This window comes from Flavobacterium potami (genome assembly GCF_020026915.1).
Classification (GTDB): Bacteria; Bacteroidota; Bacteroidia; order Flavobacteriales; family Flavobacteriaceae; genus Flavobacterium; species Flavobacterium potami.
Window position 1 is genome coordinate 1153430 of record NZ_JAINUY010000001.1, and the last position, 57671, is coordinate 1211100.

The 57671-nt window shown below is 34.8% G+C and carries 43 protein-coding genes (2 of these 43 running past the window's edge); 27 read left to right on the forward strand and 16 right to left on the reverse strand.

Going from position 1 to position 57671, the window contains the following annotated elements; all coding sequences use genetic code 11:
* The 6 genes from K6T82_RS04860 to K6T82_RS04885 all read left to right on the forward strand — a co-directional run.
* On the forward strand, positions 1-2518 hold the 3' portion of the coding sequence (locus tag K6T82_RS04860; RefSeq protein WP_223704795.1) for a triple tyrosine motif-containing protein. Its footprint begins 413 nt before the window's first position; the window shows 2518 of its 2931 coding nt (coding positions 414-2931); its start codon lies beyond the left edge, outside the window; its stop codon occupies positions 2516-2518.
* A 218-nt stretch (positions 2519-2736) separates the two neighbouring features.
* Entirely contained in the window at positions 2737-6687 is a 3951-nt protein-coding gene (locus K6T82_RS04865) for a family 16 glycosylhydrolase (RefSeq protein WP_223704796.1), read from the forward strand.
* Positions 6688-6812: 125 nt separating this feature from the next.
* Complete coding sequence (locus tag K6T82_RS04870; RefSeq protein WP_223704797.1) at positions 6813-9464, forward strand: beta-1,3-glucanase family protein; 2652 nt, start codon at positions 6813-6815, stop codon at positions 9462-9464.
* Between the two features lie 102 nt (positions 9465-9566).
* Complete coding sequence (locus K6T82_RS04875; RefSeq protein WP_223704798.1) at positions 9567-11192, forward strand: glycosyl hydrolase family 18 protein; 1626 nt, start codon at positions 9567-9569, stop codon at positions 11190-11192.
* Positions 11193-11334: 142 nt separating this feature from the next.
* Positions 11335-14205 carry a carbohydrate-binding protein gene (locus K6T82_RS04880; RefSeq protein ID WP_223704799.1) on the forward strand — a complete coding sequence of 957 codons (2871 nt, stop codon included), beginning with the start codon at positions 11335-11337 and terminating at the stop codon, positions 14203-14205.
* Between the two features lie 451 nt (positions 14206-14656).
* Positions 14657-16588 carry a metallophosphoesterase family protein gene (locus K6T82_RS04885; RefSeq protein WP_223704800.1) on the forward strand — a complete coding sequence of 644 codons (1932 nt, stop codon included), beginning with the start codon at positions 14657-14659 and terminating at the stop codon, positions 16586-16588.
* A 244-nt stretch (positions 16589-16832) separates the two neighbouring features.
* Here the strand turns inward: K6T82_RS04885 and K6T82_RS04890 are convergent, their stop codons facing one another.
* Positions 16833-17897 (reverse strand): phosphatidylinositol-specific phospholipase C1-like protein, encoded by a 1065-nt coding sequence (locus K6T82_RS04890; protein WP_223704801.1) that lies wholly within the window; start codon positions 17895-17897, stop codon positions 16833-16835.
* 263 nt (positions 17898-18160) lie between these two features.
* On the opposite strand from K6T82_RS04890, the gene K6T82_RS04895 reads away from it, so the two are divergent.
* The 5 genes from K6T82_RS04895 (at position 18161) to K6T82_RS04915 (ending at position 25549) form a co-directional block, all read left to right on the forward strand.
* Positions 18161-18685, forward strand: a complete 525-nt coding sequence (locus K6T82_RS04895) for an RNA polymerase sigma-70 factor (protein WP_223704802.1) — start codon at positions 18161-18163, stop codon at positions 18683-18685.
* Between the two features lie 83 nt (positions 18686-18768).
* On the forward strand, positions 18769-19692 hold the full coding sequence (locus K6T82_RS04900; RefSeq protein ID WP_223704803.1) for a FecR family protein: 924 nt from the start codon (positions 18769-18771) through the stop codon (positions 19690-19692).
* A gap of 71 nt (positions 19693-19763) precedes the next feature.
* A complete protein-coding gene (locus tag K6T82_RS04905) occupies positions 19764-23051 on the forward strand; it encodes a SusC/RagA family TonB-linked outer membrane protein (protein ID WP_223704804.1) in 3288 nt (1095 codons plus the stop codon).
* Between the two features lie 6 nt (positions 23052-23057).
* A complete protein-coding gene (locus tag K6T82_RS04910; protein WP_223704805.1) occupies positions 23058-24827 on the forward strand; it encodes a RagB/SusD family nutrient uptake outer membrane protein in 1770 nt (589 codons plus the stop codon).
* A 353-nt stretch (positions 24828-25180) separates the two neighbouring features.
* On the forward strand, positions 25181-25549 hold the full coding sequence (locus K6T82_RS04915; protein ID WP_223704806.1) for a SpoIIAA family protein: 369 nt from the start codon (positions 25181-25183) through the stop codon (positions 25547-25549).
* Positions 25550-25620: 71 nt separating this feature from the next.
* On the opposite strand, the gene K6T82_RS04920 is transcribed toward K6T82_RS04915, so the two are convergent.
* The 3 genes from K6T82_RS04920 to K6T82_RS04930 are packed head-to-tail and all read right to left on the reverse strand — an operon-like array spanning position 25621 to position 26840.
* A complete protein-coding gene (locus K6T82_RS04920; RefSeq protein ID WP_223704807.1) occupies positions 25621-25893 on the reverse strand; it encodes a PrgI family protein in 273 nt (90 codons plus the stop codon).
* Positions 25894-25930: 37 nt separating this feature from the next.
* Positions 25931-26323, reverse strand: coding sequence for a hypothetical protein (locus tag K6T82_RS04925; protein WP_223704808.1), 393 nt, complete (start codon positions 26321-26323; stop codon positions 25931-25933).
* A 31-nt stretch (positions 26324-26354) separates the two neighbouring features.
* A complete protein-coding gene (locus K6T82_RS04930) occupies positions 26355-26840 on the reverse strand; it encodes a hypothetical protein (protein WP_223704809.1) in 486 nt (161 codons plus the stop codon).
* A 232-nt stretch (positions 26841-27072) separates the two neighbouring features.
* On the opposite strand from K6T82_RS04930, the gene K6T82_RS04935 reads away from it, so the two are divergent.
* Both K6T82_RS04935 and K6T82_RS04940 read left to right on the forward strand, forming a co-directional pair.
* The gene (locus tag K6T82_RS04935) at positions 27073-27546 is read left to right on the forward strand and encodes a CinA family protein (RefSeq protein WP_223704810.1); all 474 of its coding nucleotides are present in this window, start codon (positions 27073-27075) and stop codon (positions 27544-27546) included.
* Between the two features lie 100 nt (positions 27547-27646).
* Positions 27647-28072, forward strand: a complete 426-nt coding sequence (locus K6T82_RS04940) for an NUDIX domain-containing protein (protein ID WP_223704811.1) — start codon at positions 27647-27649, stop codon at positions 28070-28072.
* Between the two features lie 5 nt (positions 28073-28077).
* On the opposite strand, the gene K6T82_RS04945 is transcribed toward K6T82_RS04940, so the two are convergent.
* Positions 28078-28995, reverse strand: coding sequence for a DsbA family protein (locus K6T82_RS04945; RefSeq protein ID WP_223704997.1), 918 nt, complete (start codon positions 28993-28995; stop codon positions 28078-28080).
* Positions 28996-29276: 281 nt separating this feature from the next.
* Here K6T82_RS04945 and K6T82_RS04950 point away from each other — a divergent pair, with 281 nt between their 5' ends.
* The 6 genes from K6T82_RS04950 to K6T82_RS04975 all read left to right on the forward strand — a co-directional run bounded on the left by K6T82_RS04950 (position 29277) and on the right by K6T82_RS04975 (position 35228).
* A complete protein-coding gene (locus K6T82_RS04950) occupies positions 29277-29966 on the forward strand; it encodes an SMI1/KNR4 family protein (RefSeq protein ID WP_223704812.1) in 690 nt (229 codons plus the stop codon).
* Between the two features lie 39 nt (positions 29967-30005).
* Positions 30006-30728, forward strand: coding sequence for a DUF1963 domain-containing protein (locus K6T82_RS04955; RefSeq protein ID WP_223704813.1), 723 nt, complete (start codon positions 30006-30008; stop codon positions 30726-30728).
* A 10-nt stretch (positions 30729-30738) separates the two neighbouring features.
* Entirely contained in the window at positions 30739-31488 is a 750-nt protein-coding gene (locus K6T82_RS04960; RefSeq protein ID WP_223704814.1) for a DKNYY domain-containing protein, read from the forward strand.
* Between the two features lie 46 nt (positions 31489-31534).
* Positions 31535-34018: a YwqG family protein gene (locus K6T82_RS04965; protein WP_223704815.1), complete on the forward strand. Its 2484-nt coding sequence runs from the start codon at positions 31535-31537 to the stop codon at positions 34016-34018.
* 109 nt (positions 34019-34127) lie between these two features.
* Complete coding sequence (locus K6T82_RS04970; RefSeq protein WP_223704816.1) at positions 34128-34607, forward strand: TlpA disulfide reductase family protein; 480 nt, start codon at positions 34128-34130, stop codon at positions 34605-34607.
* A gap of 6 nt (positions 34608-34613) precedes the next feature.
* Positions 34614-35228 (forward strand): thioredoxin family protein, encoded by a 615-nt coding sequence (locus tag K6T82_RS04975; protein WP_223704817.1) that lies wholly within the window; start codon positions 34614-34616, stop codon positions 35226-35228.
* 208 nt (positions 35229-35436) lie between these two features.
* On the opposite strand, the gene K6T82_RS04980 is transcribed toward K6T82_RS04975, so the two are convergent.
* The 4 genes from K6T82_RS04980 to K6T82_RS04995 all read right to left on the reverse strand — a co-directional run bounded on the left by K6T82_RS04980 (position 35437) and on the right by K6T82_RS04995 (position 39107).
* Positions 35437-36663 carry a PQQ-dependent sugar dehydrogenase gene (locus tag K6T82_RS04980; protein ID WP_223704818.1) on the reverse strand — a complete coding sequence of 409 codons (1227 nt, stop codon included), beginning with the start codon at positions 36661-36663 and terminating at the stop codon, positions 35437-35439.
* Positions 36664-37019: 356 nt separating this feature from the next.
* The gene (locus tag K6T82_RS04985) at positions 37020-37313 is read right to left on the reverse strand and encodes a DUF3861 domain-containing protein (RefSeq protein ID WP_223704819.1); all 294 of its coding nucleotides are present in this window, start codon (positions 37311-37313) and stop codon (positions 37020-37022) included.
* A 19-nt stretch (positions 37314-37332) separates the two neighbouring features.
* Positions 37333-38064 (reverse strand): LytR/AlgR family response regulator transcription factor, encoded by a 732-nt coding sequence (locus K6T82_RS04990; protein ID WP_223704820.1) that lies wholly within the window; start codon positions 38062-38064, stop codon positions 37333-37335.
* Positions 38061-39107 (reverse strand): sensor histidine kinase, encoded by a 1047-nt coding sequence (locus K6T82_RS04995; RefSeq protein WP_223704821.1) that lies wholly within the window; start codon positions 39105-39107, stop codon positions 38061-38063. Before K6T82_RS04995 ends, K6T82_RS04990 begins: the two co-directional genes overlap by 4 nt.
* 266 nt (positions 39108-39373) lie before the next feature.
* Here K6T82_RS04995 and K6T82_RS05000 point away from each other — a divergent pair, with 266 nt between their 5' ends.
* From K6T82_RS05000 to K6T82_RS24505, 5 genes are all read left to right on the forward strand, one after another.
* Positions 39374-40528, forward strand: a complete 1155-nt coding sequence (locus K6T82_RS05000; protein WP_223704822.1) for an efflux RND transporter periplasmic adaptor subunit — start codon at positions 39374-39376, stop codon at positions 40526-40528.
* Between the two features lie 6 nt (positions 40529-40534).
* A complete protein-coding gene (locus K6T82_RS05005) occupies positions 40535-43705 on the forward strand; it encodes an efflux RND transporter permease subunit (RefSeq protein WP_223704823.1) in 3171 nt (1056 codons plus the stop codon).
* Positions 43706-43723: 18 nt separating this feature from the next.
* A complete protein-coding gene (locus K6T82_RS05010; protein WP_223704824.1) occupies positions 43724-45130 on the forward strand; it encodes an efflux transporter outer membrane subunit in 1407 nt (468 codons plus the stop codon).
* A gap of 351 nt (positions 45131-45481) precedes the next feature.
* On the forward strand, positions 45482-45985 hold the full coding sequence (locus tag K6T82_RS05015; RefSeq protein WP_223704825.1) for a hypothetical protein: 504 nt from the start codon (positions 45482-45484) through the stop codon (positions 45983-45985).
* Between the two features lie 75 nt (positions 45986-46060).
* On the forward strand, positions 46061-46186 hold the full coding sequence (locus tag K6T82_RS24505; protein WP_255596524.1) for a hypothetical protein: 126 nt from the start codon (positions 46061-46063) through the stop codon (positions 46184-46186).
* 400 nt (positions 46187-46586) lie between these two features.
* On the opposite strand, the gene fucP is transcribed toward K6T82_RS24505, so the two are convergent.
* The 7 genes from fucP to K6T82_RS05050 all read right to left on the reverse strand — a co-directional run bounded on the left by fucP (position 46587) and on the right by K6T82_RS05050 (position 54463).
* A complete protein-coding gene (gene fucP, locus K6T82_RS05020; protein WP_223704826.1) occupies positions 46587-47891 on the reverse strand; it encodes an L-fucose:H+ symporter permease in 1305 nt (434 codons plus the stop codon).
* A gap of 115 nt (positions 47892-48006) precedes the next feature.
* Entirely contained in the window at positions 48007-48450 is a 444-nt protein-coding gene (locus K6T82_RS05025) for a MaoC/PaaZ C-terminal domain-containing protein (protein WP_223704827.1), read from the reverse strand.
* 109 nt (positions 48451-48559) lie between these two features.
* Positions 48560-49633, reverse strand: a complete 1074-nt coding sequence (locus K6T82_RS05030; RefSeq protein WP_223704828.1) for a Gfo/Idh/MocA family protein — start codon at positions 49631-49633, stop codon at positions 48560-48562.
* Between the two features lie 77 nt (positions 49634-49710).
* Positions 49711-50934 (reverse strand): extracellular solute-binding protein, encoded by a 1224-nt coding sequence (locus K6T82_RS05035; RefSeq protein WP_223704829.1) that lies wholly within the window; start codon positions 50932-50934, stop codon positions 49711-49713.
* Between the two features lie 2 nt (positions 50935-50936).
* On the reverse strand, positions 50937-52076 hold the full coding sequence (locus K6T82_RS05040) for a CaiB/BaiF CoA transferase family protein (RefSeq protein WP_223704830.1): 1140 nt from the start codon (positions 52074-52076) through the stop codon (positions 50937-50939).
* Positions 52077-52175: 99 nt separating this feature from the next.
* Positions 52176-53318, reverse strand: a complete 1143-nt coding sequence (locus K6T82_RS05045) for a CaiB/BaiF CoA transferase family protein (protein ID WP_223704831.1) — start codon at positions 53316-53318, stop codon at positions 52176-52178.
* Positions 53315-54463, reverse strand: coding sequence for an ABC transporter substrate-binding protein (locus K6T82_RS05050; protein ID WP_223704832.1), 1149 nt, complete (start codon positions 54461-54463; stop codon positions 53315-53317). The genes K6T82_RS05045 and K6T82_RS05050 overlap by 4 nt, the downstream gene beginning before the upstream one ends.
* Positions 54464-54828: 365 nt before the next feature.
* Here K6T82_RS05050 and K6T82_RS05055 point away from each other — a divergent pair, with 365 nt between their 5' ends.
* The 3 genes from K6T82_RS05055 to K6T82_RS05065 form a co-directional block, all read left to right on the forward strand.
* Positions 54829-55683, forward strand: a complete 855-nt coding sequence (locus K6T82_RS05055) for a fumarylacetoacetate hydrolase family protein (RefSeq protein ID WP_223704833.1) — start codon at positions 54829-54831, stop codon at positions 55681-55683.
* 18 nt (positions 55684-55701) lie between these two features.
* Positions 55702-56715 carry a zinc-binding alcohol dehydrogenase family protein gene (locus tag K6T82_RS05060; RefSeq protein ID WP_223704834.1) on the forward strand — a complete coding sequence of 338 codons (1014 nt, stop codon included), beginning with the start codon at positions 55702-55704 and terminating at the stop codon, positions 56713-56715.
* A gap of 328 nt (positions 56716-57043) precedes the next feature.
* A protein-coding gene (locus K6T82_RS05065; RefSeq protein WP_223704835.1) for an SDR family oxidoreductase crosses the window boundary here: on the forward strand, positions 57044-57671 show its 5' portion. The gene runs 170 nt beyond the window's last position; only the first 628 of its 798 coding nucleotides appear in the window; the start codon lies at positions 57044-57046; its stop codon lies beyond the right edge, outside the window.

Sequence of the window (57671 nt, forward strand, 5' to 3'; positions counted from 1 at the left end):
TATTCGAAATAACGAAGTCATTTTTTTCTCTTACGAAAGAATTTTTATTTTTAAGAACAATAAAATCAAAGTAATAGATGCTAAAACTACTTTTGATGATTTCTTCCAAGTCGGAAAAGAAATCTATGTTTCTGACAATGAAAAAGGTTTATTAAAGCTAAAAGACGATGTATTAATTCCTGTCGAAAATGGTCAAAAGTTTATAGGAATGCAGGTTAGAAATATTTTTCAAACAAAAAATGGCTTTTTGCTATTCACCCAAAAAAATGGTCTTTTTACTTTCAATGAAAACCAAATAAAGCCTTTTGTTACGGAAGTTGATCCTTTATTAAAACAAAATCAGATTTCGGCAGGAATTGCACTTTCCGATGGTTATTTCGGTATTGGAACCCGTCAATCCGGATTGATAGTTATAGATAGTGTTGGACATTTGGTTCAGCATATTAACAAACAAATGGGACTTGAAAATGAATATGTAACTAATTTTAAGATTGATAAAGAAAAAAATCTGTGGGTGACGATGAAAGGCGGAATTTCTTTGATTCAGATTTCGTCTCCTTTATCAAAAATTATGGACAGTTCTAATTCTGAAACCAAAATTTATTGCAGTCAGATTTATCAGAACAAATTATATATAGGTACAGATAACGGCTTGTTTTGGCTCAATTGGGACGCATATAAAAGTGGAAAAAGAGAAAACGTAACTTTTCAGCACATTTCGGGAATGTCTGAAAATGTTTGGAATGTGGGCGTTTTTGGTAATTCGTTACTGGCTTTTGAAAAAAACGGAATATTCGAAATTAATGGAAATTCCGCGAAAGCGTTAGCCAAAATCGATGGGGCTTGGCAGGGAATTCTAATTCCGAATCATCCTGATTTATTGCTTGTTGGTGGTTATACAGGATTATATCTTTTAAAAAAAATAAATGGTTCTTGGGTTTTTCAACATCGAATAAAAGGTTTTGAAGAAAGCAGCAGAATTATGGAATCGGATAAACAAGGAAACATTTGGATTGCGCACGGTTACAAAGGAATTTATAAATTAAAGTTCAACACAACATTTGATTCGGTTAGTGATATTCAGTTTTATAATGATAAAAATGGTTTTCCGTCGAGTTTGTTTTTGAATACTTTTAAAGTTGATAATCAAATTTTATTTGGAACAACAAAAGGCGTTTACAGACAAGATGTATCTTCAAAAAAAATGATTCCAGATCCTGTTTTCAAGAAATATCTCGGATTAGAAAATCATATTCGTTTATTAAAACCAGATAATCAAGATAATATTTGGTACGTTTCTGGCGAAAACACAGGGAAAATGAACAAGCAGAAAAACGGAAGTTTTAAAGTTGAAGAACTTCCTTTTCGAAAACTTCGCTATTTATATGTTCCTGGTTTCGAGAATATCCAGACCACACAAAGCGGAGATGTTTTCTTTGGAACACAGGAAGGTTTGATTCATTACAGTACGATTAAAAACAAGAAATATCAAGCAAAATACAAAGCAGTTATTTCAGAAGTGAAGTGTATTTTTCCTAAAGATAGTTTGCTCTTTTCCAGCCGTTATGATGTACTTCCGAATAAAACAGGCTCTATAAATGATAAATTTTCTACTGTTTTATCACATTCAAACAATGCACTTCATTTTTCATTTGCCTCTCTTTGTTTTGATGATGCCGATGCCACAAAATACGAATATTGGCTGGAAGGTTTTGAACCAACTTGGTCCGATTATAGTCTTCAAACCGAGAAAGAGTACACCAATTTGCCTGAAAACGAATACGTTTTTCATGTAAGAGCAAAAAATATGTACGATGTGGTGAGCGAAGAGGCCGTGTTTCGATTTGAAGTTTTACCGCCTTGGTATCGCACGATTTGGGCTTATCTGCTTTATTTAGTGCTTTTTGGAGTTTTAATTTATATCATTATTAAATACCAAAAAAGAGTTGCAGAACGAGATCGAGAACAGTTGATTCTCAATCAGGAGAAAGAATTGCTTCGAAATCAAGCGGAATTAAACGAACAGAAATTGGCATTAGAACAAGAAAATATGGCCATTGTACGTGAAAATCTTCAAACAACAATTAATTTGAAGAATGCTAAAGTGGCATCAAATACCGTCAATCTTATTCATTTAAATGAAATTTTGCTTTCCATAAAAGAGTTGATCAGTCAGATTGATAAGAAAAATGATCCAAATGTAAACTTTAGTCTTCTGACGAAAATCAATAAATTAATCGATCACGAATTGCAGGGAGACAAGCATTGGAACGAATTTGAAGAAATTTTCAATCAATTGCATGATAATTTTATGCAACGATTAAAATCAACTTATCCAGAATTGACTCCGCGTGATATGCGATTGTGCGCTTATCTGAGAATGAATTTCAATACGAAAGAAATTGCCCCGCTTTTAGGAATATCTGTTCGAGGTGTCGAAGATACCCGTTATCGTATTCGTAAGAAATTGCAGTTGCCATCTGATACGAACATAACCGAATTTATTCTTAATTTCTAATTTTAATCATAAAATAAAAACAAAAGTAGTTTTTAAGCTTCCAGAGAGGCATAGCCTATAAAATTTTGATAGTACCGTAGTCAAACCGTACTCCAAAATGTAAGTCTTGCCTGATTTTTTAGTTAATATTGCCTTGTTATTGTCGGAAAATACAAGCTGTTTTTGAAAAGCAGCTTGTTTGAAGCAATAATCTTTACTAACTAAAAACCTATTTAAAAATGAAGCAAAATGACTTTTTTTTCGGCCGACCACCGAAAAGCAATTCTTATTTATTAAAACAATTTTGTGTAGCAGTTTTATTCTTACTGTTGCCATTTCTTAAAACTCAGGCGCAATGTAATACATTGGTTTGGTCTGATGAGTTTAATGGTACCACAGTAGATTTAACCAAATGGCAAAGCATTTCAGGAAACGGTTGTCCGTCGCTTTGCGGATTCGGAAATGCCGAGGCACAACGTTACGATCCGAATCAGGCGACAATTGTAAAAGAGGGAACAAACAGTTACTTGAATATTGAGGCGAAATATGCGCCAAATGCACAGTTTCCGGATCAACCTTATGCCTCTTCAAAACTGACTACAGAAGGAAAATATTCTTTAAAATACGGAAGAATTGAAGCTCGTATGAAACTTTCCAACGCACAAGGTGCATGGCCAGCTTTTTGGATGCTGCCCGTTAACGGAAACTGGCCTTTTACGGGAGAAATCGATATTATGGAGGCCAAACACAGAAACCCGAAATCGGTAGACGGAACCATTCATTATGATGGAGGCGGGTATCAGTTTACGGGAAGAAGTTTTAGCTCGCAGATTGACTTATCATCTGGTTTTCATGTTTATGCTGTAGAATGGGGACCAAATATCATCAAATGGTTTGTAGATGATGTTTTGTTTCACACTGCAACACCAAACACAACTGTAAACGGCGGATGGCCTTTTAATGACAGCAATTTTTATATTATTTTGAATCTGGCAGTTGGAAGCTACGGAACACCTTACACAAGAGTTAACGGTAATGGAGTTGAGCCAATTCCTGCCGATTTCCCTGCAAAACTACAAGTCGATTATGTTCGTGTTTACGATGGAAGTTTTAAATATGCGGTAACAGGCGATAACAAAGTATACCAAAATGAAACTAGTAAAGCCTATTCTGTGAATGCAATTGCAGGAGCAACCTACAACTGGACTGTTCCAGCGGGAGCAACAATTGCATCAGGGCAGGGAACAAATTCGATTACCGTAAATTGGGGAACTTCTGGAGGAGATGTTTCTGTAGCTGCAACAGTTTCAGGCTGTAATGTCAACAACTACAAACTGGCGGTTACGACCGAACCAGCATTGCCAGTTGAAAAAATACATGACGATTTTCAGAGTAATCGAAATGTATTGTACCCAGTAAAAACGGGAGTTTTGACAGAAGCTGTTGCGAATCCTTCTGCAACTGGAATAAACACTTCTGCTTTGGTTGGAAGATATGTTAGAAATTCAAGCGAATTGTATGATGTTTTAAATATCAGAAATGTAACAATCACCAATGCCAATGATTATGTTTATGGAAGAAAAAGACTTTCGTTTGATATTTATACTTCGGCACCAGTTGGAACAAAAATTTCCATGCAATTGGAAAACAGTAATGTTACGACAGCGACTAATTATCCATCGGGAAGACATAGTGGTTTTAGAGCAACAACTACAGTCCAGAACAAATGGGAAACAATCGAATTTGAATTTGAAAAAATAATAGACCCTAATACCAGCGCATTGACGATCAACAATGTGGTACTTCTTTTTGAATCGAATTCGAATTCAGGAGCGACTTATTATTTTGATAATCTGCTGACAAAAGCAGCGCCAGAAAAACCAATTATCGCCACAGATGTTCTTCAGAATTATGATGGTGTCAATAAAATTATAAAAGGAACTACAACTGGAACTTATTCTGTTGTGGCAAATCCTGGAACAAATTCGGTTAACGCTTCTGCGAATGTGGCGCGATATGTTAGAAACTCATCTGAACAATACGATGTACTTTTCTTCAACACGCAAAGCACGATTGAAGATGCTGGTTTATTGAAAAATCAGACGAATAAAATCATGATTGATGTGTATACTTCTGCGCCAATTGGAACAGTGGTAAGCATGAATTTAGAAAACAGTGCAACATCGCTTCCAGCCAATTATCCTACCGGAAGAAATAGTAATTATGTAGCGATTACAACCAAACAAAATCAATGGGAAACGCTGACTTTTTATTACAATTCAAGTCCAGATCCAGGAACTTCTAACTTGGCAGTAAATCAAATGGTTTTATTGTTTAATTCAGGTTCTTACACAGCTGACACGTATTATTTTGATAATATCAGAATTGGTTCTACGAAACTTCCAGATGCTTTTACGCCTGGTGTAATTTATGAAGATTATCAAACCATTCACAATATTACGTTTAGAGATGCGATTGGAACTTACACGCCAAACACAGCAAATCCAAATGCAAGCGGAATCAATACTTCTTCAAACGTGGGAAGATATGTTCGTAAATCAACAGAGCTGTACGATAATTTTGCATTCAATACCACATTAACCAACATTGGAGATTTCAAAGGAGGAGTTAAAAAGTTCGCAATGGATGTTTATACTTCTGCGCCAGTCGGCTCCGTTATTTCTTGGCAGGCAGAAAGCAGTGCTTCGGTTCCGTCCAATTATCCTGTTGGAAGACATAGTATTTATCAAGGAGTTGTAAAACAATCAAATGCTTGGCATACCGTTACTTTTACATATGTAAGTTCGCCAGATGCTTCAACTTTAGACAGCGAAGTAAACCGTTTTGTTTTCTTGTTTGAACCTGGAACAAATTCTGGAAATACCTATTATTTTGATAATCTGAGAGCTTTAAATTTAGTTTCTACAGAAACAGGAACTTTACCAGCCCCTTGGATAAGTACAGATTTAGGTGCGGTAACGCCTGCGGGAGAAGCTGCACATGCTAACGGAACATTTACAATTAAAGGTTCTGGAAATGATATTTGGGAATCGAGTGATCAGTTTCAATATGTTTATCAACCGATTACTGGCGACGCTGAAATTATTGCTAGAGTAACCTCTTTAACCAATACGAATACCTACGCAAAAGCAGGAGTAATGTTCCGCGAAACGCTTACACCAACTTCAAAACATGCAATGACTACGATAACAGCTGCTGCGGGTGTCGAATTTTTGTCTAGAGATGCAGTTGCTGTACCAACTATTCAACAGGGAGCGGCAGGAACTTTTCCAAAATGGCTTCGCACGGTACGATCAGGAAATACATTTACGTCTTACACATCAGACAATGGAACAACGTGGACTCAAATCGGAACGGCACGAACAATAGCTATGGCAAGTACTATCTATGTGGGAATGGCCGTAACCTCTCATAACAATGGAACTTTAGCAACTGGAGTTTTCAGCGATGTAACCGTTAGAAATATCACTCCAAATCCGAATGTGAATTTAGCTTTGGCCAAAACTGCAACAGCTTCTACAGAAGAAAATCCTACGCTTTCTGCCAATAAAGCGACAGATGGAGACAGCACAACAACAAGATGGGCAAGTTCTTTTGCGAATGCATCAGAATGGATTTATGTTGATTTAGGAAGTAATTATAGCATTAACAGAGTCGTTTTAAAGTGGGAAGCAGCTTATGCAACGCAATATAAAGTACAGCTTTCGACTGATAATGTTTTCACAGAAAACGAAACGATAAGCAATCAAACTGCTGGAGACGGAGGAACAGATGATTTAACAGTAAGCGGAACAGGAAGATACCTTCGAATTTTATGCAATGCAAAAGCTTTACCTCCTTACGGATATTCATTGTATGAAATCGAAGCTTACGGTTCGGCAGCTTCTTTAAGCGCTAGAATGGCTTCAAATGTTGAAGAAGAACCTCAAGAAGAAGTAATTTTTGCAGTCTATCCAAATCCGACTACGAATTATGTTCAGGTTTCATCTCCTGAAAACTTAGATAATAAAGTCATTACAATTTATGACAATACCGGAACTTTGGTTTTACAAAATAGACCTCAAGGAAATGAAAGCGTAATTGACGTTAGTAGACTTCGAAGAGGAATCTATATTCTGAACTTTAAATCAGATCAAAAAAGCTGGACTAAAAAGCTGATCAAGAAATAATTTTTAAATCTGTTGGGTGCAATTCAAGGAGGGCATACCGGTTGCACCTGGCGGATTTATTTAGTCATTGAATTGAAAATGACTTTGGTTTAAATCTATTTACGTAACCCCAAAATTATTTAGATATGAATACAATTCGACTTCAAAAATTTTCTTTTTTGACGACACTCTTTTTGGTGTTTTCAAGCCTGACATTTGCTCAGGGACCTGTACCTTTTACAATCAGTAATAATTCGACGTTTAATGATAACGAATTATATGTTGCCATTGTAGGTATCGATTATACAACGGGAAACCACGTTTGGGTAAATGCCAAAACGAGTCAGGTTTTGCCAATGAATGCTTCTTACAACACCGTTACAGGACCAACTTACGGCGGAAACACAGGACCGGGACAAAATTCTAAATACGCGGCATGTTTTACCAAGTTGAGTGAAATTCCGAACAAAACTTTTACGCTTCCTTTAATTGCGGGTTGCAGGGTTTTTATTTCAAAAGGTTCACAATTATACTTTTACTTTTTTGGGGCGAATGGAGCTCCTTCTGGATATGCATCGCCAAATCCGCAGAATGCGACAGATCCAAATCAGGGCATTTTGTATGAAATGATTGAATTGACGAATAATCAGCATGGTTTCTTCGGAAATCCAACAAGAGTCGATTCATACAAATATCCAATGGGATTGGAGTTGTTTGGCGCAAATGGTTACCAAAAGAAAGTGGGTGATTTGAAAAAACACGCTGATATTGTGGCCGCTTTCAAAGCGAATGTTCCGGCAGAATTTCAAGGTTGTGTAAACGATGCAACAGGAGAAATTACAGCACCTTCTAAAACTCCAGCTTATGCTGAAGGATCAGGACCATATGCAAATTATTTAAAATCATACATCGATGCAATTTGGAACAAATACAAAAATGAAGATTTAATCTTTTACGCAGGAGATGCAGGAGTTTTTAAAGGAAGAGTTATTGGAGAACAACTAGAAATGGTTGGACAATCTGGTGCTTTTGTGGGAAGAACAGGACGTGTGCAAAACCGACCTTCAACTCAGGAGGCCTTGGAAGGAAAAGGTGTTTTGGACAGAAGATTGGTGGATGGAGATTTAGATCTTGTAATTCAATCACAATTAACGGCTGCGATTAACCGTCATGTTGTCAATACGACAACAGCTAATCCGGGTCAGCAAAATTGGTACGATGCATCGAAATATTATCAAGTAAATCCAACGAATCATTATTCTAAATTCTGGCATTTACCAGGAATCAATATTGATAATTTGGCTTACGGATTTGCTTATGATGATGTTGCCGATCAGTCGCCATCGCTTCATTCGCCACAACCGACAAAAGTTATTGCTGTTTTTGGAGGTTATTATGGACTTACGACGCCTTCAGTTCCGGCGACAACAGACGTAATCACAGTGTACAAAGATTGCAACTACACAGGATTCTCTGGCGGATTGACAATTGGAGATTATAATCTGGCTCGCTTAAATTCTTTAGGTGTTTTAAATGATGATATTTCTTCGCTAAAAATTACGCAAGGTTATCAGGCGATTTTGTATCAGGACGATAATTTTACAGGAGCTTCAACCGTAATTAATTCTGATAATGCTTGTTTGAATACCACTTGGAATGATAAAGTAAGTTCAATCAGAGTTATTGCAAACGGAAATACTACTTTAGGAAACCAAACATTTTTCCTTCAAAACAGAAATAGCGGTTTGTATATGGATGTTTGGAGTTCTAGCATGTCAAACGGAGCAGGAATCAATCAAGGCGCTTTGAATTCTGGAAATAACCAAAAATTTACGTTTACACACTTAGGAGACGGAATGTATAAAATCATTGCCAACCATAGCGGAATGTCAATGGATATCAACAACTTCAATAAAGCCAATGGCGCGAGAGTAGAGCAATATCCATACAATGCTACAACGAATCAGCAGTTTATTTTGGTTTCTACAGGTGATGGTTATTATAAAATTGTTGCCCGTCACAGCGGAAGAATTGTCGAAGTGGCAGGAGCAAGCACAGCTTCTGGAGCAATTGTACAGCAATGGGATAACAACAACCAAACTTGCGGACAATGGAAATTAGTTCCAGCTACAAGTTCTCAAACTTCAGTTTTAATTCAGGCAGAAGATTATTCAGCAATGAGTGGAATTCAAGTGGAAGCGACAACAGATACCGGTGGAGGTTCAAACGTTGGTTATACAGAAACTGGCGATTGGTTGGCGTACAACAATATCAATTTCCCGACAACGGGTTCTTACTTAATTGAATACCGTGTAGCAAGTGCTGTTAATGGCGGAAAATTGTCTTCAGATTTAAATGGCGGAACAATTCTCTTAGGAAACGTTGATATTCCAAACACAGGAGGCTGGCAAAACTGGCAGACTGTTTCGCAGACTGTAAATGTAAATGCAGGAACATATAATTTCGGAATCTATATTCAAAATACTGGAATGAATATCAATTGGATCAAAATTACAAAGACAGCAGGAACGGCTAGAATGGCTTCCGTGGAAACGGTAGAAGAAGAACCACTTGCAACTGAATTGAATGTTTACCCAAGTCCGGCAGAAAATACGCTTTTTGTGACAACTTCTGTAAGCGGAGAAAAAGTAAGCATTATAGATCAGACAGGAACACTGGTTTCTGAGCAGAAAATCAACAATAACAGTATCGATGTTTCACGTCTTAGAACTGGAATCTATTTTGTTGTTTTCCATAAAGATGGTGCAAAAACAGTGAAACGTTTTATTAAAAAATAATTTCAAAAGAAGTAAAAGCCTTGAACAATTTTTGAGGAAATGTTCAAGGTTACTTTTTAGCAATAATTAACCCCTACTATTAACTATTGAAAATTGAATATTATGAAAAATAATTACAAAAGAATGCCGCTAAAATGGAGCATCATTTTAGTATTAGGAGTTTTCAATTTGAGTATTGCCCAAAAAAAGGTAATTGCCTATATCCCCAATTGGATTGATTTAAACGCTTTTTCAAGTACCATTCAGTACAATAAATTAACGCACATTAATATTGCTTTCGAAAATCCTGATGCAAATGGATATTTGAGTTTTAATTCAGGAAGTAATACAATCATAAATGCAGCACATGCACAAAATGTCAAAGTTTTTGTTTCTCTCGGAGGAGGTTCTGTTTCTGAAGGAGGAGCAATTCGTGACAATTATTTTAATCTGATAACACCAGCAAATAGAACGGCTTTCATTCAGAAAATATACGATTATGTTGTCGCTCACAATTTTGATGGTGTAGATGTCGATTTAGAAGGACCAGCGATTAATGGCGATTATGGAGGATTTGTAATTGCTTTGGCAAATAAAATGCATGCCAATGGAAAATTGATTTCAGCAGCGCTTTCAGAAGGATATGGTGGTGCAAATGTACCTTCATCTACTTTTGCCGCTTACGACTGGATTAATATCATGGCTTATGATGCAACAGGTCCGTGGGCACCTGGAAATCCTGGGCAGCATTCTCCTTACAGCATGGCGGTAAATCAGTTTAATTATTGGACAGGAAGAGGATTACCTGCAAGCAAAGCCGTAATTGGAGTTCCTTTTTATGGATATGGTTTTGGCGCTTCTGCTAATCAAGGAATTTCTTATGCGAATATCGTAGCGCAATATCCAGGTGCTGAAAATGTAGATCAAGTTGGAAACACAATTTATTACAACGGAATTCCGACAATCAAACAAAAAACAACTTTTGCGATTCAAAATGCAGCGGGAGTTATGATTTGGGAATTGTCTCAGGATGCAACAGGTTCAAAATCTTTGCTTAATGCCATTAATCAAGTTATTACGGGAAGCAATCCGCCAGCAACGGGAACTTTAATTCAAGCAGAAAATTACAATGCTATGAGCGGTGTCCAAACCGAAGCAACAACAGATACAGGCGGTGGGCTAAATGTTGGTTATTGCGATACAGGCGATTGGATGGCATATTATAATATTAATTTCCCAATTTCTGGTTCGTACCAAATTGAATATCGTGTTGCAAGTGCCGTTACAGGCGGAAGATTATCATCTGATTTAAACGCAGGAACGATTCAGCTTGGCGCTGTAAATGTACCCAATACTGGAGGATGGCAAAATTGGCAGACGATCACTCAAACCGTAAATGTAAATGCAGGAACGTATAACTTCGGAATCTATGTTCAAAATACAGGTTTTAATATCAACTGGTTTAGAATTACAAAATCGGGTTCAACGGCAAAATCTGCTGCGCCAGCTACAGAACAGTCTATTGCGAGTTTAGAAATTTATCCAAATCCAACAGAAAGTGAAATCTTTTTCAGTACGGAAGTTTCGGGTGGAAATGTAAATATTATTAATACTGAAGGCGGAGCAACTGTTTCCTCTCAAACCGTAAACAACAATAGTGTAGATGTTTCGACTTTAAAAACGGGTACTTATTTAATTGCTGTTGAGAAAAATGGAATCAAAACGGTAAGACGTTTTATTAAGAAATAATTATTTAACCGCAAAGACGCTAAGTTTTACGCAAGGTTCGCAAAGTTTATTTTATACTTTGCGAACTTTGCGATTGTCTTTGCGTGCTTTGCGGTTAATCATCTAACAAATAGTTTCGTAACCCTTTTAGACCCCAAATCATATGAAAAACAATTACAGATTTAGTTTAAGTCTGCTCGTATTTTTAATTTTTGGAAGTTTTGCTTTTGCACAGACTTCATTAGGTTCGAGCAAGTCTTTTATGAATACTTTAAAGAAGGAATTGACAACTTCAACAACTTCAAAAAGTGCTGAAAAAACAATTTTACTTCAGGCAGAAAATTCAAATTTTAATGGAAAAATAAATTACAAAGAATCAAATGCCACAAGCGAATTTTTAATTGGTGAAATTAAAAATATCGAACAATCTTCTTTTTACATTAAAGTGAAAGAAAAGTCTTTGGAAGGTCATATTTTACTAAAGAAAACAAGAGAAGCTTACAAATACTTTTCTGATGCTCAAGGAAATGCTTTTGTAGAAAAAGTAGATATTAATACTCTTGTTTGTATCGATTATAAAAACCTGCCAACAAAAGACAATACCACTTCTAAAACAACTGCAGCAGCTGCAGTTGCCCCAGCTTTACTCGATTTACAAAGTTTACCAGGTGCAGCGGGCTGTATAATGCTCGATTTTGACGGTTATTATATGCCAGCTGGAAATCTTTGGAACAACGGAAATGCGATTAATGCGGCACCTTCTGGAATGAATGATGCAGCAGTATTACAGCATTGGGAAGTAGTTTCAGAAGATTATCGTCCTTTTAATGTAAATATCACGACAAACGAGGCAGTTTTTAATTCGTACCCAAAAAACAGAAGAATGCGTGTCGTTATTACACCAACTAATACAGCGGCTCCGGGCGCAGGCGGTGTAGCTTATATCGGTTCTTTTAATTGGGATAATGATGTTCCTTGTTGGGTATTTCTAACTTCTGGAAAATCTGGTGGAGATGCTTCTTCACACGAAATTGGACATACTTTTGATCTCGGACACGACGGACGCACAAGTCCAGCCGAAGATTATTTTCTTGGTTTAGACGGAACTTCATGGGCTCCAATTATGGGTGCAGGTTATTATAGACCTGTCGTGCAGTGGAGCAAAGGCGAATACAATAATGCCAACAACAAACAAGATGATGTAGCGATTATTGCAAGCGCTAAATTCGGAGTTGGATACCGTGGTGATGATTACGGAAACAACACAGCTTCTGCAGCAACTTTAGATTACAATTCAAGCGGACAAATCAATCAGAAAAACGGAATTATTTCTAGCGAAGCTGATTATGATTTCTTCACTTTTACAACAGGCGGAGGAAACGTTTCGATTAATGCGAATACAGTTTCAAGAGATGGAAATCTTCATTTATTAATTAGATTATTTAATTCGTCTGGTGCAGAAATGGGAACATATTGGAATTCTGATCCGTTTGCTTTGAATGCTTCTATGAATGTAAATCTTCCTGCTGGAAAATACTTTATCGGAGTTGATGGAAATGGAGCCGGAAATGTCGGTAGTGGAGGTTATTCGGCGTATGGTTCTATTGGAAGTTATTCGATTACAGGAACAATTCCGCCGGGAGGAAATGTTAGTCCGTCAACAGATGTGATTACCGTTTACAAAGATTGTAACTATACAAGTTTCTCAGGCGGATTAACAATTGGTGATTATAATCTGGCTCGTTTAAATTCTTTAGGCGTTTTAAATGATGATATTTCTTCGCTAAGAATTACGCAAGGTTATCAGGCCATTTTATACATGGATGATAACTTTACAGGAGCTTCAACGGTAATTAATTCTGATAATTCTTGTTTGAATACCACTTGGAATGATAAAGTAAGTTCGATTCGAGTTATTGCAAACGGAACGACAACTTTAGGAAACCAAACTTTTTTCCTTCAAAACAGAAACAGTGGTTTGTATATGGATGTTTGGAATGCAAGCATGTCCAATGGAGCGGGAATCAATCAAGGTGGACTAACTTCAGGAAATAACCAAAAATTTACTTTTACTCATTTAGGCGACGGAATGTATAAGATTATTGCCAATCACAGTGGACAGTCAATGGATGTGAATGGTTTTAATAAAGCAAATGGTACGCGCGTAGAGCAATATCCTTATAACGGAACAACGAATCAGCAATTTATTTTAGTTTCAACTGGCGATGGTTATTATAAAATTGTTGCCCGTCACAGCGGAAGAATTGTTGAGGTAGCTGGAGCAAGCACAGCTTCTGGCGCTATTGTACAGCAATGGGACAACAACAATCAGACTTGCGGACAATGGAAACTGATTGCTACTACAACTTCGCAAACATCAACTTTAATTCAGGCTGAAGATTACTCGGCAATGAGTGGTATTCAAGTTGAAGCGACGACAGATACAGGTGGAGGTTCGAACGTAGGTTATACTGAAACTGGCGACTGGCTGGCTTACAACAATATCAATTTTCCAACAACTGGTTCGTATCTAATTGAATATCGTGTAGCAAGCGGTGTTACAGGCGGAAGATTATCATCTGATTTAAATGGAGGAACTATCATTTTAGGAAATGTCGATATTCCGAATACAGGAGGATGGCAGAATTGGCAAACAGTTACCCAAACGGTAAACGTTAACGCAGGAACGTATAATTTCGGAATCTACATTCAAAATACTGGAATGAACATCAACTGGATTAGAATTACAAAAGTAGGAGCAGGAGCACCAGTTTCTACTGCAATTCTTGAAGAAGAAACAGAAAGAGATGTGGCATTAAATATTTACCCAAATCCTGTTTCAGAAACGTTGTTTTTTACTACTGATGTTTCAGATGGTAATTTGAAAATTGTAGATTCTCAAACGGGTTCAATTGTTTCATCACAAAAAATAAATGAAAATAGCCTTAATGTTTCAAACTTGAGACAAGGGATTTATTTTATTGTTTTGGAGAAAAATGGTAAACAAACCATTAGACGTTTTATTAAAAAATAACCCATTTGCCATAATGGTTTTAGATACATTAAATTTTAGGTTTTTAATGTAATAAGAAGGCTGTCTATTTTAGACGGCCTTTTTTTTTAACGGTAATTTCGATAGTTACCAATAACTAAAAGTTACGCAGAGTTCACGGAGGATACGCAGAGTTTGCAGAGGTTTTTAAATCTAAGATTATGCTCAAAGAGCAAAGTTCACAAAGCTTTATAAATCTAGCTTTGTGAACTTTTTTATTTTATAAAACTCAACTAAAAAAACTTTGAGAACTCTGCGTATCCTCCGTGAACTCTGCGTAACTTTTAACCTGCTTTTCTGTTTTAAAAAAAAACATTATCATTTCCATAACACTATCATAAACTCATTTCAGCTTTTAATCTATAAAATTGCTGTCGATTAAAAGCTCCAAAACTTCTAATAAGTGTCCCCAATTTATTAAAGTCAAAAACCTATGAATTTAAAATTTACTTCACTTTTTATAGTGTCCTTTTTTGTTGTTTGTACCAGTTCCGTTTCTGCGCAGAAAAACAAAGATCTAAACGGAACACAAATCGCCTTTTTGTCCGATGTGCATTTACAGGATTTATTTGGCGGATTTTCAGATTCAGATTACAAAGGCGTTCTCAATCCGAAAACAAATCAATATGCTTTGGTGCGAACTATGTCATCGCAATTGCATTCTACCCGAATTTTCAATGAAAACTATTTTGCTTTTTTAGCCGCTTTAGAAGATATCGCCAAGCGAAAAATAAAGTATGTCGCATTGCCAGGAGATTACACAGATGATGGTCAGCCGATTCATGTTCGCGGTTTAGCCAAAATTTTTGAACAATATTCAAAAAAATACGGAATAGAATTTTTTATTACCACTGGAAATCACGACCCTGTTGGACCTTTTGCGCAGGAATCCGGAAAGGAAGATTTTTTAGGAAAAGATGGTAAAAGTCAGCCCATTTATAGCAAAGACGGTATGTATAAGCCCAATTTAAACATCGAACAGCCTGTTGTCCTAACAGCCGATATTGCTAAAATGGGTTATTTAGGAATTACGGATAATCTGAAAGATTTTGGTTTTCATCCAAACCAAAAAAATAAATTTTGGGCAACACCTTTTTCGAATTATTCCAGTGAAAACTATTCGTTTGATAAAGCGCTAGAAAGTGCAAAATTGTCTAATCGTGTTTATGAAGTGGCGCCAGGTTATGAAGTGCCGGATGTTAGTTATGTCGTAGAACCAATCGATGGACTTTGGTTAATGGCAATTGACGGAAACGTTTATATTCCGAAGAAAACCGATAGCGATCCAAAAGATTCTAAAAGCTATTCGGAAGCCAGCACGGGATATAACAATGTACTTTCAAACAAAAAACATTTGATTAAATGGGTAGCAGATATTTCAGCGCAAGCCCAAAAGCAAGGTAAAACTTTAGTAGCCTTTAGTCATTTTCCGATGATTGATTTTAATGATGACGCTTCCGCGGAAATAAAAGAATTACTTGGTCCAAACAAATGGCAGTTAAATCGAGTTCCTGTTGAAGAAGTGGCGCAGGTTTTTGCTGATGCCGGATTAAAAATTCATTTTGGAGGTCATATGCATATTAATGATACAGGAGTTAGAACTTCTCCAAAAGGAAATACTTTGGTGAATGTTCAAACGCCGTCGCTTGCTGCGTATATTCCAGCTTATAAATTATTGACTTTAAAGAAAGATAATGTAGTCGATATTCAAACCATTACAATTGACAATGTTCCAAGATACGATGAACTTTTCGATTTGTATAAAATGGAATATCAGTTTTTAGAAAGTCAAAACGCAAAAGATATTTGGAATATCGATATTTTAAAAACCAAAAATTACCATGATTTTACCGATTTTCATTTGAAAGAATTGGTTCGTCTTCGTTTTCTAAAAGACGATTGGCCTTCAAATTTCAAAGATTTTATTTTGAATATTTCTGCGAAGGATTTATTGGTTTTAGCAAACATAAAATCGGATAAAGATTTTGATTTTATATTGAAGAATAAAGAGCAGTTTCAGAAAGAATGGAAAGAAGCGGAAATCAAATCGGAACAGATTTTAGCTAAAAACAAACTCAAAAACAAAGATTTCAACTGGATAGGAAATGATCTTTTAATTGATTTTTATCGTTTCAGAAGTGCAGACGAATTGGCTCTTGCTGATGTTGGTGTTGAAAGAGCAAAGCAATATAAAGTTATATCTGATTTGTTTTTAGAAGGTTCTAAAGCTGATCTTTCAAACAATACTGCGCTTCAAAAACAAATGAAGCTATTCTTGATTATCTTCAATAAATTCATGCATGAAGTTCCTGCCGACCATTTTTCTGTTGATTTGAAAAGTGGTGCTGTTAAGAGTTTGAAGTGATTCAGTAACCGCAATTTTTTTTAACCGCAAAGGGCGCTAAGAATTACGCAGAGATCACAAAGTTTTTACGCAGAGATCACAGAGAAATTAATTTGAGATTGTGCTCAAAAGCAAAGTTCGCAAAGCTAAAAGATAAAGCTTTGCGAACTTTTTATTTTATAAAATAGCTTAAAAAACCTTAGCGAACTCTGCGAAAAATCTTTGCGAACTCTGCGTAATTCTTTTGTCTAGATAGCTATAGTAATTAAGGCGCAGTTACAGGATTATTTCGAACATAACTTCCGTCATCATATTTAATTTGGTACGGAGAATTGAAGAAAGTACTTGGCAGATAATAATCTGTAGTAATGATTTGCGCTCCTGATTTTTTTGCAGCTTCAAAATGAGAATAATCGTTTTTGCGAGCTTCTTTTGTATCAGAATCGGCGCGGGTTCTTATGATGTAACCTTTTTTTACCAAATCTTCAATTGTCGGATCTTCGGAATTATTTCTAAACAAAGCCGCTGCTTCTAGTTTACCTGGTTCAGCGTTGATAAAAACGGCGCGTCCTTTTAGGGACGGATGATTCAATGCGTACAAATCTCTTTTTACGCCGTTATTATCTAACAGGAATAAGAATCTTCCTTTTGCTTCTTTTAAAGTTGGCCAATTGTTGTTTAGCACTGCTTCTTCGAGTGTTTTGTATTTGCCACGAACCATATCTGGCGTTATTAGTTTGTCTTTTCCTAATTCTTTACGAATTACTTTATCCATTTCATCAAAAACAGCTGCGGTGAAATCTTCCGGTTTTGTTCCGAAGAAATTCGCATCGCCATCTTTTGGTTCTAAAGTAATGAAAACAGGAACATGCCCTGGATTGGCATCAGACCATTTTTTTAATTCCTGAAGACAGATTTCGAACGTATAAGTAGAAGTTCTAAAATCGATGTCTGGCATGTGGAAAACCTTAAAACCAGGTTTTTTCATTAATCCGTTTGGGTCATAAGCTTCTTCAGATTTGGCGATGTCTAGCCCTTTTGGATGTGCATATTTTCCACCTTTTGCATCGGCAAAAATGTCGATTTCCAAGTTTCGTAAACCTTTGTTTAATTGATCTGTTATGCTAATGTGCGTGTATTGTAAACCTTTTAGAGAGCGAGTAGTGTCTCTTGCCTGAATCAAATTATACAAATCGGTTTCGATAGCATGACGATAACTATTATGCGATCCGATAACTTGAAGCTGATTGATTTTTAAATTGTCGTTTTGAGCCTGGATTCCGTTCTGTACGGCTCCAACAAGTAATAAAGTGAACAAAAAATGTTTCATGATTCTAAAATGTAATTAATACTATATGATGAGGACGCATCAAAAGAAAATTGCACTTTGAAAGTTACTAAGTTAAAAGTAGTGATTGGCTTTTATGTTAGATGAAAAAAAAGAAATTGCAAACTGATTACTGAAGTTGCTGCAAAAAAGTAGTATTTATACATCAAACGTGTTTATTTATTAATTTAAAGATAACATTGGCGCAAAAAATATTGGCTTTTCATTTCCTTATTTTACGATATTAAAAAGCCTGTAATTACCACATGAACAATCCTGAAGTTTTTGAAAAAACGTATAACGAATATTGGAAAAAGCTCAATGCGTTTTCTTATACGATGACTCAGGATAAAGACTTGGCGCAGAATATTGTTCAAGATGTTTTTGTGGATTTATGGGAAAGAAAAGAAGAACTGAATATTAATGCTATTGAACCTTTTTTGTTTCGTGCAGTAAAAAATCAGGTTTTCAAACATTATCAGAATAACCGTTTTGATAAGACTATTTTAGAAGAAAAGTTCGAAGACTATATTATAGATAATTTTTCGGCTATCGATCCAGAAGTTATGGATTTGCTTTATTCATTATTAGACAAACTTCCTGAAAAAAGAAAAGAGGTTTTACTGATGTACAAATTTCAAGATATGACAATCGATCAGATTGCCGACGAGCTTGGAATTTCTAAACAAACCGTAAAAAATCAAATTTCTTCTGCGGTAAAACAACTTCGAGAAGGCTTAAAAGACCTTGCCTGGCTGGCTCCATTCATTATTTTAAACCAAAAGCTTTAAGATAACTTTCACTTGATGTTTTCATAATATTTGACGATAGTACGATTTCCTTTTTCTGGTACTTATTCATAACAATAAGTATTATGATAAAAAGAATTAAACATAGTTTAGAATATCTGTTGGATAAAAGTTCGCGAGGAAAAACTTCGTCGGCAGAAGAAAATTTATTAAATGATTTTGCTTTTAGCGAATATCAAAATTCAAAATGGGATATGGATTTAATGGGAAATCCTGAAGAAGTATCTCAAAATATTTATGACGAAATTCAACTTAGAATAGGGAAGAAGAAATCTTTTAATCCTTATTTAAAATATATGGCAGCTGCCAGCATTCTTTTTCTACTTGGTTTAGGATTTTTCTTGAGACCAAATGTTTTAAACCAAAAACAAATCACATTTAAAACGTCATCGACACCCAAATCTATCCAATTAAATGACGGTTCGAAAATTTATCTGGCAGCAAACTCATCCTTTCAGTATCCTGAAAAATTTGAAGGCGATCAAAGAACAGTTTCTTTATTAAAAGGAAATGCATTTTTTGAAGTCGCTAAAGACAAAAAACATCCTTTTATTATTCATTCTGGCGAAATACAAACCAGAGTGGTCGGAACTTCATTTCACATTCAATTATCAAAATTAAACTGTAAAGTAATTGTGGTAACCGGTAAAGTAAATGTTTCCGGAAAAGGTCAGAGTGTCGATTTAATTCCGAATCAGGAAGCTTTATTCGAATCTCAAAAACTTACGAAACAACAAGCAGATAAAGCATTTTTGGTCAATTGGTACAATGAGGATGTTACACTTGATCAAACTACATTAAAACAGGTTATTACGATTTTACAATATAAATACGGAGTTTCATTTCAATACAATAATGAACACGTATTAGCAACGCCGTTAACGGTATTCATTAAGAAGGACGCAACATTAGAAAATGTTTTGGAGCAAATCAATTATATCACAAACTTAAAATTCAGAGTCTATGGCGAAATAGTAAAAGTGGATTAAAAACAAAAAAAGCAGTTGCGGGAACAACTGCCATTAATAATTAAGCATCGTAAAAAACAATTACTTAAATCATGTATTTTAAACCTTCTTATTTAAATCTAAAAAGTTTTGTCTTTTTATTTATGGCTTTACTGGCCTTTCAGAGTGGTTACAGTAAAACTAGTTTATTAAAAGAGTCAAAAATAAACAATAAAATAGAAAAAGCTACCCTTGTTTCTATTTTTTCAAAATTAACGCAACAAACCGATTATAAGTTTAGCTATGGTCAGGCAATTATTGCTGATAATACGGCTTATACAGTAAATTATAATGGCGAATCTGTTACAGAAATTTTAAATGATCTTTCTAAAAAAGCCAATTTCAATTATAGTATTAACGGAAAATTAGTTTTAATTCAGAAATCACTGGGGACAAAAGCTGTAAACACAAAAGCTGTTGACAGAATAAAAGTAAAAGGAAAAATTGTAGACGAAAACAATGTACCGATTCCTGGAGCTTCTGTTATGGAGACAAGTACTTCTAACTCAACTGTAACCGATTTTGACGGAGTTTTTGAACTTACTGTTGGAGAAGGAAAAACGATCAGTGTTTCCTACGTAGGATACAAATCGAAAACAGTTACAGTTCAAACTGGTTTTATGACCATTCAGTTGGAACCAAGTACAGCAGAATTAAATGAAGTTTTAATTGTAGGATACGGAAAACAATCTAAGAAAGATGTTACAGGAGCGGTTACACAATTAGAGGCGGCTAATTTTAAACAAGGAGTAAGTATTTCTCCAGATAATTTGATTCAAGGAAAAGTTGCCGGAGTTCGTGTAGTAAGTACAAGTGGTGAGCCAGGAGCTGGTGTAAATGTGACCATTCGTGGAGTTGGATCTATAAGAAGCGGTAGTACACCTTTGTTTGTAGTAGACGGAATTCCGTTGTCTAATGACGATGTGAGTCCATCGGGTACCAATGTAGGTTTTGGTAGTTCTGCAGCAAAAAATCCACTAAACTTTTTGAATAATAGTGATATCGAATCTATTACAGTTTTGAAAGATGCATCTGCTTCTGCAATTTATGGAGCAAGAGGATCTAACGGAGTTGTTTTGGTAACAACTAAAAAAGGAGCAAAAGGAGACGGAACTTTAACTTTTGATTCTTCTTTAGGAATTTCTACTGTTGCCAATAAATTGGATGTTTTAAGTGCCGATCAATATAGAACTGCAATTAAAGACAAAGCTTTTGATCACGGTGGAAATACAGATTGGCAAGATGTTATTTTTAGACAAGCGATTACAAAAAGTAATTCGTTAGCATTTGCCAAACAAACAGAATCTGGAAACTATTATGCTTCTGTATCTCAATTGGATCAAGAAGGTATTATTAGAAACAGCGACTTTAAACGTTTGACAGGAAGAATTAATGCTGCTGAGTCATTTTTGGACAATAAACGTTTAAAATTGAAATTTAATCTTACTGCCAGTGAAACTAAAGATGACGGAGTTCCAACAAGTGATGACGGAGGTTCTAACGGACAATTATTAGTTCATACTTTAATGGCAAATCCGACGAGATCTGTTTTTGATGCCAATGGAAATTATACCAACTTTAATATGAATGCGCACTATAATCCAGCGTATTTATTGAGTATCTACACCGATCAAACACGTACATTAAGAGTTTTAGGAAATTTCGAAGCATCTTTAAGAATCGTTGAAGGATTAGAGTATAAATTAAATTTAGGTATTGATCGTTCAATGTCGGAAAGAAATACCACAATTTATCCAAACTTAACTGATTTGAATCCGAAAGGAAAATATGTTCAGAACAATTTAGATTCTAAAAACTCATTGGTTGAGCATTATTTAACTTATAATGTGACTTTAAATAAGCATAAAATCGAAGCTCTTGGAGGTTTCTCTTATCAAAAATTTGAAAGATCAGGAACTGCTTTCAGTATAGACGGAATTACGGATCAAGGTGCGGGAGTTCCTCCTTCAATTAATCCTGGTTTTAAAGGTACACAATCTGGAACAACAGGTTACGCGCAAGAAAATGAGTTACAATCTTATTTTGGAAGGTTAAACTATAGCTTTAATAACAAATATCTTTTAACTGCTTCGATGCGAGCTGATGGTTCTACACGTTTTGGTGATAATAATAAATACGGTTATTTTCCTTCATTTGCTTTAGGATGGAATATGTCGAAAGAAAGTTTTCTTGAAAATGTACAAGCTTTAAACAACTTGAAATTAAGAGCAAGTTGGGGACAGACAGGAAATCAGGAAGTTGAAAATAAAATTACCAAAGCAAGTTATTCATTAGCAGGTGCAGATGGATATTATTTATACGATGATTTGAATTTGGTAAACGGAGTTTCGGTAAACAGAACGCCAAATCCTAATTTGAAATGGGAGGTTGTGACACAATTAAACGTTGGTTTAGATTTTAGTTTTTGGAATGATAAATTCTACGGAACATTCGATTATTTCAACAAAACAACTACAGATGCCATCTTAAATATTCCTTCGCAGGCTTTAAGTCCGACACCAACGGTTTGGACAAACATTAATCAAGGTAAAATTATCAATAAAGGTTTTGAATTTATGTTGGGTTCTAGAATTGTTGATACCAAAGATTTTTCTTGGAATATTGATATGAATGGCGCAACATTAAACAACAAAATTGAAGATTTACCAGTTTCAGAAATCTTAACAGGAACTATTTCAGGACCTGGACAATCTGGTGTAAATGCTAATATTTACAAAAGTGGTTATGCTGCAGGATCTTTCTACTTGTTAGAACACACAGGTTTTGATGCTAATGGAGCGAATGTTTTTAAAGATCAAAATGGAGATGGTAAAATTGACAACAGCGATAGAATTATTATTGAAGGGGCACTTCCAACTTTCTATTACGGATTTAACAGTGATATGAGATACAAAAACATTAGTTTCTCATTCTCTATTATCGGACAAACTGGTGGTTATTTATTAAATAATACAGGTTTGAATGCTTTAAATATTAACAACTTAGCATCAGATCGTAACGTGGCAACAGGATATTATGAGTCTGGAGCAAACGCAGCAAACTCACCGATTTTATCAACTCTTTTCTTAGAGAAATCAGATTTCATCAGATTGAATACAGCTCGTATTGGTTACAATTTTGATTTAAAAGGATTAAACTGGATCAACGGATTGACACTTTATATAACAGGTCAAAACTTACTTACGATTACAAATTACACCGGTTACGATCCGTTAATCAATAGCCCGAAATCAAACGGTGGAAATCAATCTATTGGTATCGATTATGCAAGTTATCCAACTTCTAGAACATTCAGTTTTGGAGCAACTTTAAAACTATAATTTATTATGAAGACAAATACTATTTTTAATATAAAGACTTTAGCGCTATTTTCTTTTATCTGGCTTTTTGCGAGCTGTACCGATCTTGACGAAGTAGTTTTAGATGAGGTTTTAGGAAACGAGACTTCCAATCCGGCTGGAGCTCTTGCAGCAGCATATGACCGTTTGGGAGATGGAACTTTTGTAGATCATGGAGGTGTTTTTTCTTTGCAAGAATATACTACAGATGAGGCTATTTTACCAACTCGTGGAAGTGATTGGGGAGATGGTGGAAAATGGAGAGACATGCACGAGTTTACATGGAAATCGGATAACGCAATTGTTGTAGACAACTGGAACAAACTGACGAACGGAATTACGCGTTCTCTTACCGCAATTCAGTCAGTTGAGGAAAGTACGATTTCGGAGAAAAAATTATTCTTAGCTGAAGCTAAAGGACTTTTAGCGTATTATTTATACACAACATTAGACTTGTACGGACAAGCACCTTATAGAGATCCGATGAATCCTAATGCGCCTTTACAAATTTTAAAAGCAGATACTCAAATTGATGTTTTAATTGCCGATGTTGAAGCTTTAATTCCAGATTTGGCAAGTATGGGAGAACAACGTACACACCACGGAAGATTTACAAAAGAAGCTGCTTATGGATTCTTGGCAACAATGTATCTGAATCGTGCCGTTTTTAAAGATCGTTTTAATACCTTTTCAAGCTTCAATTTTAATGAAGCTGCGGCAACTGGTACAGGAACAGATATGGATCGTGTAATTTATTATACTTCATTATTAATTAATTCTGGAAAATATACTTTAGAGAGCGATTACTTTAAAAATTTTGCTAGGGATAATGATAACGGAAAAGAATTGATTTTTGCGATTTCTCAAAAGATCGATTACATCAGAAACGGTTCAAACAGTTTTGCTTACGTATGTATGGAGCGTAACCAGAGAACTTCTGCAGCAAACAGAGGAACAAATGCAGCGTGCACAACTCCTGAGTTTTTTGCTACTTGGGACGGAAATCACGATGATCCAAGATTTCAGCAAAAATACCAGTACGCAGATGGAACTTGGTTTAAAAATGACGGAACAGATGTAAGTGTTCCTGCAACAGATATTGTTCCTAAAAGTGCTAATTTACCTTGGTTCCACTTTAATAGAGGAATTGAGTTTGGACCTCAATACGGACCAGTATTGCTAGCTTCAGGTTCATTAGAAATGATTAACGGACGTATCAAAGTGTCTCCGTTGGTTATGGAAAAAAGTACCACAACAAGAATGGATTTTACACCATCTCTTACTTTTAAAAATCCTGCACAAGCTGTTTTTGCTCAGAATGAAATCAACCAAGGAGCGCGTGTTTTTAAGTATGAATTTGATCCAGAAGGAGGAAATGGAAACAGTAACGTTGATATTCCACTATTTCGTTTAGGAGGAATCTACACTATGAGAGCTGAAGCGTATTTTAGAAAAGGAAGTCCGGCGTTAGCATTAGAAGACTTAAACAAATTGCGTACAAGCAGAAAAAGAGAAGCTTTATTCGGAAATGTTGCTGGAAAAGCTTTGACTTCAATAGACCAAACTGTTTTATACAATGAAATTGGTTTCGAATTATATTGGGAGTTGTACAGAAGACCGCAAATGATCCGTTTTGGAAAATTTGATCTTGCAGGAACTGCAAAAGCAGCTTCACAACCTTTCAGAAGAGTATTTCCAATTCCGCAGTCTACAATCGATGTGACCAAAGAATTCAAACAAAACCAAGGATACAATTAAGTTTGTGTGTTAGTTTATTTTTTTTTATTTTTCTAAAAAGCCTGTTTCGGAAGAGACAGGCTTTTTTTTTAAGGGGCAAAGGGGCAAAGGTTCAAAGGGACAAAGGTTTTAAAACTGTGATGTCAAAATTGTAAAGTAGAGATGCACGCAGTGCATTAAAAACAAAGTATCTAAATGATGTTATCTCACAATCAATATAAACCTCTGTCCCTTTGTCCCTTAAAAAAATATAATAAACGAATAGTTAAATATAAACACTATCTGATTGATAATAAGTAAATTTGAGTTGAAATAAGACATTTTAAATGTTTGAAGCAAAATTTCATTAAATAACTCAAAATAGTATAAAAATCATGATTCATCAAATTGATACTACAGATAATATAGTTGCCTTTCGAGCATTGGCAGAAGTAACGAAAGAAGATTTTTTGACCGCAGTAATTCCAGCTGTTGAACATTTGGTAAAACAAACCAATGAGATTAATTTTTTATTGGTTTTAGATACCGATATTAAAAATTTTACAGCGGGAGCATGGCTGCAAGATGCTCTTTTAGGATTAAAGCATTTAGGAAAATGGAATAGAGCCGCAATTATTACAGATACTGAAGAAATTATCTCTTTTACCAACGGATTCAGCTTCATCGTTCCGGGTGAGTTTAGAGGATATAAAAAAGTAGATTTTAATAAAGCCTTAAATTGGGTAGAAGGAAATATTTCTTAGAAAAACCCCTTGTTACAAAAAAAGAGCACTTTTGAAGTGCTCTTTTTTTATGAGATAGGTTTGAAATTTTTTTAATGATTGTATTCTATTCCGCTGCTTGCGTTAGCATCGTTTTTATCTTTCGTAACCTGAGCATATTTTTTATAGGCAGCAGATGCCAAGATTGGTAACGCAACGCTTCCAACAACTGCACTAGCTTTTGGATGTCCTGTTTTTTTCAAAACGGCAGATGCAATAAGTGCACCAACTCCTGCGCATACCATTTGTTTTACTGAAAGATTAAGCGGTTTGTTTTGAGGTGTAATTCCGTGTAATAATGGATCTATGAAATTTAAATTCTCCATGATAGTTAATTTATTTGTTATACTTTTTTATTAATTTTTACTGACTTTCATTGCCAGTTTCGCTTTCTATTTTCTCTATTTCAACCTTTTCTTTTTTGATTGCCTGACGCAACAATGCAAAAAGACTCATATAGACATTTGCCATAAAAACCAGAGAAAACCCTGCCAAAATATAGCCTCTCCAATCATTTAACAAAAGTTTATAATCACAAAGAATCAAAAAAGCGATTGTGACATAGTGGCTAAAGCAGTACTCGCAGGTAAAGAGATAAAAGAATTTGCGTGACACGATATATCTGTCATTTTTAGAATGTCTGACACACCATTCATGAGGTTCTCTGAAAATCTCTTCATGCGTTACAGTCCAGCTGACACAGGCAATTGGAATTGCCAGTACAAAAAGCCAGAAAAGTTGAACTCCTAAAGCCATAACTTATGTTTTACAATTTACGAAATTTCAGTTATTCTCTAGGATGATTTTCTGGATAATGTTCTGCGTCAAAATCGTCCAATTCCTCATCGTCATCTAGATCTCTATCTGCATCATTTTCTATATCCAAATCCGGATCATAATCGTCATTTAGATCATTTTCGGTGTCATCATTTGTAATCGCATCATCTTCGTTTATGATTCTCTCTTCATTCGGAATGTTTTCTGATCGGATAGTCGTCGTGTTCGGTTCAAAATCTCCTTGTGGATGTTTTGGATCTTCGATAAATTCTTCCTGATATTGATACGGATCTTCATCCCTCGCATAATTGTCATTATCAACAAGCGTATTTTGCTCGTAATAATCAGGATCGCTTTCGCCAAATTCTCTTTCGTCATGTTTTTTTAGATCTTGTTTGTATTGATCTTCATTAGAAAGAGTTCCGTCTACAAGTGTATTTTGATCGATATAATCAGGATCGTACTGACCATATTCGTGGTTGTTTTGCTTTTCCATAATACTAATTTTTTAAATTATTACTTTGAATGACGTAAATCTTTCGCTGTAGAAAGTTTACCTGTATTTACAAAATTAACAATCCAATACAACGAAGTTCTTACAGGAAAATTAAATATAGTTCTATAATTAACAGTTACTTATAATATAACAACCGACAGGAATTGTATAAAATTTCTCACTTTAAATCATTATACATTTGAATAAAATGTCGAATTAAAAGAATCACAATATGGCTTCTGATAAAGTAACCGCTTGCTGCCACGCCCTGATAGACAAAAACCTTACGATTTCATTTGCAGAAAGTGCTTCTGCAGGAAAAATGTGCTATGAATTTTCAACCGTTTTTAATTCGGGTAGAATTCTCATAGGCGGAATAGTGTGTTACCATACCTCAATGAAAGAAGATTTATTATTGATTCCGTGGGGAACTATAGAAAAATATAGTGCAGAATCGGCAGAGGTTACCAAGTTAATGGCGCAACATTTTTATCGTTATGTAAACTCCGACATCTGCGTTGCTCTAACCGGATTAACAACTCCAGGCGGAAGCGAAAGTGAATCAAAACCGGTTGGAACTATTTTTATCCATATTATTTTTGGAGAAAAACAAATCGCTAAACGTTATGAGTTTAAAGGAAATCCAGAAAGTATTATCAATCAGACGATAGACGTTGTAGCCGATTTAATTTTGAAAGAGATTTGATTTGTAAATAGCATCGAAATAACAAAAGCCGTAAAGAAATTCAACTTTACGGCTTTTTAATTTTTAAATTTGCATTTAAAAAATTTAGATTTCCTCATTTATGAAACCTCTCTCTAGTTTTAACGTAAGGGCATACGCTATATGCGAAAACAACAATAAAATTTTAGCACTTTACGAATACCACAAAGACAAAATATATTGCAAACTCCCAGGAGGTGGTGTCGAATTTGGCGAAGGTATTCTAGATTGTCTTCACAGAGAGTTTTTAGAAGAACTTAATGCAAAAATTGAAATTGTAGAACATTTATACACCCAAGAACATTTTGTTGAATCAATTATTGATGACGGAAGGCAGATTCTCTTGGTGTATTACATTGTAAAAATCAGTAATCTTGAAGACATAAAAATTAGTACTCCAGATATTAGCAGATTTGAATGGATTGATGTTAATGAAAATCCGTTTGTTCTGCCGATTGATAAAATAGCTCTTGTCAAATACAGAGAAAAATCTAAAATTATCAATTAGTAGATTTACTTTTTAATATAAAGCGAACCATTTTTGATGGTCTTTTTATCCAATAAACCTTTCTCGTGTAATCTTTCTAGAATAATTTTAGCATCAGAATAAGACTTATCTAAAATTACAGCATACTCTTTTGGAGCCAATGTTGGAAAAATGTCAAATAAAGCTAACGGATTTTCATTTTTAATGTTCTTCTTTTTCGCTTCAGGAAATAAAGCCAATAAAGCATTTTCATAAGAAGCATAAGGTTTAGAACCATAAACCGTTAATTTATTTTGATTTTCATCAGCAAAAAATAAAGTTGGAAAACCTCTTACTCCAAGCGTTTTTCCGAGATTTAAATCTTCTTGAAAAAGCTTTTTGGCATCTCCTTCATAATCCATTTTAAGTTTTTGAATATCTAAATCAGCCGCCTTAGCCGCTTCTTCAATTATAGTCCATTTTGCGATATTCTTTTTGTCTAGATATAATTTTTCACGAAGAATCCTCATAAAATAAACTGCTTTTTCTTTGCTCTGCATTTGAGCTGCTTTCATGGCAATACAAGAAGGGTAGGATGAATCCAATGGATCTTCAATCCAAACATTTCCATCTATTGGCATTTCATAATATAAACTAGCTTCATCCCAATGATGTGCAACGTCCGATGGTTTGCTGATTCCGCCACTGTTATAGCTCCAATCAGGTAATAAGCCACCCATTCTGTAATCAATTTCAAAATAATCACCATATTCTAATTTCAGTTTTCTAAGCTGAGGTTCAATTCCCCAGCAAGAAGAACAAATAGGATCTGTATAGTATACAATTTTTATTGGCTTATTTTCTGTTTGAATATGAGGCGATTCATTTGATTTTTCGCCCATAGGCATTTCGCAGGTTCCACTTACAGGATCGCATAATAGTGGATTTGTTTTGTCTTCACTCATTTTTGAATTCGTTTGTGATTGACAGCTTGTACTGAAAATCAAGATTAATAACCCCGACAGTATTTTCATAGAATTGTTTTAAAATGTATGTCGTTTCTTTTATTTTCTACAAAGTTCAGCTGAATTTAGACGCTAGTCAATTAGTCAAAAAAAGATGACTAGGAAATAATTTCTTGTTTTAACAAATTGTCAATTTTACTAAAAAATCATCTTTAACGGAATAAAGTAATTGCAATCTTACAATTAATTGCTTATTTTCACATAGTTAATTAAAAGCCCAAATGAATTATATCCAAAAGATTAAGCGTCTCTACAATTTATCTGTAAGTGAAAACAACGGATTCTCAGAAAATGAAATTCTCGATCTTGAGAAAAGATTACAAACTACACTTCCATTAAAATTTAAAGAATATTATCTGGAATTAGGAAAAGAAGAAAACCTTAATTACAGTTTTAATACACTTTTGAAACCAGATGATCAAATCGAATTTTCAGAAGATAATGTTCTTGTTTTTTATGAAGAAAACCAGAATGTTGCGATTTGGGGAATCAAAAAAGAAGATTTGTCGCAAGATAATCCGCCCGTTTATGGCAACTACGATACAATAGAAAAATCAGATTGGGAAATCGAAACCCAAACCACAGAAGACTTCTTTTTGCTAATGTCTGTTTTTAACGGAACATTGGGCGGACTACAATTCAACGGAAATTATCTGGATTCAGTCGAACCAGAAGTTGTAAAGTATGTCGAAGAAAATTATCAGCTTGTAACTGAAATCAGTAAGGAAAATCAAAAAGTATATACCGATCAATTTTATGATGTAATCAGCCTTTCCTTTGATCAGGAAAACAATTGCAGAGGGGCTTTTATCGGAACAAGTGATCAGGAACGATTTGATAAAATGCTAGATTCTTTGGATATCGAATGGGATTATCTTTCTTATGATGATGATGAATCTGAAGATGAATAAATATACCCAAATACTTATACTCCTTTAAAATTATACAAAATGAAAAACGAAATTTTTGACATCATTGAACTGCGTCCGGCAACGAAACATTATTATGGAGATAGTTTAAAAATACCTGAAATTTTGCTCGAAGATGGATTATTGGTAAAAGTAGGAACATTGGATATTCCCCTTGGACATTCCCGTTACGGCGGACCAATTGCAGATCTTCCTAGAGATTTCGAATATCCAAAAGATTTACGATTTGCAGCGCAATTAGATCTTAAACAAATTGCACCGCATGATAAATCGGGACTTTTACCCAAAACCGGACACTTATTTTTCTTTGCTGATATTATGGAAGATAAAGGTTTAGTGGTTTACAGAGATATTGCCACCAGCGAATTGGAAAGAGTAGTAAAAGATCATGAAGATAATTTCTTTGAAGGTGTTTTAATAAAAGAAGTATTTGCAAATACAGAAAAACTTTCTAGCCGTTATCGTCAGCCTGAAGACGAATACGAAGAAGACGATGCTAATGAAGATGGGGTTCTGTGGGATTATTTTCAAGGAAGCGAAACTTCAAAAATCTTCGGAATTTTTACACACTGCCAAGCTCAGGAACAGGAAATACTAAATGTAGTTCAATCTAGTAAAGTAGTTTTATTGCAAATAGGAGAAAACGGATTTAATGAAGAAGGTGTTTTTAGTGTTTTAATTGAAGAAAACGACCTTAAGGAACTCAATTTTGATAATTGCACGTTCTATTGGGGACAATCTTAAAAAATATAGTATGGTAAAGGATTTAGGACAAGGCTACAAAATAATTGACAATAAGTTTATTCTTTTTTATGACAGCGAAGTCTTTAAGAAGTTTTATAAAATTATTGATTTTGAAACTTTTGAGATAAAAGCAACAAATGCTGAAACAGAAGACGATTTTGCGTCCACAATTTTTTTTGCAGACAAAAATCATATTTATCTGCAAAGTGCATTTTGCAGTTTTTGTATTCTCGAAGACGCGATTCCGACTGATTTTAAAGTATTAGATATTAAAAAAGGCTATACTTTTTCAAATGGAAATTATTACCGACATAATGATAAAATGCTTTTTGATTTTAGTAAAGCCAATTACTTAAATGATTATTACGCTGTCGCGGATGATACGCTGTATTTTGGAGATACCATTTTGGTTGAAAATGTTGATATCCCATCTTTTACCATCCCAAATCCAGAATTGATAGGAAATCTTGGAATGGATAAAAATCATGTGTTTTTTAAAGGTAAAATAATTCCCGATGCCGATCCTAGTACGTTTAGAATTTTAGAAACCTGTCTAGATGGGAATTATTATTTAGAATTTGATAATGCCTTTTATGCTAAAGATAATAAGCAGGCCTATTTTGTGAGAACAATTAGTAATGAAGTAAAAATTATCAAAACCAAAAGTCTGGACGATTTTCATTTTAAAGTGATAGAAGAAAGAGGATATGCTTTTGATAAAGAATACAGTTATTATATGGGCAAAAGAACAAAATTATAACTCTGAAAAATTAAAAAATAGTAATATAAGCCAAAATACTCTTTTTATGGACAATCAAAAATTTGAAACCGAAACATTTTCTCTTTTAATTCCTTCTGTTTACAGTGATATGCAGGTGGTTTGGGAAAGTATTAGAGCTGCTCACGAACATCCTAAGAGCGATTATTTATCCTATGCAACAACAACACTTATTCCTGTAGCATTTTTTAATGAATTTGAAGGAGAAACTCTTGTTTTACGCTATTGGGAATCTTGTAAACACGAGGACCAAGAAACGAAGCTCTTAGAGGAAAAGGAAATTCAATTAGCAGGTCATACATCAAATATTCGGATGTTGAAATCAAATGATGGTCTCTTCTATTATTTGGCGATTGTCCAAATAAGCGATGAATTTTGTTATATTTTTAAAGGCGATTGCAAAATAAAAAACAGAAGTTTTTATGAACCTCTTTTTGAAGAAATATGGAAAAGTCTTGAATATTTTGGAAATCCGAAGGAAGCAATAAATAAACTTCCTCAGTTTTTACTTGATCTTTATTATCATACAGAATCAGAAAAGAATTTAGATTTTGATGATGAAGAAGAAAATGACATTCCTCCAATTATAGAAGAATTTTCTATTCCAGAAGACGGCAAAGAATATTGGAAAATAGACGATATTGAATTGCAGTTTTTACCAGAATGTAGCGCTTCTGTAAATGGAACTTTGTATATTAATTTGGAAGGGATTATTCCAAAATTTAATGAGAAAAAACACGGTTATGTAGTAGATTCCTATAACGGGGCAGTAGGATTAAATTTTTCTCTTAGTCAGATCTATAATCAAGGAATTCCGACTGGCGTTATTCCATTTGAAAAAGGCAGAGACGAAAGTTACAATCATTATTTATGGGATCGAGGTTTTAATTATTCGGTTGCTTTTACAGGTCATGTTACTTTAAAAGAAGGATGGATAGGATTGACGGGTTATCTGGAAGATAAATGGGATCCCAAAAGATATAAAATAAGCGTAGCTAAAAAAATAAATGTAGAAGAATTAGAATGGGAAAAATATGATTTTACGCTGCTTAAAGAGTTAGAAAAAACATCACCTAAAATCGTACGCCAACTAAAATTAAAAGATCCTGATCCAATTGAATTGAGAGAAGAACTTCATTCACTAGTTCATTTAGAATCACTTTCTATTCAGTTTTCAAATGATAGCAAAGAAGCCGAAGCATTTACCGAAATTCCTTCATCAGTTAAACATTTTAAGGATTTAAAAAGTCTGCATCTTTGGGGGATTTCAGCAGTTACGAAGTTCCCAGAATGGATTGGAGATCTTCGTGAATTGGAACATCTATTGCTAGCGGGAAGTAAAGTCAAAGGCATTCATCCGTATACTTTGCAGTATCTTTCAAAGCTTAAATATTGTTATCTTGAAAATAACAATTTGGGATCTGCTCCTCAATCAATACCAGATAATTTAGAGGTTTTACATTTAGAAGGGAATCAGATCACGGATATTCCGAGTTCATATATACGATTAAAGAATCTTAGAAAACTTCACATTAGAAATAATCCTCTTGAATCGCTTCCTTCGGGACTAGAAAATATTCCAGAACTCGATTTGGAACTGGAAAAGAAAATGATTTTACTGGATTACACTTATAAAGGTGCAAATAATAGTGGCGTAATTCCTTATGACGACGAATTATTTTATGCACGAAACAATTCAGATTTAAATTCAAATCTTCAAAAGGCTATTAAAAAAACGGATTTTCAGGAATATGAAAAAGGACTTTCTAAAATTGCGCGCCATGCAGTAAATTTTGTTACTACAACTCCAGATTCTTATGATGAATTGGGGAATACCCGATTTGGAGGTCTTCCAGATTTACCTTTAAATCTAGATTATCCAACGGTAAAAATAGATGATGAAGAAAAAGGTTATCAGTTTATTGCTCAGGTTAATTGTGCTTCAATAGCCAGTTTACAGGATTATTTGCCACGAACAGGAATACTTTATTTCTTTATTGAAGATCAGCAGGATTTTACTCCAAAAGTTCTTTATTATGATGGAGAAATGGACAAATTAAAATCGGCAGGAGAATTAAATTTTGATGAAGAGTTTATCTATGATGAAGCTGGTATTTTTCATCCGTTTAAGACCAATTCGGCAAAATGTGTAAGTCTTCCGTCGTTTTATAATGATGAACAGCACTATGAAAACATTGCGCCTGAACTAAAGGAATTAGAAGAGAAATACGAAGAAGCTGAGGCGCTGCACGAAGCACTTTTACCTTTTAATGAAAAATCTTCTCACGGAATTAACAGTTATGTTTTCAAGCAACATGATTCGCCTGAAATAGAAGCAGTAAATACGTTTAAAGGAAAACCCGAAGAATGGATGGTACTTTTGCGTGTCAACAGTGATAATAATCCAGGTTTCAGTTTTTGGGATGCAGGTGAGATTTATTTTGTGATTCACAAAAGCGATCTTGCTAAAAAAGATTTTTCAAATGTGTATTGCGGATTGGAAACTAGTTAATTATCATAGTATTAATTTCATTTTTGAATTAAACTTTCATTAACAAAAACTAATTTGTCATTGGTTTATATTTGTAGGAAACAAATTAATTTTAAGAGTGTTACAACCTATGAAAAATAAACTTTTAAAAATCTCTTTTTTCTTTTTTCTTCTTTTTTCCGTAAAAGGATACAATCAAAACGTTAAGCTTTTAAATATAGATCAGCTTAACGAAAGAGTCAAAAACGGGAAAGACAGTACTTATGTTGTCAATTTTTGGGCAACGTGGTGTGCGCCTTGTATAAAAGAATTACCTCATTTTGAAAAATTAGCCGCCGAACATAAATCGGAAAAGCTGGCAGTTTTGTTAGTGAGTTTGGATTTTAAATCGAAATTAGAATCTAATGTCATTCCTTTTGTAAAAAGAAAGAACTTGAAGAATGAAGTTTTTCTCTTAAATGAAAGTGATCCACAGCAATTTATAGACCGAATAGAACCGTCTTGGTCAGGAAGTATTCCGGCAACTCTTTTCATCAAAAATAATAAGAGAAAGTTTGTTGAAAATGAATTTACCTACGAACAATTATTAACTGAATATAAAAAACTATAAACTATTATGAAAAAAATAATCTTATTACTAGCATTAGCATTTTCTGCTTTTCTATCGCAGGCACAAAATGCAGTAACGCTTAAAGCGGGAGACAAAGCACCAGATTTCAAACTGAAAAATGTAGATAACAAAGAAGTTTCTTTCGGAACTTTTAAAGACGCAAAAGGATATATCGTAGTTTTTACTTGTAATACTTGTCCGTACGCAATTGGTTACGAGCAAAGAATTATCGATTTAGACAAAAAATTCAGACCGCAGGGGTATCCGGTTATTGCTATAAATCCAAACGATCCTGAAGCTTCTACTGCAGATACTTTTGCTAAAATGCAGGATTTAGCAAAAGAGAAAAAATATCCTTTTCCGTATTTATTCGATCCTGGACAAAAAATCACAGACGAGTATGGAGCAAAGAAAACACCACATGTTTTCATTGTTTCTAAAACGTCAAAAGGAAATGTTGTAGAATACGTGGGCGCAATCGACAATGATCCAGAAGGAAACAAACCTGAAAAAATAAAATATGCAGAAGATGTAATTGCATCTCTAAAAAGCGGTCAAAAACCAGCTATAACGCAAACCAAAGAAATTGGTTGCACAGTAAAAAGAAAAGCAAAAGCTTAATTTTTTGGTTCAAGTTTCAAGTTTCAAGTTTCAGTTTTCAGGTTTTAGGTTTCAAGTTAACATAACGGAATAACGTGAAACTTGAAACTTGAAACTTGAAACGTGAAACTTGAAACAAATAAAACAAAAAAAACAAAATTTTAAAAAATACGAAACGCCCCAATTTCTTGGGGCGTTTTTTGGCAAATATAATGAACAAGTTTACTTTCTATTTTTTATCAATTTTGTAAAGTCTTCCTTGATCGGTAACGGCGTATAATGCTTCATCTTTTCCTTGTATAATATCTCTAAATCTTTGTCCTTCTCCGGCTAATAATCTTTCTTCTCCGGCTACTTTATTATCTTTAAAAGCTAAGCGAACAATGTGCGTAGCGCTTAGTGAACCTATGAATAAATTATTCTGCCATTCTGGAACTCGTTTTCCGGCATAAAATGTCATACCACTTGGTGATACTACTGGATCCCAGTAGTATACAGGTTGTTCTAGACCTTCTTTTTGCGTAATACCTTCTCCAATTTTTGCACCACCGTACTCAATTCCATAAGTAATAGTTGGCCAGCCATAATTTTTTCCAGCAGTAAGTCTGTTAATTTCGTCACCACCTCTTGGGCCATGTTCACTTTGCCAGATTTCTCCCGTAGTTGGATGAATTGCCAATCCCTGCGGATTTCTATGTCCTATTGTATAAAGTTCTGGCAAAGCTCCTGAACCAGTAAAACTAGGATTTCCAGGTGCAGATTGACCACCTGTCGTAATGCGGACAATTTTCCCTAAACTACTGTTTACGGCTTGAGCCAAAGGACGCGTTTCTATAACAGAACGCTCTCCAATACTTACAATTAAGTTTCCTGTTTTGTCAAATAAAACTCTACCTCCGTAATGCAATGTGCTGGCATTTGGCGTATTGGAACGGTAAATTACAGTTGTATTTTCGATAGACGCATCGTTGTTTGCTAGTCTTCCTTTCGCTACAGCGGTAATATTTCCTCCCGAAACAGCTTCAGAAAACACCCAATATATCATTCGGTTTGTTTCAAAGGCAGGATCTAAGCAAAGACCTAATAAACCGCCTTGCGATCCAGGATTTACGGCAGGAATTCCTGTTATAGCATTTCCAACAACACCGGCTTGTGTTACAATTTTCATTGTGCCTGCTTTTTCAGTAACCAAAAGACGTCCGTCCGGAAGATAAGCAACTCCCCATGGGGCGCTTAAACCGTTGGTGATAACTTTAGATTCAATTTCTGTAGTAGTTTGAATGCTTCCGGCGCGAGTCTGTCCGGCAAATGCAGGCTGATATGTTGTATTGGCTGTGCCTGTTTCTACCGGTGGTCCAGTTGGTCCAGTATTAGGACTATCATCATTGTCATTGTTGGAACAGCTGCCTAAGGCCAACATACCAACAAGAAGGAATATACTTTTGTGAATTATCATAATGCTTTCATTTTTAATGGTTAAAAAATAATTTTTGCATTATCGAACAAATCGAAAGTGAAGATGGTCAGTCTTTTAAAGATTCATTATTGAAGTGGTCAGTTTCAAATGAAAATCTATCATGTTATTTTCAATTTAGATCGTCTAAATACTTGTTCCTTTTTGCGAAGTCGATGATAATTTCAAATTAGAAATTAAACTCCTTTTTGGAAAGCATTTAGTGGGACATGCTTAATTTTAACGGAAAATTGTTACAAAATATTGCCGAAAAAAATCAGATAATGTCCTTATTAAGGAAAACTTAATGTTGAAAAACGAAATGATAATAACGTTAAAGGCTTATTTTAAAGGGATTTTTAAAGACTTTTTAGCTTCTTCATAAAAACAGGAAATACTTCATTTAATTCATCAAAAAGTGGATTTTTTCTGTTTTTGATCTTAATTTCACTAAATAATTTTAGCCCCAAAGCAAATTGAACGGCTTCAGATTCATTGGCAAAAATGCTTTTATCTTTAATTCTATCGATGATTCCGAAAATTTCATCGTGATTGTCAAACTCAATTCCTAGTTCTTTTGCTGGCTCAGTTTCGCCGTTTGCATATTCTTTTAGACTTAAAGTAAGATAATATTTGTTTGATCTTTTTTCCATGATAATTGTAATTCTAATTTTATTTCAGCCATTTATCGACCACAATTTTAAAGGCTTCTTTGTATTGTTCGCCAACTGTAATTTCTATTTTATCAATAAAAATGGAGTTTTTACTGATGGCGCTAATTTTGTCAAGTGAAACGATAAAAGAGCGATGAACTCGCATAAATTTTGAGGCAGGAAGTTTTTCTTCTAGCGCTTTTAATGAAATCAGCGATAATAATGCTTTTTGAGAATCTTCTAAATGAACTTTTACATAATCCTTTAGACTTTCGATATAGCAAATATCTTTGAGAGAAATTCTAACCCATTGATATTCTACTTTTAGAAAGATAAATTCGTCGTCTGCCGTAACAGTTTGAAATTGATTGTTTGCTTCTTCGTGCAATTGCAAGACTTTGCTGGAAGCACGCAGAAATTCTTCGTAGCTAAAGGGCTTTAAGAGATAATCAACAGCATTAACTTTGTAACCTTCTATCGCATAATGATTGTAAGCTGTTGTAAAAACTATTTTTGGTAGAGGACCAGGCTGATCTTGTATAAGTCTTGCCAGTTCCATTCCAGTCAAATTGGGCATGTTGATGTCTAAAAAAAGAACATCTGGTTTGGTTTCGCGAATGACTCCCATTGCCTCTACAGCATTGTCACAAGTGGTAATTAATTCTAAAAAAGGAGTTTGTTCTATAAACGTTTCTACCAATCTTAAAGCTAATGGTTCATCATCTACTGCTATACATTTTAATACTGTCATTGCTCTAAATTTATTTTCAATTTGATTTTATATGTTCCGTGATCGGTAATCCCAAAAGAAATATAATGCTGATTTGGGTAAATAAGCTGCAATCTTCGTTTGGTATTGGTTAAACCAATTCCGCCTACATCTGAAACGGCAGTTTTTTCGAAAAAAGTGTTTTCTACCTCAAATTCCAAATTACTTCCATTTTGGGTAAGCTTTATGTAAATTTCGCTTTTATCGGTAGCATGTACGCCATGTTTAAAAGCATTTTCTACTAAAGGTAATAATAACATCGGAACAATCGGGTAATCGTGTATTTTTTCGGGAATGTCTGTTGAAATTGTCAGTTTACTGTTGGCACGAAGTTTCATTAGCGCAATAAAATCACGCATAAATTCAGCTTCTTTCAGTAATGTTGTTTTTTCTTCTGTGCTGTAAAGCAGATAACGCATCATTCGGCTTAGAGTATGCAGCGCATTTCGAGAATCTTCAACATCAGTATAGGTCAATGAATAAATACTGTTTAAGGAATTAAAGAAAAAATGCGGATTAATTTGTGCTTTCAACATTGCCAGTTCGGCCATTGTTTTATCTTGTTCCAGTTTCTGTTTGTGCTGCGCTGCTTTTTGCCAATGCTGCAACATTGCCCAGCTTGTACTAATTCCCAAAACTAATAATGTTAAGGTAAAAACATAATTATCGAAATACGGATTTTTGTATTTTTTAAAACCAATAGCTTTACTGATTTGTTCGTGAAGATCAGTTTGTGAAGTATAAAAATAAGCGATTAACTGTAAAGTGAAAATGGCAAGAAACGCCCATAATAAATATAAAGAAGTATTATCGTTAATGATTGTTCTAGGCACAACAATTTTAGCTGTAGAATAAAACAGAATAATCAGTAAAAACAAGATAATACTTTGCCATAGCCAAAACGCTGACGGAAGTAACACATTCCATGTCAATGGAATGTAAAATAACATTAAATAGCCTAATAAAAACCATCCAAGAATGTGCAATCCGGTAAATAAATAGGGTCTAAAAAAGTTTGGTGACATTGTAATTTATGATTTATAAAAGCAATATTACAGTTTATTTATATTGGATTTTGAAGCAATCGCCCAATCTCGATTTAGAGTCTCTAAATAGGCTTTTAGAGCCGACGGGACAAAAATTAAACACTTGTTTAATATTATGGAAAAAACCATCGGTTCTTAATTAACCTTTGTCGATTATGATTCACTCTTCGTCTATTTGAAAATTTTCGTTTGTTATAATTTATTTCTTTTGTTGTCATATAATAGATAATCACACATTTTTCACAATGAAGAAGCAATCATTTTTAAGTATTCTCGCAGCATCACTTATTATCGCATCTTGCGGTAAAAATGATAAATCGGCTCAGGCTGGTGGAGCACCACAGATAAAAGAGTATAAAACTGTGACAATACAGCAGGAATCGGCAACACTAAACAGCGATTTTCCAGCTAGTATTCAGGGACAGCAGAACATAGAAATTCGACCAAGAGTTGAAGGGTATATTGACAAAATCTTTGTAGATGAAGGAGCGGTCGTAAAAGCAGGACAGCCTTTGTTTAAAATTAGTGCTCCAGAATATGAGCAGCAAGTACGTACAGCAACAGCAAGTATCAAAAGCGCTCAAGCTGACGTTAGTTCTGCAAAATTAGCAGTAAATAAAGTAAAGCCTTTAGTTGAAAAAGGAATTATCAGTAAATATGATTTGGAATCGGCTCAGTATACTTACGAGTCAGCATTAGCTTCTTTGGCTCAGGCAAATGCAGCTTTAGTAAATGCTAAAACAAATTTAGGATATACTACAGTTACAAGTCCAGTAAACGGTGTGGTTGGTTCAATTCCGTTTCGTTTAGGAAGTTTGGTAAGTTCTAATACAACCGAACCTCTAACAACGGTTTCTAGTATTGGTAATGTGTATGCTTATTTTGCAATGAATGAAAAAACATTATTGAATTTTACTAAAGATTCGGGAGCTTCATTAAATCAAAAATTGAAAAGCATGCCGGCAGTTTCTTTATTGCTTTCTGATGGTTCAACTTACGATCAAAAAGGAAAAATTGAGACCGTAAATGGGTTAATCAATACAGAAACAGGTACGGTAAATGTTAGAGCGCGTTTTCCAAATCCAAAAGGAGTTATCAGAAGTGGAAGTAGTACTACAGTAAGAATTCCAAATGAAGTTAAAGACGGAATTATTGTTCCTCAAAGTGCCACATTCGAACTTCAGGATAAAATGTTCGTTGTCACTGTAGGTAAAGACAAGAAAACTAAAAACGTAAATATTACAGTACTTGAAAATTCAGCTGGAAATTACTACGTAGTAACAAGTGGTTTAAAAGCGGGTGATGAAATTGTATTAGAAGGAGTAGCTTCTTTAAAAGAAGGTACTGAAATTAAAGCTAGTAATCAGAGCGCAGAAACAGTATACGCCGATTTAAAATAAAAAAGAATGTTTAAAAAATTTATACAAAGACCCGTACTCTCGACGGTAATATCTGTTATTATCGTTATTTTAGGTGTTTTAGGCCTAATTGAGTTACCGATATCACAATATCCGGATATTGCGCCTCCGACAGTAAACGTGGCGGCAAGTTATACCGGTGCCAATGCAGACGTGGTACTGAAAAGTATCGTAATTCCGTTGGAAGAACAGATTAATGGTGTAGAAAACATGACGTACATGACTTCTACAGCAACAAATGATGGAAATGCTTCGATTAAAATTTTCTTTAAAGTTGGAACTAATCCTGATTTAGCAGCGGTAAACGTTCAGAACAGGGTTTCAAGAGCTACAAGTTTATTGCCTGTTGAGGTAACTCAGGCAGGGGTAACGGTAACGAAAAGTCAAAGTAGTAACTTGTTGATTTTTTCTTTATATAGTGAAGATAAAGCCTATGATCAGACGTTTCTTCAGAATTATGCAAAGATCAATCTTGTACCTCAAATTCAGCGTGTAGTTGGGGTGGGAGATGTAACCGTTTTTGGTGCAAAAGATTATTCTATGAGAATCTGGTTAAAACCAGACGTAATGCAGCAATACAAACTGATTCCAAGTGATATTTCTGCTGCTTTGGCGGAACAGAATATCGAGGCAGCGCCAGGTAAATTTGGTGAAAACGGAAATCAGGCTTTTCAATATGTAATTAAATACAAAGGACGTTTAACAAGCGCTCAAGAATTTGAGAATATTGTAATCAAATCGGTTGGTAACGGCCAAATGCTAAGACTTAAAGATGTTGCTAAAGTAGAGCTAGGATCTTTAAGTTATGCTTCAACAATTAAAACAAACGGTGTAGAATCTGCGGCGATGGCAATTAGTCAGACTCCTGGATCGAACGCACGTGACGTAATCAACAATTCTAAAAAACTGATTGAAGAAGCGGCTAAGAATTTTCCAAAAGGAGTTAAATATACGACTCTTGTTGACGTTAATGAAAACTTAGATGCTTCGATTGAAAAAGTAATTCATACTTTGATTGAAGCTTTTATTCTGGTTTTTATCGTAGTATTTATTTTCCTTCAGGATTTTAGATCGACTTTAATTCCGGCAATTGCGGTTCCGGTTGCGATTGTAGGTACCTTCTTCTTCCTGAATTTATTTGGATTTACAATCAACTTATTAACGCTTTTTGCGATGGTACTTGCCATTGGTATTGTGGTCGATGATGCAATTGTGGTTGTTGAGGCCGTCCACGCCAAACTAGACCACGGATATAAATCGGCTAAAAAAGCAACAATTCATGCCATGGACGAAATTTCGGGAGCGATTATTTCGATTACATTGGTAATGGCTGCGGTATTTATTCCGGTAACTTTTATTGGAGGATCGACTGGGGTTTTCTATAAACAGTTTGGTATTACATTGGCAGTTGCGATTATCCTTTCGGCAGTAAATGCCTTGACTTTGAGTCCGGCGTTATGTGCGCTTTTATTAAAACCACATGCTGATGATCATAAACATAAAAGTTATTTACAGCGTTTCTACACTTCATTTAACGTGGCGTTTGATAATGTTACAGCAAGATACAAACGTTCTGTAAGTTTCCTTTCTGCAAAAAAATGGATTGCTGTGGCATCGATTGTGATTGCGGGTATTGCATTGGTTTATATGATGAAAACGACACCTTCAGCTTTCGTTCCTGCGGAAGATCAAGGAACTGTTTTTGCCAATATTAGTTTGCCGCCATCAGCTTCTATGGAACGTTCTGATATTATTGCTAAAAGAGTAGATAGTATTGCGAAGACAATTCCAGGAGTTAGAAATACGCTTCGTATTGTTGGACAAAACTTTACAGCGGGTGCGGGTAGTGCCTACAGTATGGTTATTGTGAAATTGAAACCTTGGGACGAACGTGATTTAAGTGTTGATGATGTAATCGGACAGCTTTTTGCAAAAACAAGCGGAATTCGTGAAGCGAGTATTTTCTTTATTTCACCTCCAACTATTCAAGGTTTTGGACAAAGTGGTGGATTCGAATTCCAATTACAAGATAAAGGAGGTCACACAACTGCCGAATTCTATAAAGTAAATAACGAATTCTTAGCTAAATTAGCTGAACGTCCTGAAATTCAATATGCAACAACGCCGTTTAACCCTGGTTTCCCTCAGTATATGATGGATATTAATTTAGCGAAAGCCAAAGATGCCGGAGTTTCTATAAACACGATTTTATCTACTATGCAAGGATATTATGGTGGATTGTACGCATCTAATTTCAATAAATTCGGAAAACAGTATCGTGTTATGATTCAGGCTTCTCCAGAGTTTAGAACCAATACGCAAGGATTAAATAAAATTTTCGTTCGTAATAGTGCTGGAAATATGGCACCGATTACAGAGTTCGTTAAAATGACAAGAGTTTTTGGTCCAGAATCGATTTCGAGATTTAACTTGTTTACTTCTATTTCGATTACAGGAGCACCAAAACCAGGATTCAGTTCAGGAGATGCTATTAAAGCAATTCAAGAGGTTGCAGCAGAAAATCTACCTGCAGGTTATGGTTATGAATTCTCTGGTTTAACGCGTGAGGAATTAGCGTCGGGAAGTGAGACGATCTTCATTTTCATCTTGTGTTTAGTATTCGTTTACTTCTTATTAAGTGCACAATACGAAAGTTATATCCTTCCATTTGCCGTATTATTCTCAATTCCGTTTGGATTAGCGGGAGCCTATTTATTCTCGATTATTTTCAAACTGAACAGTAATATTTACCTGCAGATTTCCTTAATCATGCTGATCGGACTTCTAGCAAAAAATGGTATTTTGATTGTAGAATTTGCCTTAGATAGAAGAAGAAAAGGTCTGCCAATTGTACAAGCTGCAATTGAAGGAGCTGTAGCACGTTTACGTCCAATTTTGATGACTTCATTTGCCTTTATTTTAGGATTGGTGCCATTGATGTTTGCAACTGGTGCAGGTGCCGTTGGTAACAAATCGATTGGTACTGGTGCGGTAGGAGGTATGTTAATTGGAACAATCTTGGGGGTTTTCGTAATTCCGGTATTGTTTATAATTTTCCAGACTTTACAAGAAAAAATAAGCGGTCCGGCAAAAGATGGTTATGATGATGAAGATGACGATGAAGACGAAATTCATTTAATAGAAGCTCACAAAGAGTAAAATTTAATTACAACAAAGATGACGAATAGTTCAAATAAATATATTTTACTGGTAATGACAGCCGCACTTATTAGTGCGTGCTCTGTTACCAAGAAATACGAACGTCCTAATACTTTAAAGACCGATCAATTGTATCGTGATCAGTCTTCGACAGATACTACTTCAATTGCAGATATGCCTTGGAATACTGTTTTTAAAGATGAAAAACTGAACGCTTTAATTCAAAAAGGATTAGATCAGAACCTGAATCTGAAAAATGCAATTGAGAATATTGTGCAGGCAAGAGCTTCTCTACGTCAAAGTAAGTTGGCTTATTACCCGACTTTACAATTAGACGCCAGTGCAACTCATAATAAACAATCTCAGGCAGGTTTAAACTTTCCTCCAGGAATTAATATCAATACTTTGACAACGACTTATAAGTTGGGTGTTAGTACTTCTTGGGAAATTGACGTTTGGGGAAAATTAAGCAGTTCTAAAAGAGCCGCTTTAGCAACTTACTTGGCTTCTGATGCTGCGAAACAAGCTGTTCAAACGCAATTAATCGCTGATATTGCAAATAATTATTTCTTGTTATTGGCTTATGACAAACAATTGGAAATTACAGAACAGACTTTAAAAACCAGAATCGAAAATGTTGAAACAATCAAAGCTTTAAAAGAAGGTGCAATTGTAACTGGTGCAGCTGTAGTTCAGAGTGAAGCCAATCAGCATGCAGCAGAAGTTTTGATTCCGGATTTAAAACAAAATATTCGCGAGACAGAAAATGCTTTAAACATTTTGTTAGGACAAGCGCCAGGACCAATTGAGAGAGGTGTTTTGGGAGATCAAATTATTCCTGAGAAAATAGCAATCGGAATGCCGGCTCAATTACTACAGAATCGTCCAGATGTCCGTCAAGCAGAGTTTAATTTCAGAGTTGCCTTCGAATCTACTAATTTGGCTAAAACCTATTTTTATCCAAGTTTGACATTGACAGGAAGTACAGGTTTTTCAAACTTAGAAATAAATGATTTCTTTAGCCATTCGATTTTTTACTCTATTATTGGAGGATTAACACAGCCTTTATTTAATCAAGGTTTAAATAAAATGAGGTTGACCACAGCTCAGTCACAACAATTGCAAGCCTATAATAATTTCCAGCAAAGTCTTTTAGTGGCGGGTCAGGAAGTTTCAAATGCATTGTATTCGTATCAAATGGCTGTTGAAAAAGAAGATTCAAGAGAGAAACAAATCGCTGCTTTAGAAAAAGCAGTTGATTTTACGGAGGAACTTCTAGAATACAGTTCTGCAACCAATTATACAGACGTATTAACATCTCAACAAAACCTTTTGGCAGCGCAGTTAAGCGGAGTAGCAGATAATCTGCAAAAATTGCAAGCGGTTATTAATTTGTACAGAGCTTTAGGTGGTGGTTGGAGATAATAATTTGAAAAAAGATGTAGTTTGTCGTTTTAATCATGCACTTGGTCTAAAATAATATTCTACATCAGTAAAATGTATTTACTTTTGCACTTTTAATACTGTTAAAAGTAAATCTGAAGGTAAGAAACTGTTCCACATCAGGTCATATTTTGAATTATGACTCTCTTATTTAAAGAAAACATGACTATAAAAAACACCTCTTTTTGAGGTGTTTTTTTTTAAAGGTACATCGTCTGAAAAACACTGTTCGTCGATTAATTTTTCGATTCGGTATAATGAATTCCCAAGCTGTAAATATTGGCATTAATTTCGATTTATAGCTACTAGAATTAATATTTAAAATCTAAAGACATGAAAAAGTTAGTATTCGCCTCAGTGCTTTTTATGAGTGTATTTTTTGCTCATGCGCAAGTTTCTATTAATGTAAACATTGGAACTCCTCCAAATTGGGGACCACAAGGTTACGACAACAGCAGGTATTACTATTTGCCAGACATCGATGTATATTATGATGTAAATCAAAGCGTATTTATCTACGACAACGGAGGAAAATGGATACGAGAAAAAAGACTTCCATCAAGATACAGACAATACGACTTGTACTCTGGCTACAAAGTAGTTTTAACAGATTATAGAGGAGATGCTCCGTATTATTATCATTCAAAACACAGAGCTAGCTATCCAAAAGGTTACGTTGGAAAACCTCAAAAAAATAGAGGAGAAAAACCAAAAGGTAACAACGGTAATCACTACGGAAATAACAAAGGAAAAAGTGGCAACAACGGCAACGGAAACAGCCAAGGAAAAAATAAGTCAGACAAAAACCACGATCACTCTAATGGCAAACACCGTTAATCTAAACATGACTAAAAGAAAACGCCTCCAATTTGGAGGCGTTTTTTTTGTTTTAATAGCCACTAATTACACGAATTGGCACGAATTTTCAACAAAATCGATGCTTTAAAATTATTGGAAATTTGTGTAGTAGTTGCTTATTCGCAATCGCTTGGATTGAGGCTAAAAAATGAATTGCCTCCAGCTTCAGCTGGAGGTTAAAAGATCTTCAATTTATCAGGCTTTAGCCAAATTAAGCGCAAAGTTTGGTTTAAGCCTTATTGTTTTCTATAAACAAAAAATCTCCAGCCAAAGCTGAAAGCAATTGATATTTAGACATTTTTATTAAAAATAAATTTGTGTTAATTTGTGTAATTTGTGGCTAAAAATAGAAAATGAATTGCCTACAGCTTCAGCTGGAGGTTAAAAGACTTGGTATTATTAGGCTTTAGCCAAACTAAGCGCAAAGTTTGGCTAAAGCCTTATTGTTTTCTATAAACAAAAAACCTCCAGCTGAAGCTGAAGGCAATTGATATTTAGACATTTTTGTTTAAAATAAATTCGCGCCAATTCGTGGCTAAAAAAAATCCTCTTTAATCCCTATAATCTGTGGCAAAAAAAACTATTCTGAAACTGTTTTCACTTTGTGACCAATAGTTCCAAAAGAAAGAATAATCAAGAAACAGATTAACGGGATAATATATCCTGACTGAATATCATCATGGTTCATATCGATTAAAGTTCCCATTCCGTAGGGAATAATGGCTCCACCAACAATCGACATTACCAACCAAGAAGATCCTGTTTCTGTATTCGATTTTAAATCTTTAATTCCTAAAGAAAAAATAGTCGGGAACATGATAGACATAAAAAATCCGATTCCACCAAGTGCATAAAGAACAATCATTCCTGATCCATAAATAGCAACTAATGAAAGAAGTGCTGAGATTATACAATATATTGAGAGTAATACGTAATCTTTGACGAACTTTAAAAAGAATGTTCCAATAAAACGCCCTGCCATAAATAGAAAACCATAAACTCCAAGGTAATAAGCAGCTGTTTTTTCATCTAATCCTGCTCCTTGTTGTGCAATTCTGATAAAGAAGCTTGTAATGCAAACTTGTGCACCAACATAAAAAAATTGTGCTACAACAGCCCATGTTAGATGTTTAAATTTTAAAACGGAAAAAAATCCCGGTTTTACTTCCACTTCAGTATGTTTTGGTTTCATTGAAGGAAGATGCATGAAGTAAAAAACGATAGCAACTAAAACTAAAACAGTGCCTAAAACGATATATGGCATTTTTACGGCTTGAGCTTCGCCTAATAAATAAGATGCTTTTTCTGCGTCAGGCATTGCTGCCATTTGGGCTGGTGTATGATTTGTTCCTGAAAGAATAAACAATGATCCCACAACTGGAGCAACAACAGCAGCCAAAGCATTAAATGAAGCGGCTAAATTTATTCTTTTAGAAGAAGCTTCAGCAGGCCCTAAAATTGTTGCGTAAGGATTTGCACTCGTTTCAAGAATTGTTAATCCACAACCGATAACAAAAAGTGCAAATAAAAATAATTCATATGTTCTTGAATTAGCCGCTGGAACAAATAAAAATGCTCCTGCAGCAAAAACTAAAAGTCCTGTGATAATACTTGCTTTATAACCAAATTTTTTAATAAGCATTCCTGCAGGAATAGCCATAATGAAGTATGCGAAAAAGACAGATGTATCGATTAATGTAGATTGGCGATTATTTAATTCACAAGCTTTTTTTAAATGTGGAATTAAAACAGAATCAAGATTGTGCGCCATTCCCCAAAGGAAAAATAAACTGGTAATTAAAATAAATGGAATTTTGTAATTAGTACTATTGCCAGTTTCTAAAGGTGCTTCGTGTTGATCACCAGCTTGGTTTGTAATTTGCATTGTTTAGATAGTTTTTTGTTAATTTTTTTTTGGAGTTGCTAAGATGCTGAGATACTAAGATTCTAAGTTTTTTCCTTTGCAGTTTAGTAACTAAGAAGCTTAGCATCTTAGAAACTTAGGATCTTCTTTTCACAAAAAGCAAATGATCACAAACCAAAACAACCTCACCTCGTTGATTAATGATTTCTACATGTTCTGTGACAGCACCTAATTCTGGGTTTTTAGCTTCTCCTTTTTCAGAAATAGTGATTTCAGAATGAATCGTATCGCCAATATGAACCGGTTTTACAAAACGCATTCTATCATAACCTCTTGAAAAAGCTTCCGGATTTATTTCTGATGCAGTCAAACCGATTCCAATACTGAAAATCATGGTTCCGTGTGCTATTCTTTGTCCGAAAGGTTGTGTTTTACACCATTCTTCGTCCATATGGTGTGGGAAGAAATCTCCCGTATGTCCGGCATGAACCACAAAATCAGTTTCTGTGATTGTTCTTCCTACAGTTACTCGTTTATCGTCGATGGTATAATCTTCGAAAAAAGTCGATTTAAAATACATAATTTAGATATTTTTTATCTGTCGGCTCTTTCAAACAACTATCAAAATGAAGTTTGATTTGAAGAGGACTAAATTTATTTTTTTTTGGTTTTGAAATATAGTGTTTTAATTACACTTCATCAAAAGAAATTCCGCCATTTTTACTGCTGATGTAACAAGCTTCCACCACTTTCATTGTGTCTAAAACATCTTGCACGCTGGCAGACAATGTTGCGTCAGAACCCTCTTTAAAACGCATCAGATTAGACATGGCGCCAATAAAAGCTTCTGGGAACCATGAACCTTCTAGTTTAACTTCGGTCCATTCGTATTCTTTTTCATTATCTTTTTTTGGTAAAGCATATTCAAAAACATCGGGAAGACCGTCAGGATAATTCATCAACAAGCCCATTTTTGCTCTAACCGCACCTTTTGTTCCTTCCCATTTGATGTAACTTTCCTCGTGTTTAGGTCCAAAATGATGATCATGATTCGTATTGATTACCACATGCATATCTTCGGCATAATCTAAAATAATGGTAGATCTGCTCGATGATAATTTTTTAAGCGGATGTTTAGCCGTTTTTGCGTAAACTCCTTTTGGATTTCCCAAGAAAGAACGAATACAATCAATATAGTGAACACTATGAAAAAGGATCTCCAATCTTGGATGTTCTTTAATTAATGGAAACAATTCCCAAGGCGTATTTACAGTCACTTTAAATTCAAGATCATATAATTGACCTAGAATTCCTTCGTTGATTAAATATCTTGCAGCACTTACAAATGAAGCAAATCGCAATTGAAAATTTATTGCGGCAATCAAATTTTTTCTTTCGCAAACCGCTACAATTTCACGAGCCTGAGATAAATCGTTACCCATTGGTTTCTGAATCAGAACGGCTGCTCCATCAGGCAGTTGCTCCAAAATTTCGATGTATTGATCAGGTAAAACAGTAATGTCATAAACTGCATTTGAAGGCGCGTTTTTTACAGCATCGGCTACACTTTCAAAAACGTGATCGATTTTGAATTCTTTTTGTAAATCGTATGCTTTTGAAATCGTTCTGTTTGTAATACCAAAAACTTTAAAACCAACCATTTCATAAGCAGGAAGATGCGCATCTTTTACGATGCCGCTTGCTCCAATAATGATGATTGGCTGTTCTGTTTCAGGTAATAAAGGTTTATATGGAATATTCATGATAAACTATTTTTAAGATTAGTGTCAGCTTTGTCAAAGTTTCAAAATTTGACAAAGTTTTTCATGACGGTAATTTTTTATTCTATTTTTTGAATATTAATCTGTGTTTCTTCTAATAATTGTGCCGAAGGAATATCGCTATTAATGGCTTTTAAAACCATGTGATCAATAAATTCACAAACCTTTGGCCAAATTGGCGTTTGTGGTAATGTCAAAGCATTTTCGTGAAGCATTTCCAATTTATGATAAAACGGAATCAAGTTATTGATTTCTTCATCTTTCCAAGTTGATTTTCTACAACCAATACCGCCTTCTTTTGTCAACAATTTGTCGCTTTCGGCAGTTGTGGCAAAACGCAGAAAATCGTAAGCCAATTTTTTATGTTTACTTCCAGAACCAATTGTATACAACCAATACACATTCAAAGAAGCTGTTTTATGATTTGGATCGGATGGAAGGGAGGTAATATCAATTTTACCTTTCACTTTCGATTCTTCAATTACTTGAGCCATTGAGGCAAATCCGAACCAATTGATTGCCATTGCGGCTTGTCCATCGGCGAAAGCCAAACCAGCTTCAACGGAACCAAATTCTTTCGATTTTGGATGAACAGCATTTTTGTTATTTACTATTTTTCTGTAGAAATCTAAAGCTTGAATTCCAGCTTCACTATGAATAGAAATTTGATTTTTATTATTGATTAAAGAACCTCCGCGTGTCCATAATTGCAAGCAGAAGTCAAAAACCATATTGTGTCCGTCTGGATAATTCGCAAAAATAGTTCCGTATAAATTTTCTTCTGGACGATTGAAAAAGGTGGCAATTTCAACAAATTCTTTCCAAGTTTTGGGTGTCGAAAGTTCGTAACCAAATTGCTCTTTGAAATTCTCTTTTTCGGTTTCGTTTTCGAATAAATCTTTTCTGTAAATCAGACATTCAGGTCCGTCGTGAAAAGGAAGTCCGAAAGTTCCATTATCCAGTTTTTGTAAATGCAAAAGCGATTTATGCCAGCCATAAGGATAATTTTCTGGCGGATTTTCTGCAATAAAAGGATATAAATCTTGAACCGCTTTTTCGTGTACAGCATCATAAATCCAATCGGTATTGAGATGGGCAATATCCCATTTTCCTTCTTTTAAACCTTTTTTAGAAATCGTGGTTTCATACAATTCATGAAGTTCCATCGGAATCATTTCGGCTTCAATTTTAATATTGTTCTGAAGGCAGAAAGCATCCCACAGCTTTTGCAGTGTGCTTTCGAAGGGATCGAATTTTCGAACAGCGATTCTGATTTTATCCATTTTTAGCAGTCTATAAATTCTTTAATAATGCGTTCATTATCCTGACCTAATTTTGGTGAACCTTTGCCAGAAGTCAAATATTCGCCGTCAATTTTTATTGGACAGCGAGTTGTTTTATAACTGTAACCATCTAGCATTTCTACTTGTTGAGTGAAATTCAGAACTTTAAAACCATCCTCGGCAAAAAGTTGTTGATAGTTTAAAACTCCTGCACACCAAATGTCAGCAGGTTCTAAAATATCCAACCAAAATTGGGTTTCCTGCGTTTGTAAATGCTCGGCTAAGATGTTTTTGATTTCGTCTCTAAGTGTAAATTTATTTTCAGGAAACTGTAATAAAGCGTCACATTTCAGCAAAGAAGCCAAAACAGGAATGGAACCCATTGCTAAGGCTAAATAACCGTTTTTAGTTTTGTAAATTCCGTATGGCGCTCCCAGATAAGCGTGTGCGTTATTGGTTTTCGTTCGAACAGGCAATTCGCCACCATCATTAAAATAGGTAGTAATAGTTTCAAACTGAAAATCAAATGCCGATTCCAACATGCTGACTTGAATTTGCGCTCCAATATTGTGAGTTGCTTTTCTATATAAAGCCGCTAAAATTCCTTGTGCCAAATGCGCTCCTGCAAGCATATCTACAATCGACAATCCCATCGGAACGGGACCATCTTCTTGATTGCCGCTCAACCAAGTTAAAGCCGTTAAAGATTGCAAAAGCAAATCCTGACCCGGTAAATCTTTCAAATCTGGATGTTCTCCAAAACCTGAAATCGATCCGTAAATCACATTTGGATTAATATTTTTGACATCTTCATAACTCAAACCAATACGTTCCATAACTCCAGGTCTGAAATTATGCATGACAACATCGGCTTTGGCTAATAATTTTTTTAATTTTTGAAGTTCTTCTGGCTGTTTAAAATCAATAGCAAAAGATTCTTTGTTTCTGTTGATGGTATGAAAAACAGACGATTCGCCGTTCATAATCAAATCAGAAGTATATAAGGTTCTACAGATATCTCCCGTTCCCGGTTTTTCAATTTTTATCACGCGCGCACCCAAATCGGCCAATCGTAAACTGGCTGAAGGTCCCGAAAGAAACTGACTGAAATCTACAATTAAATAATCTTCTAAAGGTTTCATTTTTTCTGTTTATTCGTTTAATCGTTTATTTGTTTAACCGTTAATTCGTCGATTTGTTTGATTCGATTAAACGATTAAACAAATAAACGATTCAACAATCTATCGAATAAACTCTTCGTGTATTCTTAAATTATCCTGACCTACTTTTGGCGCTGCTTTTTCGCTAAGCAAAATTTCACCATCCAACTGAATCGGACTTCTCGTTGTAACCAACGTTTCTCCTTCTGTATTTTTTACGGTTTGTTTCAACTGTAATTCATTTACAAAAGGTTGATTGTCTAATTCTTCGTAATTGAAAACTTTTCCGCACCAAATACCTTCTTTCTGCAAGATTTTAATCCAATAATCAGAAGTTTGGGTTTGAATTCTTTCACTCAAAATCGTTCTGATTTCGTCTCGTTTTTCAAACCACAAATGTTTATCCGCGAAAGCGTTAAAATCTAATCCTAACGTTTTTCCGATAAAAATTAAATCGCCCATTGCTAAAGACAAATAACCGTCTTGCGTTTGGTAAACTCCATAAGGCGCGCTTAAAAAAGCGTGGGCACTTCCTTTAATATCACCACGTTCACGCAATTGACCACCATCGTTTAAGAAAGACGTAATCGCTTCAAACTGTACATCTAGAATTGATTCTAACAAACTCACTTCGACCAAAACCCCTTTTTTAGTTTTGGCTCTTTTTAAAAGTGCTGCTAAAATTCCTTGTACAAAATGATTTCCGCACATTAAATCAGCAACTGCCAACCCAAACGGAACTGGACCTTGACTTTTACGTCCGCTTAACCAGCTTAAACCAGAAAGCGATTGTAACAATAAATCCTGTCCAGGTTTTTTAGCCCACGGACCTTCATTTCCGTAACCTGTAATGGTTCCGTAAATAATTTGCGGATTTATAGAAAGGGTATTTTCAAAATCTAAACCGATTTTCTCCATTACTCCAGGTCTGAAATTATGCGTCATAATATCAGCCTTTTCGATTAGTTTTTTAATCAAAACCAAATCGTCTGGATTTTTTAAATCAGCGGCAAAAGATTCTTTATTTCTGTTTATCGTATGAAAAAGCAAACTGCTGTCATCTACAAATAAATCTTTGATACTTAATTGTCTACAAGCTTCACCTTTAACAGGACGCTCAATTTTGATGACACGCGCACCCAAATCGGCTAGTTTTAAACCAGCTGAAGGTCCTGCCAAAAACTGGCAGAATTCCAGAACAATTAGTCCTTCTAAAGGTCTCATACTGTCTGGATTTTTAAAGATTCTGCGTAAAGTCCATTCATTTCTTCTAGTACTTTCAATTCGTCTCCGCCATTCATCAAATAATTACGAACCACATCACCCGCATGATCTTGGAAATACATATGTCCATAATATCTCGGACGAAGGAAAGCGCGCTCTAAAGCAGGTAGCGTATTTTTGAAATAATCATGCGTCACGCCATTAATTCTCTCGCTTTTCCAAGCTTGTAAATGTCCTGGCTGACCACCATTATCGGTATAAATATTTTGTTGTACTTGTGATGAACACGTAAATTCAGCATATTTTATTGCCGTTTCAATATGTTCGCTGAATGAAGAAACAGCCAATCCTGTTCCGCCCAAAGAAGAAATCATCGGGTTATCATTCAAACATACTAAATCATAAAAATGTAAAAGTTTACGGCTGTAACCTTCTCTAGAATAATTTGAGTAACCGTAAGCAAAAGGGCAGTAGGCAATTTCATCAGAATTTACCATTGCTTCGTAAACCTGAATTGGGTTTCGGTTAAAGTTAGCAGGATCAATCAGTTGTGCCAATTCTCTAAACATTTGAAGCGCTTTTTTTCCTGTAGTTTCAGAAATCACTTTTTCTTCAGAAAGGAAAGGAGCTTCTCCTAGACTACAGCAAAACATATAAAAACTCATTAAAACATCGACCGGAATTCCAGCGAAAGCGACTAAACCTTTTTTCGCTAAAGCCAATAAATCATCATAGGTTTTAGGAACTTCTAAGTTGTTTTTTTCTAAAAGATCCAATCGGGCAGAAGCCACAGGAGTTGCTGCATCGATAGGAAGCGCCCATAATTTATCGTGAAAAACATAACTTCCGTATGATTTTCCAACCGTATTAATTTCTTGGTCTTTAATATATTCGTTTGATAAATAATCAGATAAAGGAAGAATTGCTTTCGTCTGTGCTCCAAAACCAGTCCAAGGATGATCGATTACCAATAAATCAAATCTTTTGGCTAAATCTTCGATAGAAGCATCGGCAAATTCTTGTAAACTTCTCTTTTCCCAAGAAATTTCAACTTCAGGATGTAGTTCTGTAAAACGCTGAGATGTGGCAACCATTGGCAACAAACCTCTTGTATGGTTCCAAGTTATGCCTTTTAATTTTATCATTTTTATATAGGAATTTTGAGTAGTGAAATCGATTGAAATAATAAATGTAAAAATTACAATTACAAAAGTAGGAATAAGATTGATATGCACAAGAAATCCTTTCTTTTTAAGAAATCTTTTTTACATAAATCGATAATTAGTGATATTATTTTTACAAACCATCTAAAAAATGTTATAAAAATTTAAAGTTTGGTCACTTTTTAAAGCCTAAAATAAAATATATCTCGAATATTAATTTTTAAAAGGTATTTTTGTAATTGTAATTTTTACATTTATTATTTTTGATGCGGCTTTTTTAGCAGATTTTGAATTAATGAATGCTTGGAAATCAAAAAAAATGAACTAACAATTAAAAATATACGATTATGAAATTAATACGTTTTGGAGAAATCGGAAAAGAAAAACCAGGCGTTATAATTGGAGAAAAGAGATATGATGTTTCTTCGATTGTAACTGATTTTAACGAAAGTTTCTTTGAAGAAAATGGATTAGAGAAATTACAAAAAGCCTTAGAAAGCAATCCGACTTTGCCAGAAGTTGATGCTTCGGTACGTTTAGGTTCGCCTGTGGCAAGACCTTCAAAAATTATCTGCATTGGATTGAATTACATCGATCACTGTAAAGAAACAAATGCTCCGATTCCAACAGAACCTATTATTTTCTTTAAATCAACGACTTCTTTGTGTGGTCCAGATGATGATTTGATTATTCCAAAAAACTCTGAAAAAACAGATTGGGAAGTAGAATTGGCTTTCATTGTTGGAAAAAAAGCAAGTTATGTTGAAGAAGCTGAAGCTTTAGATTATGTTGCTGGATATGCTTTGTTGAATGATTATAGCGAAAGAGCTTTTCAATTGGAGCGTGGTGGACAATGGGCAAAAGGAAAAGGAAGCGACACTTTTGCGCCTCTTGGACCATTTTTGGCTACGAAAGATGAAATCGCAGATGTTGACAATTTAAAAATGTGGCTGACAGTAAACGGTAAAAAATACCAAGAAAGTAATACGCTGAATTTAATTTTCAAAATTCCTTATTTAGTGCATTATTTAAGTCAGTTTATGACCTTGCTTCCTGGTGATATTATCAGTACAGGAACGCCTCCGGGAGTTGGTTTAGGAATCAAACCAGAGCCGATTTATATTAAAGCGGGTGATGTTGTAGAATTAGGAATTGAAGGTTTAGGAACGAGCAAACAGAAAGCTGTAGCGTATCAAAAATAAAAATTAAGAAAGTATAAAATGAAATATATTGTTTGCGAAAAACCGCAGGAATTTCTATTGAAAGAAACGAATATTCCAGAACCAAAAGAAGGTGAAGTTTTATTGAAAATTAAAAGAATTGGGATCTGTGGAACTGATATTCACGCTTTTGGCGGAACTCAGCCGTATTTTGAATATCCTAGAATTTTAGGTCACGAATTGGCTGCAGAATATGTAAAAGGAAATGCAGAAGGTTTTAAACCAGGAGATAAAGTAACTTTTATTCCGTATTTCAATTGCGGAAAATGTGTTGCCTGCAGAAACGGATTGACAAATTGCTGTGTAAACATTAAAGTTTTCGGAGTTCATATTGATGGCGGAATGGCTGAATATGTTTCGATTCCAGAACAATATTTACTGCATGGTCAAGGCTTAGATTATGATGAATTGGCTTTGGTTGAACCTTTGGCAATTGCAGCGCATGGCGTTAGAAGAGCGGCTGTAAAAGCTACAGATACGGTTTTGGTAATGGGAGCAGGGCCAATCGGAATTGGTTTGATTCAGTTTGCGAAAATCGCTGGTGCCAAAGTTATCGTAATGGATATTAACGATTATAGATTGAATTTCTGTAAAGAGCAATTACAAGCAGATGAAACGATTAATCCGTTAAATGATGATGTTGCTGCGAAATTGGCTGAATTGACAAACGGAGATATGGCAAATGTGGTAATTGACGCAACTGGAAATCAGAAAGTGATGAACAGCGCTTTCAATTATATTTCACACGGCGGAAGATTCGTTTTGGTTGGACTTCAAAAAGGCGAATTAAGTTTCAGTCATCCTGATTTCCACAAAAGAGAATCGACTTTGATGAGTAGTAGAAATGCAACTATCGAAGATTTCGAATATGTAATGAAATGTTTGAAAGAAGGAAAAATTGATCCGAAAAAATATATCACTCATAGAACAAGTTTTTCTGATATGATTAATGATTTCGGGAATCTAATTGATCCTAAAAACAATGTGATCAAAGCTTTAATTGAAATAGACTAAAAGTATTATATTATAAAGTACTGTTTGTCATTTCGACGAAGGAGACTCGAGCGATAGCGAATAGGCGAAGCAAATCTCTACAAGAAACTCTACAAAGATTGGCAAATTTCTATATGGAGCTACTTGCGGAGATCCTTCCTTCGTCAGGATGACAAAAATGAGAGAAGAATTAAACACATAGAAACATAGATTTTTTGTTTTGCAAAAGAGAATGGAAAGAAACTAGTTTCTAACACATAGTTAAAGCTTACGAAACCTGGCAGGTTTTTAAAACCTGTCAGATTTAACTATAATAAATAAGATTTGATAACTTTAAATAACCACAAAAATGGATTTAAACTTAAAAAATAAAATTGTTGTCGTTTCTGGTTCGGCTGGAAAAGAAGGCAGTATTGGAGAAACAATCGTAAATAGATTGGCTGATGAAGGCGCGATTCCTGTTTTGGTTGACCGAAATGCAAGGGGTTTTGAATACGTAGAAAGACTTCAAAAAAGAGGTATTAATTCTTTATTTGTGCAAACTGACGTAACCGATCCTGTTGCGATCGAAAATGCGGTAAAAGTAATTGCAGCGAAATATGGTAGAATCGATGCTATAATCAATAACGTTGGTGTAAATGACGGAGCAGGATTAGATTCTAGCTACGAAGATTTTATGAACTCTTTGAAATTGAATGTGGTAAGTTATTTTCTTTTAGCTAAATATTCATTGCCATATTTGAAAGAATCAAAAGGGAATATTTTAAATATTGGTTCAAAAGTAGCTTTAACAGGACAAGGCGGTACTTCTGGTTACGCTGCTGCGAAAGGTGGAGTTTTGGGCTTAACAAGAGAATGGGCGGTAGATTTGATTCAGTTTGGAATTCGTTCGAACGCGATTATTATTGCTGAAAGTTACACCCCGGCTTACGAAGATTGGATTAAAACATTGCCAGACGGCGAAACGGTTTTGAATA

Bases quoted from the DNA above. Each gene is read 5' to 3' on its own strand.
- K6T82_RS04865 (WP_223704796.1), top strand. From the start codon at position 2,737: ATGAAGCAAAATGACTTTTTTTTCGGCCGACCACCGAAAAGCAATTCT.
- K6T82_RS04870 (WP_223704797.1), top strand. From the start codon at position 6,813: ATGAATACAATTCGACTTCAAAAATTTTCTTTTTTGACGACACTCTTT.
- K6T82_RS04875 (WP_223704798.1), top strand. From the start codon at position 9,567: ATGAAAAATAATTACAAAAGAATGCCGCTAAAATGGAGCATCATTTTA.
- K6T82_RS04880 (WP_223704799.1), top strand. From the start codon at position 11,335: ATGAAAAACAATTACAGATTTAGTTTAAGTCTGCTCGTATTTTTAATT.
- K6T82_RS04885 (WP_223704800.1), top strand. From the start codon at position 14,657: ATGAATTTAAAATTTACTTCACTTTTTATAGTGTCCTTTTTTGTTGTT.
- K6T82_RS04890 (WP_223704801.1), bottom strand. From the start codon at position 17,897: ATGAAACATTTTTTGTTCACTTTATTACTTGTTGGAGCCGTACAGAAC.
- K6T82_RS04895 (WP_223704802.1), top strand. From the start codon at position 18,161: ATGAACAATCCTGAAGTTTTTGAAAAAACGTATAACGAATATTGGAAA.
- K6T82_RS04900 (WP_223704803.1), top strand. From the start codon at position 18,769: ATGATAAAAAGAATTAAACATAGTTTAGAATATCTGTTGGATAAAAGT.
- K6T82_RS04905 (WP_223704804.1), top strand. From the start codon at position 19,764: ATGTATTTTAAACCTTCTTATTTAAATCTAAAAAGTTTTGTCTTTTTA.
- K6T82_RS04910 (WP_223704805.1), top strand. From the start codon at position 23,058: ATGAAGACAAATACTATTTTTAATATAAAGACTTTAGCGCTATTTTCT.
- K6T82_RS04915 (WP_223704806.1), top strand. From the start codon at position 25,181: ATGATTCATCAAATTGATACTACAGATAATATAGTTGCCTTTCGAGCA.
- K6T82_RS04920 (WP_223704807.1), bottom strand. From the start codon at position 25,893: ATGGAGAATTTAAATTTCATAGATCCATTATTACACGGAATTACACCT.
- K6T82_RS04925 (WP_223704808.1), bottom strand. From the start codon at position 26,323: ATGGCTTTAGGAGTTCAACTTTTCTGGCTTTTTGTACTGGCAATTCCA.
- K6T82_RS04930 (WP_223704809.1), bottom strand. From the start codon at position 26,840: ATGGAAAAGCAAAACAACCACGAATATGGTCAGTACGATCCTGATTAT.
- K6T82_RS04935 (WP_223704810.1), top strand. From the start codon at position 27,073: ATGGCTTCTGATAAAGTAACCGCTTGCTGCCACGCCCTGATAGACAAA.
- K6T82_RS04940 (WP_223704811.1), top strand. From the start codon at position 27,647: ATGAAACCTCTCTCTAGTTTTAACGTAAGGGCATACGCTATATGCGAA.
- K6T82_RS04945 (WP_223704997.1), bottom strand. From the start codon at position 28,995: ATGAGTGAAGACAAAACAAATCCACTATTATGCGATCCTGTAAGTGGA.
- K6T82_RS04950 (WP_223704812.1), top strand. From the start codon at position 29,277: ATGAATTATATCCAAAAGATTAAGCGTCTCTACAATTTATCTGTAAGT.
- K6T82_RS04955 (WP_223704813.1), top strand. From the start codon at position 30,006: ATGAAAAACGAAATTTTTGACATCATTGAACTGCGTCCGGCAACGAAA.
- K6T82_RS04960 (WP_223704814.1), top strand. From the start codon at position 30,739: ATGGTAAAGGATTTAGGACAAGGCTACAAAATAATTGACAATAAGTTT.
- K6T82_RS04965 (WP_223704815.1), top strand. From the start codon at position 31,535: ATGGACAATCAAAAATTTGAAACCGAAACATTTTCTCTTTTAATTCCT.
- K6T82_RS04970 (WP_223704816.1), top strand. From the start codon at position 34,128: ATGAAAAATAAACTTTTAAAAATCTCTTTTTTCTTTTTTCTTCTTTTT.
- K6T82_RS04975 (WP_223704817.1), top strand. From the start codon at position 34,614: ATGAAAAAAATAATCTTATTACTAGCATTAGCATTTTCTGCTTTTCTA.
- K6T82_RS04980 (WP_223704818.1), bottom strand. From the start codon at position 36,663: ATGATAATTCACAAAAGTATATTCCTTCTTGTTGGTATGTTGGCCTTA.
- K6T82_RS04985 (WP_223704819.1), bottom strand. From the start codon at position 37,313: ATGGAAAAAAGATCAAACAAATATTATCTTACTTTAAGTCTAAAAGAA.
- K6T82_RS04990 (WP_223704820.1), bottom strand. From the start codon at position 38,064: ATGACAGTATTAAAATGTATAGCAGTAGATGATGAACCATTAGCTTTA.
- K6T82_RS04995 (WP_223704821.1), bottom strand. From the start codon at position 39,107: ATGTCACCAAACTTTTTTAGACCCTATTTATTTACCGGATTGCACATT.
- K6T82_RS05000 (WP_223704822.1), top strand. From the start codon at position 39,374: ATGAAGAAGCAATCATTTTTAAGTATTCTCGCAGCATCACTTATTATC.
- K6T82_RS05005 (WP_223704823.1), top strand. From the start codon at position 40,535: ATGTTTAAAAAATTTATACAAAGACCCGTACTCTCGACGGTAATATCT.
- K6T82_RS05010 (WP_223704824.1), top strand. From the start codon at position 43,724: ATGACGAATAGTTCAAATAAATATATTTTACTGGTAATGACAGCCGCA.
- K6T82_RS05015 (WP_223704825.1), top strand. From the start codon at position 45,482: ATGAAAAAGTTAGTATTCGCCTCAGTGCTTTTTATGAGTGTATTTTTT.
- fucP (WP_223704826.1), bottom strand. From the start codon at position 47,891: ATGCAAATTACAAACCAAGCTGGTGATCAACACGAAGCACCTTTAGAA.
- K6T82_RS05025 (WP_223704827.1), bottom strand. From the start codon at position 48,450: ATGTATTTTAAATCGACTTTTTTCGAAGATTATACCATCGACGATAAA.
- K6T82_RS05030 (WP_223704828.1), bottom strand. From the start codon at position 49,633: ATGAATATTCCATATAAACCTTTATTACCTGAAACAGAACAGCCAATC.
- K6T82_RS05035 (WP_223704829.1), bottom strand. From the start codon at position 50,934: ATGGATAAAATCAGAATCGCTGTTCGAAAATTCGATCCCTTCGAAAGC.
- K6T82_RS05040 (WP_223704830.1), bottom strand. From the start codon at position 52,076: ATGAAACCTTTAGAAGATTATTTAATTGTAGATTTCAGTCAGTTTCTT.
- K6T82_RS05045 (WP_223704831.1), bottom strand. From the start codon at position 53,318: ATGAGACCTTTAGAAGGACTAATTGTTCTGGAATTCTGCCAGTTTTTG.
- K6T82_RS05050 (WP_223704832.1), bottom strand. From the start codon at position 54,463: ATGATAAAATTAAAAGGCATAACTTGGAACCATACAAGAGGTTTGTTG.
- K6T82_RS05055 (WP_223704833.1), top strand. From the start codon at position 54,829: ATGAAATTAATACGTTTTGGAGAAATCGGAAAAGAAAAACCAGGCGTT.
- K6T82_RS05060 (WP_223704834.1), top strand. From the start codon at position 55,702: ATGAAATATATTGTTTGCGAAAAACCGCAGGAATTTCTATTGAAAGAA.